The sequence below is a fragment of the Arthrobacter sp. BI5 genome, from assembly GCF_056680065.1.
This window is the reverse complement of record NZ_CM155264.1, coordinates 3184999-3242669: the sequence shown is the minus strand read 5'-3', so window position 1 is coordinate 3242669 and position 57671 is coordinate 3184999. Positions and strand designations below refer to the sequence as shown.

General features: G+C 69.1%; 50 protein-coding genes and 1 pseudogene (2 of these 51 only partly in view). 38 read left to right on the top strand and 13 right to left on the bottom strand.

The features are described 5' to 3' along the window. Positions 1-785, top strand: partial view of an MFS transporter gene (locus tag AC1MED_RS14935; protein WP_479784009.1) — the 3' portion only. 430 nt of this gene lie to the left of the window's left edge; only the last 785 of its 1215 coding nucleotides appear in the window; the start codon falls outside the window, past its left edge; its stop codon occupies positions 783-785. Here the strand turns inward: AC1MED_RS14935 and AC1MED_RS14930 are convergent. Next, entirely contained in the window at positions 687-1856 is a 1170-nt protein-coding gene (locus AC1MED_RS14930; RefSeq protein WP_479784008.1) for a flavin-containing monooxygenase, read from the bottom strand. The genes AC1MED_RS14935 and AC1MED_RS14930 overlap by 99 nt on opposite strands. Positions 1857-1938: 82 nt before the next feature. Here AC1MED_RS14930 and AC1MED_RS14925 point away from each other — a divergent pair, with 82 nt between their 5' ends. Next, entirely contained in the window at positions 1939-2553 is a 615-nt protein-coding gene (locus AC1MED_RS14925; RefSeq protein WP_479784006.1) for a TetR/AcrR family transcriptional regulator, read from the top strand. 26 nt (positions 2554-2579) lie between these two features. On the opposite strand, the gene AC1MED_RS14920 is transcribed toward AC1MED_RS14925, so the two are convergent. Further along, positions 2580-3551, bottom strand: coding sequence for a phosphatase PAP2 family protein (locus tag AC1MED_RS14920; protein ID WP_479784004.1), 972 nt, complete (start codon positions 3549-3551; stop codon positions 2580-2582). Positions 3552-3628: 77 nt separating this feature from the next. Here AC1MED_RS14920 and AC1MED_RS14915 point away from each other — a divergent pair, with 77 nt between their 5' ends. The 5 genes from AC1MED_RS14915 (at position 3629) to menD (ending at position 12109) form a co-directional block, all read left to right on the top strand. After that, positions 3629-4909, top strand: coding sequence for a glycoside hydrolase family 32 protein (locus tag AC1MED_RS14915; protein ID WP_479784002.1), 1281 nt, complete (start codon positions 3629-3631; stop codon positions 4907-4909). A gap of 26 nt (positions 4910-4935) precedes the next feature. Then, positions 4936-5970 (top strand): o-succinylbenzoate synthase, encoded by a 1035-nt coding sequence (locus AC1MED_RS14910; protein WP_479784000.1) that lies wholly within the window; start codon positions 4936-4938, stop codon positions 5968-5970. Between the two features lie 170 nt (positions 5971-6140). Beyond that, a complete protein-coding gene (locus AC1MED_RS14905; RefSeq protein ID WP_479783999.1) occupies positions 6141-8231 on the top strand; it encodes a PhoX family protein in 2091 nt (696 codons plus the stop codon). A gap of 339 nt (positions 8232-8570) precedes the next feature. Further along, positions 8571-10346, top strand: coding sequence for an arginine--tRNA ligase (argS, locus tag AC1MED_RS14900; RefSeq protein ID WP_479783997.1), 1776 nt, complete (start codon positions 8571-8573; stop codon positions 10344-10346). After that, positions 10343-12109: a 2-succinyl-5-enolpyruvyl-6-hydroxy-3-cyclohexene-1-carboxylic-acid synthase gene (gene menD / locus AC1MED_RS14895; protein WP_479783996.1), complete on the top strand. Its 1767-nt coding sequence runs from the start codon at positions 10343-10345 to the stop codon at positions 12107-12109. The genes argS and menD overlap by 4 nt, the downstream gene beginning before the upstream one ends. A 194-nt stretch (positions 12110-12303) precedes the next feature. Here the strand turns inward: menD and AC1MED_RS14890 are convergent, their stop codons facing one another. The 4 genes from AC1MED_RS14890 to AC1MED_RS14875 form a co-directional block, all read right to left on the bottom strand. Then, a complete protein-coding gene (locus AC1MED_RS14890; RefSeq protein WP_346957714.1) occupies positions 12304-13101 on the bottom strand; it encodes an amino acid ABC transporter ATP-binding protein in 798 nt (265 codons plus the stop codon). A gap of 8 nt (positions 13102-13109) precedes the next feature. Continuing rightward, positions 13110-13901 carry an amino acid ABC transporter permease gene (locus tag AC1MED_RS14885; protein WP_346957713.1) on the bottom strand — a complete coding sequence of 264 codons (792 nt, stop codon included), beginning with the start codon at positions 13899-13901 and terminating at the stop codon, positions 13110-13112. Positions 13902-14005: 104 nt separating this feature from the next. Then, a complete protein-coding gene (locus tag AC1MED_RS14880; protein WP_346957712.1) occupies positions 14006-14812 on the bottom strand; it encodes an ABC transporter substrate-binding protein in 807 nt (268 codons plus the stop codon). A gap of 318 nt (positions 14813-15130) precedes the next feature. Further along, entirely contained in the window at positions 15131-16510 is a 1380-nt protein-coding gene (locus tag AC1MED_RS14875; RefSeq protein ID WP_479783994.1) for an isochorismate synthase, read from the bottom strand. An 87-nt stretch (positions 16511-16597) separates the two neighbouring features. On the opposite strand from AC1MED_RS14875, the gene AC1MED_RS14870 reads away from it, so the two are divergent. The 5 genes and pseudogenes from AC1MED_RS14870 (at position 16598) to AC1MED_RS14850 (ending at position 21066) form a co-directional block, all read left to right on the top strand. Beyond that, complete coding sequence (locus AC1MED_RS14870) at positions 16598-17389, top strand: demethylmenaquinone methyltransferase (RefSeq protein WP_479783992.1); 792 nt, start codon at positions 16598-16600, stop codon at positions 17387-17389. A gap of 12 nt (positions 17390-17401) precedes the next feature. Then, positions 17402-18742, top strand: coding sequence for a geranylgeranyl reductase family protein (locus AC1MED_RS14865; protein ID WP_479783990.1), 1341 nt, complete (start codon positions 17402-17404; stop codon positions 18740-18742). Next, on the top strand, positions 18739-19839 hold the full coding sequence (locus AC1MED_RS14860; RefSeq protein WP_479783989.1) for a polyprenyl synthetase family protein: 1101 nt from the start codon (positions 18739-18741) through the stop codon (positions 19837-19839). The genes AC1MED_RS14865 and AC1MED_RS14860 overlap by 4 nt, the downstream gene beginning before the upstream one ends. A gap of 192 nt (positions 19840-20031) precedes the next feature. Continuing rightward, positions 20032-20316: pseudogene (locus AC1MED_RS14855) on the top strand (hypothetical protein); the annotation flags it as partial. Positions 20317-20568: 252 nt separating this feature from the next. Next, positions 20569-21066: an endonuclease domain-containing protein gene (locus AC1MED_RS14850; RefSeq protein ID WP_479786701.1), complete on the top strand. Its 498-nt coding sequence runs from the start codon at positions 20569-20571 to the stop codon at positions 21064-21066. A gap of 177 nt (positions 21067-21243) precedes the next feature. On the opposite strand, the gene AC1MED_RS14845 is transcribed toward AC1MED_RS14850, so the two are convergent. Together AC1MED_RS14845 and AC1MED_RS14840 are read right to left on the bottom strand one after the other, a co-directional pair. Further along, positions 21244-21672, bottom strand: coding sequence for a hypothetical protein (locus tag AC1MED_RS14845; RefSeq protein ID WP_346957706.1), 429 nt, complete (start codon positions 21670-21672; stop codon positions 21244-21246). 14 nt (positions 21673-21686) lie between these two features. Then, the gene (locus tag AC1MED_RS14840) at positions 21687-22358 is read right to left on the bottom strand and encodes a trimeric intracellular cation channel family protein (protein ID WP_479783987.1); all 672 of its coding nucleotides are present in this window, start codon (positions 22356-22358) and stop codon (positions 21687-21689) included. Positions 22359-22418: 60 nt separating this feature from the next. Here AC1MED_RS14840 and AC1MED_RS14835 point away from each other — a divergent pair, with 60 nt between their 5' ends. The 6 genes from AC1MED_RS14835 (at position 22419) to AC1MED_RS14810 (ending at position 29329) form a co-directional block, all read left to right on the top strand. Further along, complete coding sequence (locus tag AC1MED_RS14835) at positions 22419-23156, top strand: sirohydrochlorin chelatase (RefSeq protein ID WP_479783985.1); 738 nt, start codon at positions 22419-22421, stop codon at positions 23154-23156. A gap of 74 nt (positions 23157-23230) precedes the next feature. Then, positions 23231-24976, top strand: a complete 1746-nt coding sequence (locus AC1MED_RS14830; RefSeq protein ID WP_479783983.1) for a nitrite/sulfite reductase — start codon at positions 23231-23233, stop codon at positions 24974-24976. Continuing rightward, complete coding sequence (locus AC1MED_RS14825) at positions 24973-25722, top strand: phosphoadenylyl-sulfate reductase (protein ID WP_479783981.1); 750 nt, start codon at positions 24973-24975, stop codon at positions 25720-25722. Before AC1MED_RS14830 ends, AC1MED_RS14825 begins: the two co-directional genes overlap by 4 nt. Further along, complete coding sequence (gene cysD, locus AC1MED_RS14820) at positions 25719-26789, top strand: sulfate adenylyltransferase subunit CysD (RefSeq protein WP_479783979.1); 1071 nt, start codon at positions 25719-25721, stop codon at positions 26787-26789. Before AC1MED_RS14825 ends, cysD begins: the two co-directional genes overlap by 4 nt. Continuing rightward, positions 26789-28213, top strand: a complete 1425-nt coding sequence (locus AC1MED_RS14815; RefSeq protein WP_479783977.1) for a sulfate adenylyltransferase subunit 1 — start codon at positions 26789-26791, stop codon at positions 28211-28213. The genes cysD and AC1MED_RS14815 overlap by 1 nt, the downstream gene beginning before the upstream one ends. A gap of 108 nt (positions 28214-28321) precedes the next feature. Continuing rightward, positions 28322-29329, top strand: a complete 1008-nt coding sequence (locus tag AC1MED_RS14810) for a GTP pyrophosphokinase (RefSeq protein ID WP_479783975.1) — start codon at positions 28322-28324, stop codon at positions 29327-29329. 47 nt (positions 29330-29376) lie between these two features. Here AC1MED_RS14810 and AC1MED_RS14805 read toward each other — a convergent pair whose 3' ends face one another. Beyond that, positions 29377-29703: a GYD domain-containing protein gene (locus AC1MED_RS14805; protein WP_479783974.1), complete on the bottom strand. Its 327-nt coding sequence runs from the start codon at positions 29701-29703 to the stop codon at positions 29377-29379. 178 nt (positions 29704-29881) lie between these two features. Between AC1MED_RS14805 and AC1MED_RS14800 the strand changes: the two genes are divergently transcribed. The 8 genes from AC1MED_RS14800 to AC1MED_RS14765 all read left to right on the top strand — a co-directional run bounded on the left by AC1MED_RS14800 (position 29882) and on the right by AC1MED_RS14765 (position 38765). Beyond that, positions 29882-31048 carry an RtcB family protein gene (locus tag AC1MED_RS14800; protein ID WP_479783973.1) on the top strand — a complete coding sequence of 389 codons (1167 nt, stop codon included), beginning with the start codon at positions 29882-29884 and terminating at the stop codon, positions 31046-31048. Positions 31049-31272: 224 nt separating this feature from the next. Next, positions 31273-32439 carry an ABC transporter substrate-binding protein gene (locus tag AC1MED_RS14795; RefSeq protein WP_479783972.1) on the top strand — a complete coding sequence of 389 codons (1167 nt, stop codon included), beginning with the start codon at positions 31273-31275 and terminating at the stop codon, positions 32437-32439. 46 nt (positions 32440-32485) lie between these two features. After that, on the top strand, positions 32486-33211 hold the full coding sequence (locus AC1MED_RS14790; RefSeq protein WP_479786700.1) for an ABC transporter ATP-binding protein: 726 nt from the start codon (positions 32486-32488) through the stop codon (positions 33209-33211). Then, the gene (locus AC1MED_RS14785; RefSeq protein WP_479783971.1) at positions 33201-34139 is read left to right on the top strand and encodes an ABC transporter permease; all 939 of its coding nucleotides are present in this window, start codon (positions 33201-33203) and stop codon (positions 34137-34139) included. The genes AC1MED_RS14790 and AC1MED_RS14785 overlap by 11 nt, the downstream gene beginning before the upstream one ends. A gap of 99 nt (positions 34140-34238) precedes the next feature. Next, complete coding sequence (locus AC1MED_RS14780; RefSeq protein WP_346957695.1) at positions 34239-34535, top strand: putative quinol monooxygenase; 297 nt, start codon at positions 34239-34241, stop codon at positions 34533-34535. A 240-nt stretch (positions 34536-34775) separates the two neighbouring features. Beyond that, positions 34776-36077 carry a uroporphyrinogen-III C-methyltransferase gene (gene cobA, locus AC1MED_RS14775; protein WP_479783970.1) on the top strand — a complete coding sequence of 434 codons (1302 nt, stop codon included), beginning with the start codon at positions 34776-34778 and terminating at the stop codon, positions 36075-36077. 88 nt (positions 36078-36165) lie between these two features. Then, complete coding sequence (locus tag AC1MED_RS14770; protein WP_479783968.1) at positions 36166-37620, top strand: FAD-dependent oxidoreductase; 1455 nt, start codon at positions 36166-36168, stop codon at positions 37618-37620. Between the two features lie 155 nt (positions 37621-37775). After that, entirely contained in the window at positions 37776-38765 is a 990-nt protein-coding gene (locus tag AC1MED_RS14765; protein ID WP_479783966.1) for a DNA topoisomerase IB, read from the top strand. 5 nt (positions 38766-38770) lie between these two features. Here AC1MED_RS14765 and AC1MED_RS14760 read toward each other — a convergent pair whose 3' ends face one another. Further along, a complete protein-coding gene (locus AC1MED_RS14760) occupies positions 38771-39628 on the bottom strand; it encodes a DUF1206 domain-containing protein (RefSeq protein WP_479783965.1) in 858 nt (285 codons plus the stop codon). A gap of 182 nt (positions 39629-39810) precedes the next feature. Between AC1MED_RS14760 and AC1MED_RS14755 the strand changes: the two genes are divergently transcribed. After that, positions 39811-40347, top strand: coding sequence for a hypothetical protein (locus AC1MED_RS14755; RefSeq protein WP_346957691.1), 537 nt, complete (start codon positions 39811-39813; stop codon positions 40345-40347). Between the two features lie 101 nt (positions 40348-40448). On the opposite strand, the gene AC1MED_RS14750 is transcribed toward AC1MED_RS14755, so the two are convergent. Continuing rightward, the gene (locus tag AC1MED_RS14750) at positions 40449-41891 is read right to left on the bottom strand and encodes a PucR family transcriptional regulator (RefSeq protein ID WP_346957690.1); all 1443 of its coding nucleotides are present in this window, start codon (positions 41889-41891) and stop codon (positions 40449-40451) included. Positions 41892-42050: 159 nt separating this feature from the next. Between AC1MED_RS14750 and AC1MED_RS14745 the strand changes: the two genes are divergently transcribed. Continuing rightward, entirely contained in the window at positions 42051-43481 is a 1431-nt protein-coding gene (locus AC1MED_RS14745) for a gamma-aminobutyraldehyde dehydrogenase (protein WP_346957689.1), read from the top strand. 95 nt (positions 43482-43576) lie between these two features. After that, positions 43577-44932 carry a 4-aminobutyrate--2-oxoglutarate transaminase gene (gene gabT / locus AC1MED_RS14740; RefSeq protein WP_479783962.1) on the top strand — a complete coding sequence of 452 codons (1356 nt, stop codon included), beginning with the start codon at positions 43577-43579 and terminating at the stop codon, positions 44930-44932. 143 nt (positions 44933-45075) lie between these two features. Here gabT and AC1MED_RS14735 read toward each other — a convergent pair whose 3' ends face one another. Next, positions 45076-45912, bottom strand: a complete 837-nt coding sequence (locus AC1MED_RS14735; protein WP_479783960.1) for an AMIN-like domain-containing (lipo)protein — start codon at positions 45910-45912, stop codon at positions 45076-45078. Positions 45913-46101: 189 nt separating this feature from the next. On the opposite strand from AC1MED_RS14735, the gene AC1MED_RS14730 reads away from it, so the two are divergent. Then, a complete protein-coding gene (locus tag AC1MED_RS14730; protein WP_479783959.1) occupies positions 46102-46974 on the top strand; it encodes a universal stress protein in 873 nt (290 codons plus the stop codon). 145 nt (positions 46975-47119) lie between these two features. On the opposite strand, the gene rarD is transcribed toward AC1MED_RS14730, so the two are convergent. Beyond that, a complete protein-coding gene (rarD, locus tag AC1MED_RS14725; RefSeq protein ID WP_479786699.1) occupies positions 47120-48190 on the bottom strand; it encodes an EamA family transporter RarD in 1071 nt (356 codons plus the stop codon). 207 nt (positions 48191-48397) lie between these two features. On the opposite strand from rarD, the gene AC1MED_RS14720 reads away from it, so the two are divergent. The 8 genes from AC1MED_RS14720 to AC1MED_RS14685 form a co-directional block, all read left to right on the top strand. Next, entirely contained in the window at positions 48398-49846 is a 1449-nt protein-coding gene (locus tag AC1MED_RS14720; RefSeq protein ID WP_479783957.1) for an FAD-dependent oxidoreductase, read from the top strand. A gap of 112 nt (positions 49847-49958) precedes the next feature. Next, positions 49959-51395, top strand: a complete 1437-nt coding sequence (locus AC1MED_RS14715; protein WP_479783955.1) for a GAF domain-containing protein — start codon at positions 49959-49961, stop codon at positions 51393-51395. A gap of 165 nt (positions 51396-51560) precedes the next feature. Next, the gene (gene exaC, locus AC1MED_RS14710; protein WP_346957682.1) at positions 51561-53084 is read left to right on the top strand and encodes an acetaldehyde dehydrogenase ExaC; all 1524 of its coding nucleotides are present in this window, start codon (positions 51561-51563) and stop codon (positions 53082-53084) included. 113 nt (positions 53085-53197) lie between these two features. Beyond that, positions 53198-53605: a DUF779 domain-containing protein gene (locus AC1MED_RS14705; protein ID WP_479783953.1), complete on the top strand. Its 408-nt coding sequence runs from the start codon at positions 53198-53200 to the stop codon at positions 53603-53605. Between the two features lie 209 nt (positions 53606-53814). Then, a complete protein-coding gene (locus AC1MED_RS14700) occupies positions 53815-55389 on the top strand; it encodes an amino acid permease (protein ID WP_479783951.1) in 1575 nt (524 codons plus the stop codon). Between the two features lie 278 nt (positions 55390-55667). Beyond that, positions 55668-56654 (top strand): ABC transporter substrate-binding protein, encoded by a 987-nt coding sequence (locus tag AC1MED_RS14695; RefSeq protein WP_479783949.1) that lies wholly within the window; start codon positions 55668-55670, stop codon positions 56652-56654. A gap of 5 nt (positions 56655-56659) precedes the next feature. Continuing rightward, entirely contained in the window at positions 56660-57511 is an 852-nt protein-coding gene (locus tag AC1MED_RS14690; protein WP_479783947.1) for an ABC transporter permease, read from the top strand. Then, on the top strand, positions 57508-57671 hold the 5' end (the start) of the coding sequence (locus AC1MED_RS14685) for an ABC transporter permease (protein ID WP_346957678.1). 610 nt of this gene lie beyond the right edge of the window; 164 of the gene's 774 nt are visible here — the first part of the coding sequence; the start codon lies at positions 57508-57510; its stop codon lies off the right edge, out of view. The genes AC1MED_RS14690 and AC1MED_RS14685 overlap by 4 nt, the downstream gene beginning before the upstream one ends.

Genomic DNA, 57671 nt, shown 5'->3' with positions numbered 1-57671 from the left:
CCACCTTGGGCGGGGTCAACCGGATCGGCATCTTCATCGGCCCGTTTATCGGCGCGGCGGTGATGCAGTTCGGCGGCATCACCGCCGCCTACTGGGCAGGCGTGGTGGCCATGGCCGCAGCCGCAGCCCTGTCGGTGACCATCCCGGATCTGGCCGCAGTGCCCGGCCCGGACGACGGTACACCGGCCCCGCAGCCGACGCTGCGCAGCGTCGCCGCCTCCCACGCCGGAGTGTTCCTGAGCGTGGGCCTGGGGGTGCTGCTGCTCAGCGCGCTGCGCGCCTCCCGCCAGGTGGTCATTCCGCTGTGGGCCGAGCACCTGGGCATGGACGCCACCCAGGCGTCGCTGATCTACGGCATCTCCGGGGCCATCGACATGCTGGTTTTCTATCCGGCCGGGAAGCTGATGGACCGCAAGGGCCGCCAGTGGGTCGCGGTGCCCTCCACGCTCATCATGGGCACGGCCATGCTGCTGATCCCGCTCAGCACCGGCTTCGTGGGCCTGCTGCTCGCCGCACTCCTGATCGGATTCGGCAACGGCATCAGCTCCGGGCTGAACATGACGCTCGGAGCCGACTTCTCGCCGGATAACGGCCGCGGCCAGTTCCTCGGCATCTGGCGGTTCATGGCCGACGCCGGCGCCACCGGCGGCCCGGTGCTGCTCTCCGGCGTCACCGCCGCGGCGTCGCTAGGGGCCGGCGTGGGCGCCACCGGCGTGCTCGGCTTCGCCGCTGCCGCCGTCTTCGCGATCACCATTCCGCGGCTCAGGCACCGCCGCAACTACTGAGGGCTGCGGCACCCGCTGCGCCAGCTGCCGCACCACATACTCCGCATCCCGGCCGACGCCGCCGATCAGGCCCGAGGTGAGCGCGTACTGGAAGGGCAGTCCGACGAAGTACAGCCCCGGCACGCCGGGGACCACGCCCCGCCTCGTTTGCGGCCAGCCCGACGGCGCCCGCTCCGGCCCGTGGACCCAGCCCAGGTCCGGGCGGTACCCGGTGGCCCAGATGACCGTCCGCACCGGGGCCGAAGCGCCGCCGTCGAACACGGGACGGCCGTCCGCGGCGCCGGTGAACCGCGGCATCCGCACCACACCGGCGCGGTCAAGGTCCTTGGGTGAGATCCGGATCAAGGGGGCGCCGCGCTGGTGGAAGGTGGCCGCGACCTTGCGCCCTGCCGGTGTGCGCAGCGTCAGGACCGAGTGGATGAACCGCCAGTACGCCCCGCCGGCGTAGCGGAGCAGGGGATCGGGAATATGCGGGGTGGGCCGGCCGGCGAGCAGCACCCGGTGCCCGGCCGAGAGTTCCAGGGCGATTTCCGCGCCCGAGGTTCCGGCGCCCACCACCAGCACCTCGCCGTCCGGGATATCGGCGGGACCGCGGTACTGCGAACTGTGGAGTTGGTTGATGCCGGGATCCAGCCCGGCGGCGGCGGCGTCCGGAATGCGGGGGAGCACGTTAGCGCCGGCCGCCACGATGACGTTGCGCGCCCGCACCGTCCCGCCCGCGGTGTCAACGGTGAACCCCGAACCCGCTGCGGTGACGCCGTCCACGCGGACACCGGTCCGCACCGGCAGGCCGAAGTGGGATGCATAGTTTTCGAGGTAGGCGGCGAACTCGTCCTTGCCCGGATAGGTGTTCCGTGCCGCCGGGAACGGCAGGCCGGGAAGGCCGTCGTGCTGGGCCGGGGTGAACAGGCGCAGCGAATCCCACCGGCGCCGCCACGCCTCGCCCACCCGCGGGCCTTCCTCCAGGATCTCGAATCGCAGTTTCGCGCGGACGAGGTGATAGCCGGCGGCCAGTCCCGACTGGCCCGCCCCAATAACGACTGCATCCAGTTGCTGGCTGTCCTGGTTCATGGCCGCCGCCTCCTTGCTGGGGCACCCCTATTTGCTTATAACTAGAATACCGTTCCAGTGAGTGGAGCGGTAGTCTAATGCCATGCAAAAAGTGACGCGCCGGGCGATCCAGGCGGCCGGCACGCGGGACGTCATTGTCGAAGCGGCCGGCCGGTTGTTTGCCGCTGACGGCTACGTCCAGACCACCATCGACGGGATTGCGGCAGCGAGCGGGGTGGCCGTCCAGACGGTCTACAACTCGGTGGGCAACAAGGCGGCGCTGCTCTCCGCCGTCCTGGACAGCGCGGCGGCGGGGCCCGGGGCGCAGGCGGGCGTACTGGACCTCATGCGGGAGCGGACCCGGCAGGCTGCCGACTTCGACGCCCTGATCGCCGTACTGGCGGACTGGTTTGTCGAGGTCCACCCCCGCACCGCCGGAATCAACGCCGTCATCGCCCGGGCCGCGGCCGTGGACGACACCGCCGCGCAGCTGGAACGGGACCGCGGGCAGCAGCGGCTCCGCCGCTATGCGGAAGCCGCCGCGGCAGCCCGGGCGCGCGGCGGACTCAGCTCCGGAATGTCCGACGCCGAGGCGGCCGCAGCCATCTGGTCGCTGGGACATCCCCAGGTGTACCGCGCCATGGTGCGGGATGCCGGCTGGCCGGTACCGGCCTACCGGGAGTGGATCGCCAGGGCTCTGGCCGCGGCGCTCCGCTAGGGCACCGGCCACAGGCGCCGGAGGTTTCAGATGCTTCCGGCGGCCCGACGTCGTCGTGCGGCGTGGCCGAACAGCCACACGCCGGCAATGGTGGCGAGGTACCCGGTGATGACGATCAGCGAGGTGCCCGCCCAGAAGTAGTTTGTGGTGCTGCCCTCCTGGCCCGGTCCCGGGGCGATCTTCAGCAGTGAATAGGCGGCCACCGCCGCGGAGGCCAGCCCCGCCATCACCGGGACGGCGACCCACAGCCGGGCCGAGGCCCAGTGGGCGTTGTAGCCGTTCCACACGTTCCACCCGGGCCCGCTGCGCATGATCAGCCAGCCCGCCGGCAGCATGAAGGCTCCGACCACCAGGAAGGCTGCCACCACATCGGCGGGCCGGTGCCACTGGTTGATGAGTGTGGACACCCCGGTGGCGACGGCGAAGCTGCCGCCCAGGAATCCGACCAGCGGCCGCCAGCGCGGCGAGACCATCAGGAAGACCGCGGCCGCAGCCGAGGCCGCCAGGGTGGTGTGGCCGGACGGGAGGGAGTTGATTTCCAAGGTTTCAATCCCGCGGAACGGCCGCACCGGGACCAGGTCCTTCAGGATCTGGGTGGCGACGTTGGCCCCCGCGGCAGCCGCGACGGCGATGCCGGCGGCTGCCCAGCGGCGGCGGGCCACGGTCACGAAGATCACCACCACCGACGCGATCAGCACGGAGAGGGCGGGCAGCCAGTCGAGGAGCTTGTTGCTCGCCTTGCCGGCCGCGCCGTGGATTTCCACCGCTTCGACCAGCGCGGACTCGTCAATGAACTGTCCGGTGGTGGTGCGTACGAAGAAGTAGTAGGTGGCGGCCAGCGCGGCGACGCAGCCGACGGTGGCCAGCAGGAAGAGCAACCCGGTGGCCCGGCCCGGGCCGCGGGGCGCCGGTGCTGGTTCCGGGCGCACCGGGGCGCGGACCGGCCGGGGGCCGTCCACTACCGTGGGCTCGTTGGTGCGTTCCTGCCGAAAACTCATGCTTTACAGGTTCCCATAGAACACTGCGAATTTTCCGGGGGCAGCCCGCCAGCATCCTGCGCGAGTAGTGTTTTGCCATGGACACCGTGGACCGGCACCCGGACCCTGCCTCCCCGCTGGTCCATCCACGGCCCGCGCAGGGCTGGACCGGCGCTCCGGCCGGACTGAGTTACCTGGAGGGCCGGTACCACGTCTTCTTCCAGTACCGCCCCGGGCCGGCGCGGCAGGGCCCGAGCTGCTGGGGACACCTGAGCTCCCCGGACCTGCTCCGCTGGAGCGGCGTCGTGACGGACGACGCCGGTGTCCCCACCGCCGTGTATTCAGCCGCCGCCGGGGACGGGCGTGCCCCGGTGGTCCTGGCCCGGGGCTCCGCCGGGCTGACGGACTGGCGGCAGGAGGGACAGGCCGCGGCGCCGGTGCCCGCGGACCCCCGCGTCATCGCGGTGCGTGATCCGTTCCTGTTCCACTTCCAGGGCCGGCGCTTCGCCCTGCAGGGGGCGGGCCTGGCGTCGGGGCACGGCGCCGTGCTGCTCTACCGGGCGGACGAGCTGCGCCATTGGCAGTACGAGGGCATCTGGTTCGGCACCGGGAACGCCCTGGCCGCCCGGCACCTGCCGGCCAGCAGCTGGGAGTCTCCGCAGCTGGTCCGGGTGCCCGATTCCTCCGGGGCCGAGACCTGGCTCCTGATGGCATCACTCCGGCACGGCCCGGACCTGCAGCACCACCCCGGCCGCGTGGGCTACCTGCTGGGATCCCTCGTGACGGACCCGGCCACGGGGCTGCCGCTCTTCACCCCGGAGACGGGCGGACAGGCGGACCTCGGGCCGGCCTTCTACGCCCCGCAAATCCTGTCCCTGCCCGGCCGGTCCCTGCTGTGGGGCTGGGCCGACGAGGTGCCGGACCCGGACGGGCGCGCCGGCCGCGGCCCGGCGGAAACGGATGCCGCGGGCTGGTCCGGCCTGCTGACCTTCCCGCGCCAGCTGGCGGTGCACGGGGACGCGCTCGCCGTCGAGCCGGCACCCGAGCTGCACGGCTACCGGGGCCGGCAGCGCGCCAGAGGCGTTGCGGGCACCCTGCGCCTGCCCGCCCGGTCCGAAGCCGCCGTCACCGGCGGCGAAGGCCGGATCCGGCTGGTCCTGGCCACGGCCGCGCAGGCCCGGGCAGTCTTTGCGGACACCGTGGCCGGCGGGGATGAGCTGCGGATCTTCGTGGACGGTTCGATCGTGGAGGTCTACCGCCACGGTTCCGTGCCGGCCACGGTGCGCGCCTACCCCGCGCCGGGCGAGGAGTGGCACCTGGAACTACCACACGGTGCCGCGGCCGACGTCTGGGACCTGGAGCAGCCCCGGGCGAGCTAGCGCGGCGCCGCGGGTAGAGTACATCCATGCCCACCCCTGCCGACCGCCCGATGCCCTCCGGCCTGAACCCCGGCGGCGTGGAGGAGCTCCTGGACCTCGCCCGCGTGGTCACCCTGCCCATGCGGGTGAAGTTCCGCGGCATCACGCAGCGTGAGGCCCTGCTGCTCCCTGGGCCGCTGGGCTGGGGTGAGTTCGGCCCCTTTCCCGAGTACGGTGACGCCGAAGCCTCCCGTTGGCTGGCCGCCGCCATCGAGGCGGGCTGGCACGGCTTCCCGGCACCCCGCCGGGCCAGCATTCCGGTCAACGCCACTGTGCCCGCGGTCGCCGCGGAGCGGGTGCCGGAGATCCTGGCCCGCTTCGGCCGGGTGGACGCCGTCAAGGTCAAGGTGGCGGAGCGCGGACAGACACTCGACGACGACGCCGCCCGGGTGGCCGCCGTCCGTGCCGCGCTGCCGGACGCCATGATCCGGGTGGACGCGAACGGGGGCTGGGATGTCCGCCAGGCCGTCGCGTCACTGACCCGGCTGGCCGACGTCGGACTGGAATATGCCGAACAGCCGGTGCCGGACATCGAAGGCCTCGCCGAGGTGCGCCGCCGGCTCCGGGCCGCGGGCACGCCGGTGCTGATCGCCGCGGACGAGAGCGTGCGCAAGGAAGAGGACCCGCTCAAAGTGGCGCGCGCCGGCGCCGCGGACCTGGTGGTGGTCAAGGTCGCGCCCCTGGGGGGAGTGCGGCGCGCCCTGGACATCGTGGCGCAGGCCGGGCTGCCCGCCGTCGTCAGTTCCGCGCTGGACACCTCCGTAGGGATCCGCGCCGGACTGGCGCTCGCCGCCGCCCTGCCCGAACTGCCCTACGCCTGCGGGCTCGGCACTGTGTCGCTGCTCGCCGCCGACGTCACCGGCGACTCCCTGGTCCCCGACGACGGCGCCATCCGGCTCCGCGACGTCGCCGTCGATCCCGGGCTCCTGGACGAATACGCAGCGCCGCCGGAGCGGAGGGACTGGTGGCTGGACCGGCTCCGCCGCGTCCACGCCGTCCTGGCAGCATCGACTGCTCCGTAACTGCCCTTAAGACCGCCTCAAAGAACGCCGAAAAGGGCGTTTACGGTGCAGCGGACGGTCGGGCCGGAACCGAGAGCGTTCACCCGATTTTCACCTTAAGGATGGCTCCGCGACGTCCGCCGCTGGCAGGGTGGCGGGGACGCATCCCTCTGCTTTGGAAGGTCCCCTCCATGTCTGTCTCCTCCGGACGCAAGTTCTCCCTGCTGCCCATGCTGGGCCACACCAAGGGCAAGCGCAGCCCCGTGACCTGTGCACTCAAGTGCGACAACGCCTGCTCCGGCGAGGTCTGCAACAGCAGCTCCAACGACTACTTCCGCGACATTGCCTCCGCCACGATGTCCCGCCGCTCCGCCCTCGGCTTCGGCGCCGCCGGCGCGCTCGCCGTCGTCTTCGGCAACGCCGTGACCTCCGCGGAGCCGGCAGCCGCCGGCGGCCAGGGCCTCGCCGCTGCCGCCAAGACCGGCTTCGGCAAGTCCAAGCTGCAGTTCACCGCCATTGCCCCGGTGGACGCCGCCGTCGACGCGTTCACCGTCCCGGCAGGCTTCAGCTGGCAGCCGATCATCCGCTGGGGCGACCCCCTCTTCAACGACTCACCCGCCTTCGACGTGGACCGCCAGAGCGCCGCGGCGCAGGCCCGCCAGTTCGGCTACAACAACGACTACACGGACATCCTGCCGCTGGACGCCAAGGACCGCCGTGCCGTGCTCTTCACCAACCACGAGTACACCAACGAGAGCATCATGCTCCCGGCCGGCTTCGACGCCGCGGAAACCCGGGCCATCGGCCGCGCCGCCCACGGCCTCACCGTCGTCGAGCTGGAGCGCAAGAACAAGAACCAGCCGTGGCGCTACGTCCAGGGCGCCCCGCTGAACCGCCGCTTCCTCAGCGACACCAGCTACGAACTCACCGGCCCGGCTGCCGGCTCCGCCCTCGTCACCACCGTTGCCGACCCGGCCGGGCGGTCCATCAAGGGCACGCTGGGCAACTGCTCCGGCGGCACCACCCCGTGGGGCACCATTCTCTCCGGCGAGGAGAACTTCAACGGTTACTTCGTCTCCGCCGGGACGTCCGCCGCGGACAAGCGCTACGGCCTGACCAGCAAGCCCACCGCCCGGCAGTGGGAGCTCGACGATCCCCGCTTCGACACCCGCAACCCCGGCTACGCCAACGAAAGCAACCGCTTCGGCTGGATCGTGGAGGTGGACCCGCAGGACCCGACGTCGACGCCGAAGAAGCACTCCGCGATGGGCCGCTTCAAGCACGAGGGCGCCAACGTCATTGTGGCCGCCTCCGGGCACGTCGTCGCCTACATGGGGGACGATGAGCGTTTCGATTACCTCTACAAGTTCGTTTCCAGGGACAAGTACCGCCCCGGGACGACGGCGGCCGACCGCCGGCACAACATGACGCTGCTCTCCGAAGGCGACCTCTACGTCGCCAAGTTCAGCGGCGACTCCCCGGCAGCCGAGATCGACGGTTCCGGCAAGCTCCCCTCCGACGGCGCCTTCGACGGTGCCGGGGAATGGCTCCCGCTGGTGGTGGGCGGCAAGTCCATGGTGTCCGGAATGTCGGTCGAGGAAGTCCTGGTCTACACCCGCCTCGCCGCGGACAAGGTGGGCCCCACCAAGATGGACCGCTGCGAGGACGTCCAGCCGAGCCTGCACACCGGCAAGGTCTACGTGGCCTGCACCAACAACACGGACCGCGGCAAGACCGGCAAGGAGGGCGCCACCGAGGTCAACCCGCGCACCCTGAACCGCGACGGCCACATCGTGGAAATCACCGAGACCGGGGACCAGACCTCCACCAAGTTCAACTGGAACCTGCTGATGGTCTGCGGCGACCCGGCCAAGAACACCTCCGCGTACTTTGCCGGTTTCCCGGCCGACAAGGTCTCGCCGATCTCCTGCCCGGACAACCTGGCCTTCGACTCGGTCGGCAACCTGTGGATTTCGACCGACGGCGCGCCCTCGAGCACGGGCTACGCCGACGGGCTCTTCAAGGTCACCCTGGCCGGGGCCGAGCGCGGCCGCGTGGAGCAGTTCCTTGCCGTGCCGCGCGACGCCGAGACCTGCGGACCCATCATCCACGATGAGGAGCGGCACGTATTCGTCGCCGTGCAGCACCCGGGCGAGGACGGCAGCTTCGAGGCGCAGAACTCCCGCTTCCCGGACTACGTCGCGGCCGGTGCCACGCCGAAGCCGGGCCAGGCACGGGTTCCGCGCCCGTCCGTGGTCCAGGTCTTCCGCACCGACGACTGACCTCCTGCCGCCAGCCCCTCGGCCCTCACGTTTGGCGGGTTTCGGGTTGACGCTCCCTCACGTTTGGCGGGTTTCGGGTTGACGCTCCCTCACGTTTGGCGGGTTTCAGGGTTGACGCTCCCTCACTTATCGCAGTTCGACAGCGAAAGGTGAGGGAGCGTTGGTTGGTATGCGGCGTGATGTGAGGGAGCGTTGGTCGGTGGGCGGCGTTATCTGAGGGAGCGTTGGTTGGTGTGCGGCCGGATGTGAGGGAGCGTTGGTTGGTGGGCGGCGTTATCTGAGGGAGCGTCCGGGGGCGGTGGAACTGATAATTTGAACAGTGTGAATAATCCGGCCGAGATGGTTGTCCCCAGAGTCCAGGCAGCTATTGCCCACGCGTTCGGCGAGGAGTACCGCCAGACGGACCCGGTGATCCGGCCATCGCAGTTCGCGGACATCCAGATCAACGCCGCCATGGCCCTCGCCAAGAAGGTCGGGCTGCCGCCGCGCGACGCCGCCGCCCGGATCGTGGAGTCGCTGGACCTCGACGGCGTCTGCAGCCTGGTGGAGATCTCCGGGCCCGGCTTCATCAACCTCACCTTCGACGGCACCTGGGTCGAGGAACTGCTTAACGCGCCGGAACTAGCCGGCACGGGCGCGCAGCCGGCGCCGCTGCACCGCGTCGTCGTCGACTATTCCTCCCCGAACGTGGCCAAGGAAATGCACGTCGGACACCTGCGGACCACGGTGGTGGGGGACAGCATCGTGCGCGTGCTCGAGGCGCTGGGCCACACCGTGATCCGGCAAAACCACATCGGCGACTGGGGCACCCCGTTCGGCATGCTGATCGAACACTGGCTCGAGGTGGGGGAGGACTCGCCCGAGGCAGCCCTGCTGGTCGACGACCCGAGCGCGTTCTACCAAGCCGCTCGGGCCAAGTTCGACGCCTCTGCCACGGACCCGGAAGGCTTCGCAACCCGCGCCCGCCTCCGCGTGGTGGCGCTGCAGGGCGGCGATCCGGAAACGTTCGCCGTCTGGCAGCGGCTCGTGGCGCAGTCCAAGCGCTACTTCAACGCGATCTATGCGATGCTCGGCATCAGCCTCACCGACGACCACATCGCCGGCGAAAGCTCCTACGACGCGCACCTCGCCCAGCTGTGCCAGGAACTCGAGGAGCGCGGCATCGCCCGAATCAGCGAGGGCGCGCTCTGCACCTTCCCGGCCGGCTTCACCGGCCGGGACGGCGAGCCCTTGCCGCTCATCATCCGCAAATCCGACGGCGGCTACGGCTACGGCACCACCGACCTCGCCACCATCCGGTACCGGGTCCGCGAGCTTGAAGCGGACCGGGTGCTGTACGTCGTCGGCGCACCGCAAAACGTTCACTTGCGGATGGTCATGGCCACGGCCCGCGACGCCGGCTGGCTGCCGGAGACGGTGGAGGCCGCCCACGTCCAGATCGGCAATGTGCTCGGCGAGGACGGCAAGATCCTGAAGTCCCGCGCCGGGAATCCGGTCAAGCTGATGGCGCTGCTGCAGGAAGCCGTCGACCGCGCCCGGGCCGTCATCGACGCCAGCCGGCCCGAGCTCAGCGACGCCGAACGTGCGGTCACGGCGCGTCAGGTCGGCATCGGAGCCGTCAAGTACGCCGACCTCTCCACCGGCCATGACACCGAATACGTCTTTGACTTCGACCGGATGCTGGCCCTGACCGGCAACACCGGGCCGTACGTCCAGTACGCCGCCGCCCGGATCCGTTCCATCCTGCGCAAGGCGGGGGCGCTGGAACAGCACCTCGACGGCGTCGCTTCCGCCGCCTCCGGGACCGCCACGGTCAACGGCGCGGCCCCCGCGGCGGCGATCGCCGTCGTCGAACCCGCCGAACGCGCGCTGGCACTGCACCTGCTCGAATACGGCGCCACCCTGCAGAAAGTCGGCGAACTGCTCGAACCGCACCGGCTCTGCGCCTACCTGTTCGAGCTAGCCCAGCTGTTCACCTCCTTCTACGACCAGTGCCCGGTGCTCAAAGCCGAGGAAACCGTCCGCGAATCGCGGCTGGCCCTCTGCGGATTGGTCCTGCGGCGGCTCTCCAGCGGCCTGGACCTGCTGGGCATCGAGACGCCGGAGAACATGTGAGCCCGGACGGGCAGCCGGCCGTGCCTGCCCCGGGCGGCCAGCTGGGCGCGGTCGAAGCCGCGCGGGTGGCAGTCGCAGCCCTGATCGGGGCCGGGGTGCGCTACGTCGTGGTGGCCCCGGGGTCCCGCTCAGCGCCGATGGCCTACGCCTTGGCCGAGGCCGACGCCGCCGGCCGGGTCGAGCTGCTGGTCCGGATCGACGAACGGGACGCCGGCTTCACTGCGCTGGGCCTGGCCCTGGCCACCGGAGCCCCCGCGGCCGTGCTGACCACCTCCGGCACCGCCGTGGGGAACCTGCTGCCCGCCGTGATGGAGGCCAACCACGCCGCCGTGCCGCTGGTGGTCCTCTCAGCCGACCGGCCCGAGGAACTCCGCGGCACCGGCGCCAACCAGACCACCGTGCAGCCGGACCTTTTCGGCGAACATGTCCGCTTTGCCGCCGACGTGCCCGCGGGCGACAATCCGCTCCGCGCCGTCGAGACCGCGCTCAGCGCCGCCACCGGGGCGTTCGCGGACATCCCGCCCGGGCCGGTGCAGCTGAACCTCGCCTTCCGCGACCCGCTGGTCCCGCCGGCGGGCGACCGCCTGGACGACGCCTCCGCCCGCCGGGTCCACCAGGCGCCGCGGCACCCGCTCGCGCTGGACTTTCCGGCGGCCTCCGCGGCGCTGCCCGAGCGGCGCACCGTGGTCCTCGCCGGGCACGACGCCGGCCCGGTCGCCGAGGCGTTCGCCCGCGCCCACGGCCTGCCGCTGCTCGCCGAACCCTCCTCCAACGCCCGGTTCGGCCCCAACGCGGTAGGCCCCTACCGGCTGCTGCTGGAGCACTTCGGCCCGGAGTCCGCCCAGCCGATCGAACGGGTGGTGCTGTTTGGCCGCCCCACCCTGTCCCGGCCGGTGTCCGCGCTGCTTGCCCGCGCCGACGTCCCGTCCGCCCTTTACCAGCCGGTTCCGGTGGCCTGGTACGAGCCGGGCCGCCGCACCGAACTGCCGCTGCAGACCCTGGCGGACCTGGCCGACTTCGCCGGCCGTGGGAGCGCGGCGTGGCTCGATGCGTGGCTGCTGGCCGGTGCCGCCGCGCAGCACGCCCTGGACCTGCTGCTCTCCGGCACCGCCGCGGGCAGTGCCGCGGCCGCCGCCGCGGTCGTCCCAGCCTCCGGCCCTGGTGTGGGCGCGCTGGTCTGGGAGCATACCCGCGGGCAGCTCGTACTGGGCTCCTCCAACGGGATCCGCGACGTCGACCTCGCAGGTGCCCCGCCGCAGGAACCCCAAGCCACCGTCTTCGCCAACCGGGGACTGGCCGGAATTGACGGGACCCTCGCCACTGCCACCGGCATCGCCGTCGGCGGGCGGCAGGAAACCACCGTGCTGCTGGGTGATGTGACCTTCCTGCACGACGCCGGCGGGCTGCTGCTGGGCGCGGGAGAGACCGTGCCGGCGCTGCGGATTGTGGTCCTCAACGACGCCGGCGGGGCCATCTTCGGACTGCTGGAGCACGGCGCCGTCGAGCAGTCCGGCCGCTACGGCACCGCCGTCGAACGCCTCTTCGGCACCCCGCACACGGTGGACCTGTCCGCCCTCGCCGCCGCGTACGGCGTCGCGCACCGCGCGGTCAGCACGACGGCGGACCTCGCCGCGACACTGGCAGAACCCGTGCAAGGCCGCAGCATCATCGAAGTGCGGACCGACCGGCACGGCCTGCGCGAACTGCACGGCCACATCCGCGCCGCCGTCGCCGCCGCCGTGACCGGGGTCTTGGGCCGTTAGCCCCGACGCTCCTGCCCAGTTGCCGCGCGGCAATCGCCGCCCGGTCACCCGACACGCCGGGTATGCCGCGTGTCGGAGCGTCTTGGCCGGGGAGAACTGGGCGGGAGCGTCGCGCCTCCGCTCCGCCCGCTACGCAAAAGGACAGCCGCTACGTGGATCCACGTAGCGGCTGTCCGAAATCGGGGCGGAAAGGGTTATTCCGCGATATCGATGTGCGTCGGGTCCAGGACGCGGCGGAGGAATTCCTTGGTGCGCGGCTGGGTGGGGGCGCCGATGACCTGCTCGGCCGGGCCTTCCTCCACCACCACGCCGCCGTCCATGAAGACCACGCGGTCGGCGACTTCGCGGGCGAAGCCCATCTCGTGGGTCACCACCAGCATGGTCATGCCCTCCTTGGCCAGGTTCCGCATGACGGCGAGCACGTCGCCTACGGTCTCCGGGTCCAGGGCCGAGGTGGGCTCGTCGAAGAGCATCAGTTCGGGGTCCATGCTCAGCGCCCGGGCAATGGCCACACGCTGCTGCTGGCCGCCGGAGAGCTGGTCCGGGAACCGGTCCGCGAGGTGGTCCAGGCCCACGCGGGCCAGGTTCTTCCGGGCCACCGCCGAGGCGTCGGCCTGGCTGCGCTTGAGCACCTTGGTCTGCGCGATCGTGCAGTTCTGCAGCGCGCTCAGGTGCGGGAAGAGGTTGAACTGCTGGAACACCATGCCGACCTTGCGGCGCATCTTGTCGATGTCCACGTCCGGGTCGGTCGATTCGAAGCCGCCGACGTGGATGGTGCCCACGTTGGGCTGCTCGAGCAGGTTCACGCAGCGCAGCAGGGTCGACTTGCCGGAACCGGAGGGCCCGATCAGGCACACCACTTCGCCGGGAGCGACCTCGAGGTCGATGCCTTTGAGGACCTCGTTGGAGCCGTACGACTTCCGGAGCTCCTTGATGGACACCCCGGCGGCCTGGATCTGCTTCGCAGCTGCCGATGACGTTGATTCAGTCATGGTGAGCCCTAGCCCTTCGTCTTGGCGGTTCGGGATTCAAAGCGGCGGGCCAGAATTCCGAGCGGAACGGTGATGATCAGGTAGCAGGCGCCGGCGATCACGAGCGGGGTCAGGCCGGCGTTGGGCTGCGTGATGCCGTCACGGCCGAACTTGGTGAGCTCGTACTGGGACGCCGCCAGGCCCAGCAGGTAGACCAGGGACGAGTCCTTGGTCAGCAGGATGACCTCGTTGGTCAGCGGCGGCAGGACGATCTTGAACGCCTGCGGAATCACGATCGAGACCATGGCCCGCCAGTGCGGCATGCCCAGCGAGCGGGCCGCCTCGAGCTGCCCCTTCGGCACGGCCTGCAGGCCGGCGCGCAGGGTTTCGGCGATGTACGCCGCAGCCACCATGCCCAGCGCCAGCATGACCGTGACGTAGATGTCGAAGCGGACGCCGAACGCCGTCGGGATGCCGAAGCCGAAGGCAATGAAGACCAGCAGGGCCGGGACGCCGCGGAAGAACTCGATGTACAGCGTGGCGATCCAGCGCCACACGGCCACCGAGGAGAGCTTCATCAGCGCCAGCAGCAGGCCGCCGGAGAGGCCCACCACAAAGCTCAGCGCCGTGTAGATCAGGGTGTTCTTCAGCGCCAGGGTGATGATCTCCGGGAACTGCTTGACCGCGGAGTCCCAGTTGAAGAAGGCCTTGCCGATGGAGGCCCAGTCGGCGAAGAGGATAAACAGGACGACGGCGAGTGCCAGCAGTCCGTACTGAACGGACCGGCTCACGCGGGCCCGTTGGCGAACAGTCAGTGCCATGTGATTTGCCTTTTACATGTTGCTGGGCGGTTCCGGGTCAGGAACTGGCCGGAGCCAATGACTGATCCGGAACCGCCCCGCTGTGGTCGGTCCGGGCTGGTGGGTTACTTGGCGGCTTCGCCGAACCAGGTGGTCTTGAGCTTGGTGATGGTGCCGTCGTCCGCAAGGCGCTTGAGGGTCTTGTTGACCGAGTCGGTCATGGCCTTGTTGTCCTTCTTGACCGCGACGCCGAGCTGCTCGCCGGTCTTGTAGGTCTCGGCGAACACCAGGGAGTCGTCGCCCTTGGCCGCGAAGCCGAGTACCGACTGGTTGTTGATCGCCGCGTCGACGCCGCCGGTCTTGATCGCCTGGATCAGCAGGCCGGTGTTCTCGTACTGGATCGTTTCCAGGCCCTTGGACTTGGCGTATTCCTCGCCGGTGGTGCCCTGCTGGACGCCGACCTTCTTGCCCTTGAGGTCGGCCAGGTTCTTCAGCCCGGACGCCTTGGTCACGAGCAGCGACAGGTCGTCGTCGAGGTACGGGGTGGAGAAGTCCATCACGGTCTTGCGCGCATCGGTGATGGAGATGCCGGAGACGGCGACATCGCACTGGTTGGTGTTCAGGGCCTGGCCGGACTGGATGCCCTCGAAGGCAACGGTGAGGACGTTCGGCTCGACCTTGAGGTCCTTGGCGATCTCGGAGGCCAGATCCATGTCGAAGCCGACGTTCTTGCCGTCCTTGACGAATTCGAACGGCTCGTAAGGGATGTCCGAGCAGACCGTGAGCTTGCCGGATTCGATCAGCTTGACGCCGGAATCGGTGGTGGTCGAGCCGCCGGAGGTGCTGCAGCCGGTCAGGGCGAGGGCGCCGACAGCGACGAGGGCTGCCGCTTTGGCCGCGGAGCCGGCCAGAAGGGAACGGGAGATCAGCATTTCTTTACCTTTTGTTGCAGGGGCATGCGTGACAAAACGGCTTTTAGTCTATCGCCGAATAAGAGATGTGCATCACAGGAAACTTAGTTTCACTATTGGATAACTATAGGCAGGCAAAATTCAAGAGGGCGCGCCCGGCGGCTGTCTGTAATTCCGGATTCGGTTCGCCGGCAGAAAATGGCCGGGAGGCTCCGGCCCCGCCCCGCGGACGCTTCCGCCCCGCGGACGCTTCCGCCCCGCGGACGCTTCCGCCCCGCGGACGCTTCCGCCCCGCGGACGCCCGGCCCACGCCCTACGGACGCCCGGCCGGTAGGGGAGTCAGCTGCTGATGCCGAGGGACTCCAGCATCGGCCGGAACTTCGCCCAGGTCTCGGCCAGTTCGGCTTCGGGCACGGAGCCCTCCACCACGCCGCAGCCGGCGTAGAGCCGGACCGTGTCCGGACCCTCGATGACCGCGCCGCGCAGCGCGATACCCCACTCGCCGTTGCCCGCGGCGTCGAGCCAGCCGACCGGGCCGGCGTACGGGCCGCGGTCCAGGTGTTCAAGTTTGCGGATCAGGGCGCCGGCTACGGTGGTGGGCGTACCGCAGACCGCGGCGGTCGGGTGCAGCGCGTTGATCAGGGCCAGGCAGGTGGGCACGTGGCCTTCCACCTCGGTCAGTTCGGCCTTCACGTCCGAGGCCAGGTGCCAGACGTTCGGCAGTTCCAGGATGAACGGCTCGCTGTGCGCGTTCATGGCCTCGGAGAACGGCGCCAGCTGGGTGGTGAGCGACTGGATGGCGATGTCATGCTCATGCCGCTGCTTCTCGGACCCGGCGAGCACCCGTTCGGCGAACTCCAGCGGCGAGCCGGCCATGCCGTCGGCGTCGCGGCGGTCCAGGGTGCCGGCCAGGACGCGTGCCTGCGCCGTGCGGCCCTCCACCTGGATCAGCATCTCGGGGGTGGAACCCACCAAGCCGTCCACGCCGTAGGTCCAGCACTCCCGGTAGCGGACCGCGAGTTCCCGCAGGATCTCGGCGGCATTCACGCCGTCGGGCACGGTGGCCACGATGTCCCGGGCCAGCACCAGCTTTTCCAGCGCGCCGGTGCGGATCTCGGCGACGCCCTCGGCGACGGCGGCCATCCAGTCCGCCTCGCTGAGCGAGCCGGTGCTGAGTTTCGCGTCCCGCCCGGCTTGGTCCGCGGCCGACGACGCCACGGCCGACGACGCCGACGCCGCCGCGTTGTCCGACGCCGGGGTTGGACCGGCGCCGTCCACGTCCAGCCAGCGGCGCAGGGCGGAACGGGCGCCCGCCTCGGTGAGCTCGCCGTCGTCGAACGTGAGCTGGGTGAGCCAGGCGTTGCCGTCCCGCAGGCCCACTACGATTTCGGGGACGATCAGCCGGGAAGCGTGCGCGGAAACCTTGGAGAAGGCGAAGGAGCCAAAGGCCACCGGGCCGGTGCCGGGGCCGCCGACGAGGTCGGTGATCTCCGCCTCGAGGACCAGGTGCCGCCACCAGATGTCCGCTTCGAGGAACCGCTCGGGCCCGGTGACGCTGAACCGGGCCACCTCACCGAAGCCCACCAGGCCCGCCTCGCGGCGCGTCCAGCAAAGCACGTCGTCGCGGACCAGGAACGACGGCAGCCCCCCGGGGAACGAATCGGCATCGAGGGGGACTGTCAGTGTCCTGATAATTCGGGTAAGGAACGCGCTGGTCATGATGAGACAACACTACTCCCGCAGCGCGCCGCGCCCCGGCCGGCCCGGTGGTTAGGGGGTGCGTCGAAGATTTGAGACAATAACGGGGTGAACCGAGCATCCTTGGATAAGCGTCCGGACGAAGTAGCCACGATGTTTGACGACGTCGCCCCCAAATACGACGTCGTCAATGACGTCCTGTCGATGGGACAGACGCGCCGCTGGCGCCGGATCGTCGTCGAAGCCATGGATGTGAAGGCGGGCCAGCGCGTGCTGGACCTGGCCGCGGGAACCGGCACGTCCAGCGAACCGTATGCCGACGCCGGCATCGACGTGATCGCCTGCGATTTCTCCCTGGGCATGCTCAAGGTCGGCAAGCGCCGCCGCCCGGACATCGATTTCATCGCCGGTGACGCCACCCGCCTGCCCTTCGCGGACAACACCTTCGACGCCAGCACCATTTCCTTCGGCCTGCGCAACGTCAACGAGCCAAAGAAGGCCCTCGCCGAGATGCTTCGGGTCACCAAGCCCGGCGGCCGGCTGGTCATCGCCGAGTTCTCCCAGCCCGTGGTGCCGCTCTGGCGGACCATGTACACCGAGTACCTGATGCGCGCGCTGCCCGCGATCGCCGTCAAGGTCTCCTCCAACCCGGACGCCTACGTCTACCTCGCCGAATCCATCCGCGCCTGGCCGGACCAGGACCACCTCGCGGCCTGGCTGCAGGAAGCCGGCTGGGAGTCCGTCACGTACCGCAACCTCAGCGGCGGGATCGTCGCCGTCCACCGTGCGCAGAAGCCGGCCGGCCCGGCAGCCGGCCCCAGCGCGGGCGCCGCGGCACTGGCCAACCACACGGGACCCGTGGCCAAACTGCGGCGCAACATCACCCGGCCCGAACGTTAGCCGACAGCTGCTGTGAAAGTACTGATCGTCGGGGCAGGTCCGGCTGGATCGACCGCCGCGTTCTACCTTGCCCAGGCCGGCCTCGACGTCACGGTCCTCGAAAAAACGAGCTTCCCGCGCGAGAAAGTCTGCGGTGACGGGCTGACCCCGCGCGCCGTCCGGGAAATACAGAAGCTCGGCCTGCCGCATCCCGAAAGCGAGGGCTGGCGGCGGAACAAAGGGCTGCGGCTGATCGCCGGCGGCCGCACCATCGAACTTCCCTGGCCCGAGGTCTCCGACTTTCCGCAGTACGGCCTGATCCGCACCCGCCTGGGCTTCGATGAGGAACTCGCGCGGCACGCCCAGTCCGCCGGCGCCGTCGTCCTGGAACGCCACAGCGTCACCGAGGCGCTGCGCTCCGCGGACGGCCGGGTCACCGGCGTCCGCGCCGCCCTGCTCGATGACGCCGGCCGCAAGACCGGCGAAACGCGGGACTTCAGCGCCGACGTCGTCCTCGCCGCGGACGGGAACTCCACCCGCACCGCCGTCTCGCTCGGCATCCAAAAGCGAGACGACCGGCCGCTGGGGGTGGCCGTGCGCACCTACTTCACCAGCCCGCGGCACGACGACGACTGGATGGAAGGCTGGCTGGAGCTTCCCGGCCGCGACGGCAAGCTGCTGCCGGGCTACGGCTGGGTGTTCGGCGTCGGCGACGGCACTTCCAACGTGGGACTGGGGATCCTCAACTCCTCCAAGGAATTCGGCAAGCTGGACTACAAGCAGGTGCTGCGCGAGTGGACCGCCGCGATGCCCGCGGACTGGGGCTTCACGCCGGAGAACCAGATGGGCGAGATCCGCGGCGCCGCGCTGCCGATGGGCTTCAACCGCACCCCGCACTACTCGCCGGGCCTGCTGCTGCTGGGCGACGCCGGCGGGATGGTCTCTCCGTTCAACGGCGAGGGGATCTCCTACGCCATGGAGTCCGCCCGCTTCGCGGCCGAGTACATCATCGACACCGCGGCGCGTTCCGCCTCGGCAGGCTGGAGCACGGCCGACGCCGATGCGCGCCTTGCCGGCTACGCGGACTTCGTGCGGGGGCAGTGGGGTTCGCACTTCACGCTGGGCCGGGCCTTTGCCGCAGTGATCGGCAAGCCGGCCGTGATGAAACTGGCGCTGCGGACGGGTATGCCCCTGCCGGTGCTGATGAAATTCGTGGTCCGGCTGCTGGCCAACCTGACCGATCCCTCGGCCAAGGGGCTCGAGGACCGGATGATCCGGGTCCTCGAAGCCCTGGTCCCGGCCACCTCCAACACCCGGCCCGTTCCAGGCTCAAATCCGCGGATTCCGCAACAAAAAGTTAGGGTTAACCCGTGACCAACTCTGCAGACCAAAGCTGGACGCATGCCGGACACGGCCTGCCGGGCGCCGAACCCAGCCTGAACACCACCGCCATCGCCACCGGGCTCCAGCTGCCGGCGGGCTTCGCGGCGATCGCCGGGGACCCGGAACTGGGCCCGGCCATCACCACGAACCTGGCCCGGGTGGAGAAGAAGCTGCGCGAGGCCATCGCGAACTCGGATCCGCTGGCCGACGCGACCTCGCGCCACTTGGTGGAAGCCGGCGGCAAGCGCATCCGGCCGCTGCTGACGCTGCTCTGCGCGCACCTGGGCGACGCCTCGCTGCCCGCCGTGGTGCAGGCCGCCGTCGTCGTCGAACTGACGCACCTGGCCACGCTGTACCACGACGACGTGATGGACTCCGCGCCGTTCCGCCGCGGCGCCCCCACGGCGCACGAGGTCTGGGGCAACTCCGTGGCTGTGCTGACCGGCGACCTCATCTTCGCCCGGGCCTCGATCCTGGTCTCCGAGCTGGGTTCGCGCGCGCTCGGCATCCAGGCCCGCACCTTTGAGCGGCTGTGCCTGGGCCAGCTGCACGAGACCGTGGGCCCGCGGCCGGACGAGGATCCGGTGGAGCACTACCTGTCCGTGATCGCGGACAAGACCGGCTCGCTGGTGGCCGCCTCCGGCCAGCTCGGTGCAATCTTCTCGGGAGCGGATGAATCCTACGAGGCACTGCTGGTCGAGTACGGCGAGAAGGTCGGCGTCGCCTTCCAGCTCGCCGACGACGTCATCGACGTCACCGGGGTCAAGGTCAAGTCCGGCAAATCGCCGGGCACCGACCTGCGCGAAGGTGTGCCCACGCTGCCGGTGCTGCTGCTGCGCAAAGCCGCGGCCGACGGCGACCAGTCCGCCGTCGACCTGCTGAAACTGATCGACGGCGACCTCAGCTCGGACGAGGCCCTCGCCGCCGCCGTCGCCGGTCTGCGCGAACACCCCGTCACCGCCGAGTCCTGGACCGTGGCGCGTGCCTGGGCCGCCGAAGCTATCGCGGCCCTCGACCCGCTGCCCGAGGGCGTGGTCAAGGATTCGCTGACCAGCTTCGCGCACGCCGTGGTGGACCGCAGCAGCTGACGGGTTCCGGCGGGACATTCCCGCCTCCCGCCCGGGGAATCGAGACGTAAAACGGAATGGCCCCGGTTCTTCACAACGTTACGAGTCGTCCGTTGTGCGGAACCGGGGCCATTTCTCCGTTCGCATCAGATTCACCGGAGGCATTTGGTGAACCCATGAATGAGCTTATGACAGTTGTGTCATATTGTCTAGATGTTCTGTAAATCGCCTGTCACGGACTTGAGGGTGGCGGGCGTGCGGCGCTGTGGGGGCACTTTGGACCTCGAAAGGGTGCGCCGGTCCTTATTCAGCGGCGTGTCCGTGTCAAAGTGCCCCTCGGCTGCAGCGGGGTTGTCCACATATCGCAGTCGGACTGGACTCCGCGGTCTGCTGGGCGGGCATAGTGGGTGGATGGAGCTTGCCACTTTCCTGGCCTCACGGGGCGGAACGGCCACCGCGGGTGACCTTAACCGGGCAGGATTCAGCCGCCATCGAGTCAGCCAGGCTGTGGCCGGTGGTGCCATGGTGAGGATCCGCCGCGGGCACTACGGACTGCCGCGGGATTCCAGCACCTACCGGACCGCCTGCGAGTTGAAGGGCCTGCTGACGTGCTTGTCGGCTGCCCCTGGCTACGGCTTATGGACCTTGGCACCCGCCCGAAGCTTACACCTGTGTCTCGGCCATCGGTCGGCGCCGCCCGGCTCTGTGGCACACGGGCCCTTGCTGCATCCACGGCACCCCAGACTCCCGATGGCAGGACTGGCCGACGTCTTAATTCATGCCCTGCGCTGCCTGCCCGAATTGGAGGCCCTTGTTATGGTCCAGTGTGCCGCGGGCCGTGGGGACATCACGCTGTCTTTCCTCCGAAGGAAACTTCCGGGCAACCGCAACGCTCGCGCCAGGTCGGTGCTGGACCTGGTTATTCCCCGGGCCGACTCGCTGCTGGAGGTACTGGCCAACACGGCTTTCTCCCGGGCCGGGCTCCAGGTGCGCAGGCATGTCGAGATCCCCGGCGTCGGGGAGGTCGACTTTCTGGTGGAAGACTGCATCGTCGTGGAGACCGACGGCGCGCCGCACCTGGAGCCGCGGCAGGTGAAGAAGGACCGCCGCCGCAACAATGCGACCGTGGTCAGTGGTTACCTGGTGCTCAGGTTCGGCTACGACGACGTCGTCCATCACCCGCAGCGGATGGTCGCAGAGGTCCTCGCGGTACTGGACTTATGGCGAGCGGGCGCTTTCCGGCCGTGACGGCCGGTGTCTGCGGCATTCAGGGGCTACTTTGGAGCCGCGAACGGAGAATCCCGGACCGGGCCGCGGCGTGTCCGTGCCAAAGTGCCTGCGGAAGGTCGGCGGAGGCAACGGACACCGAGCCGTACTCCGCCGTAGTCCGCGCCAAAGTGCCCCGGTAAGGCCGGCCGGCGGGTCTTAGTCCTCGTCCTCGTCGTTGAAGGCCCACTCGAACATGTCGAAGACGAACTCGGAGAAGGTGCCTTCCTCGCTCTTCCACTGGCCGCGGGCGTTGTTGCGGCGGTACACGATCGGGTCCGGGACGCTGAGGTCGCCCACGCGGAAGCCCCAGGTGAACTGCTCCTCCTCGTCCTCGAGGAACATCAGGAAGCCCTCGTCGTCGACCTCGAGCTCTTCGGGGTCCCAGAAGTAGTGGTAGGCCTCCATGAGGTCCTCGCAGCCGCCGAGGGCCAGGTAGAACTCCCGCAGGACCAGCGGGACCTGGAACTGGTGCTCGGCGAGGGCCGCGTCCAGCTCGTCTGCCGGCAGCCCGTCCTCTTCCTGCCATTCGTCTTCGAGATACTTCGGAACAAGCGCGCGGAACTTCTCGAGGAACATGTCAGTCATGGTTCTTATCCTAGCTAATCCTTGTGGCCGCTTTCGGCCGCATCCAGCCCCAGCCGGTGCCAGCCGCGGACTGCCAGCGGCACGTACCAGTGGCGCCGCCAGGCCGTGACGCGGAAGGCGAAAACCACGGCCGCCACCGCGCTGGCTGTCAACGCGGTGAACGTCCCGGTGACGGACAGCGCCACGGTCAGCGCGGCCCCGGCAAACGCCGGCAGGGCGTAGATGTCCTTGGGGTCGAAGAGCTGCGGCACCTCGTTGGCGGTGATGTCCCGCAGCAGGCCGCCGCCCACCGCCGTCGTGACCCCCAGGAGCACCGCGGCCACCGGATGCATGCCCGCGGCGAGGGCCTTCAGGGTTCCGGTGATGCAGAACAGGGCCAGGCCGCCGGCATCGAACAGGACCAGCAGCGACGTGAAGCGCTGGACGCTGGAAAAGAGGAAATACACCAGCACCGTCGCCAGCAGCGGGGGAGCGAGGTACGCCGGGTTGGTGAAGGCTGCCGGCGGCCCCGAGTTGATGATGATGTCCCGGATGACGCCGCCGCCCAGGCTCACCACGGAGGCCAGCAGTAGGGAACCGACAATGTCGAACTGCTTCCTCGCCGCGAGCAGCGAACCGGAGACGGCGAAGAAGAAGACGCCGGCCAGGTCCAGCCAGACCATAACGAGGCTAAAGGAGAAGGTCATGCGGCGTCCCGGTCGGTTGCAGGGGGCGGATGGGGCGGGTCCAAGGTTACGCTAACGGCTATGAATAGCCCCATCATGATCGCTTGCGCCCACGGCACCTCCAGCCCGCAGGGCGCGGCGGAGGTCAATGCCCTGCGGGCCGGGATCGCCGCGCTGCGTCCCGGGCTCGACGTCCGCGAGGCCTACGTTGACGTGCAGGACCCTGAACTGCCTGCCGTCGTGGCGGGGCTCCCGGCGGGGAAAACCGCCGTCGTCGTCCCCCTGCTGCTGAGCGTCGGTTACCACGTCAAGGTGGACATCGCCCGGGCGGTCAAGAGCCGGCCGGGCACCCTCGCCGCGGCGCCGCTGGGTCCGGACCCGCGGCTCGCGGCGCTGCTGGACCAGCGGCTGCGCGAGGCCGGCGTGACCGACAACGACGCCGTGATCCTCGCCGCCGCGGGCTCCTCCGACGCCACCGCCGCGGAAAACGTCGAGGAACTCGCGGTCCAGCTGCGAGCCCTCCGCTCCAACCGGATCGTGGCCGCGTACGGCGCCTCGGCCAAGCCGTCGGTGCCGGAGGCCGTCGCGATGCTCCGCGAGGAGGCCGCGGGAGGCGCGGGCGCGGGGCGTTCGGCCGGGGCGGTGGACCTGGGTGGACGCGTGGTCATCGCCTCCTACCTTCTGGCCCCGGGCTTCTTCCACGACCAGCTCGCCAAGGCCGGCGCGGACCTGCTCACCGCGCCGCTGCTGCCCTCCCCGGTCCTCGCCGAGATCGCCCTGGCGCGCTACGACGCGGCGGTCGCGGCCAGCGCTACATGACGAAATGTTGCCCTGGGTGACCCCGCGTTTCTGACCCTTTGTGACGCCATTACGGCCGCCCCTACAGTCGATCCATGACTGATACAGCTCTAGCCGGAGTGTCCCCGGACCAGGCTGCCGCAGGCCGCCCCAACCGCCCCGCCCGCCCCGCGGCCAAGCCGCACGGGCAGTGGAAGGTGGACGGCACCGCCCCGCTGAACGCCAACGAAACCTGGAAACAGGAAGACAACGGCCTGAACGTGCGCGAGCGTATCGAATCGGTCTACGCCAAGCACGGCTTCGACTCGATCGACGGCACCGACCTGCACGGCCGCTTCCGCTGGTGGGGCCTCTACACCCAGCGCAAGCCCGGGATCGACGGCGGCAAGACCGCCACGCTCGAGCCGCACGAACTCGAAGACAAGTACTTCATGCTCCGGGTCAGGATCGACGGCGGAGCCCTCAGCACCGAACAGCTGCGCGTCATCGGCCAGATCTCCGTCGACTTCGCCCGCGGCTCGGCCGACCTCACCGACCGGCAGAACATCCAGCTGCACTGGATCCGGGTCGAAGACGTGCCGGAGATCTGGCGCCGGCTCGAGTCCGTGGGCCTGTCCACCACGGAGGCCTGCGGCGACGTACCCCGCGTCATCCTGGGCTCCCCGGTTGCGGGCATCGCCAAGGACGAGATCATCGATCCGACGCCGCTGATCCAGGAGCTCGCCGAACGCTTTATCGGAGACCCGGAACTGGCCAACCTGCCCCGCAAATTCAAGACCGCCATCACCGGCCACCCCAGCCAGGACGTGGTCCACGAGATCAACGACGTCGCACTGGTGGGCCTGGTCCACCCGGAACTCGGCGCCGGCTACGACCTGTGGGTGGGCGGTGCGCTCTCCACCAACCCGATGCTGGGCAAGCGGCTCGGCGCGTTCGTCCGCCCGGACCAGGCCGCCGACGTCTGGCTCGGCGTCACCAGCATCTTCCGCGACTACGGTTACCGGCGGATGCGCACCAAGGCGCGGCTGAAGTTCCTGCTGGCCGACTGGGGGCCGGAGAAGTTCCGCCGGATCCTCGAGGACGAGTACCTCGGCTACACTCTCGACGACGGGCCCGCCGCCCCGAAACCGGCCACCCCGGGCGACCACATCGGCGTGCACGAACAAAAGGACGGCCGGTTCTTCATCGGCGCCACCCCGGTGGCCGGCCGGCTCTCCGGCAGCCAGCTCGTGGCCCTGGCGGACACCCTCGAAGCCCGCGGCTCGCAGCGGCTGCGCACCACCCCGCACCAGAAGCTCGTGGTCCTGGACGTGCCCAAGGACCAGGTGGAACCGCTCGTTGCCGAACTCGACGCGCTGGGCCTGTCCGCCCGGCCGTCGGTCTTCCGCCGCGGCACCATCGCCTGCACCGGCATCGAATTCTGCAAGCTGGCCATCGTGGAAACGAAGGTCACGGCCGCCACCGCGGTCGCCGAACTGGAACGCCGCCTTGCCGACCTCGCCGAATCCAAACAGCTCCCGCAAGCGCTGTCGCTGCACATCAACGGCTGCCCCAACTCCTGCGCCCGCATCCAGACCGCGGACATCGGCCTCAAGGGCATGATGCTTCCCACGCCCGACGGCGACCCCACCCCGGGTTTCCAGGTCCACCTCGGCGGCGGGCTGGCCTCGGACAGCCGCGAGGAAGCAGGCCTGGGACGCACCGTGCGGGGCCTCAAAGTCACGGCCGAGGACCTTCCGGATTACGTCGAGCGCGTCGTCCGCAAGTTCGCCGCCGACCGCACCGGTGACCAGACCTTCGCCGAATGGGCCTTCGCCGCCGACGAGGGGGACCTGCAATGAGCAACGTTCAGCCGTTGGGGGCGGCATGGCCTGCCACCGGCCCGGTTCTCCGCACGCACGACGAGCTCAAGGTCATCGCCGAGGCCGGCGCCGCCGAACTCGGCTGGGACGCCCCGGCCCGCGAGGTGATCGCCTGGGTGGCGCGCCACTTCGAGCTGCCCGCCGTCGCCGTCGCCTGCTCCATGGCGGACGCCGTGTTGCCGGCGCTCGTCGCGGACCAGCTCCCCGGCGTCGACGTGCTGTTCCTGGAGACCGGTTACCACTTCCCGGAAACCCATGCCACGCGCGACGAAGTGGCGGCCAGCCTGCGCGTCAACGTCGTCGACGTGCTGCCGGAGACCACCGTGGAGCAGCAGGACCGGCTGCTCGGCAAGGACCTGTTCGCCCGCGACCCCGCCCAGTGCTGCGCGCTGCGCAAGGTGGCCCCGCTGCGCCGCACCCTGGCCGGCTACGAACTCTGGTTCACCGGGGTCCGCCGCGACGAGGCCCCCACCCGCACCAACACCCCGCTGGTCACGTGGGACGACGCCAACGGCCTGGTCAAGGTCAACCCGGTCGCGGCCTGGAGCTTCGACCAGCTGGTGCAGTACTCCGATGCCAACCTTCTCCCCGTCAACCCGCTGCTTTCACAGGGCTACCCGTCCATTGGCTGCCAGCCCTGCACGCGCAAGGTAGCGCCCGGCGACGACCCCCGCGCCGGACGCTGGGCAGGAACCGACAAGACAGAATGCGGACTACACGTATGAGCACTCAAATCACGAACGAGGACCTGGAGTTGTCCAGGCTGGACCACGACGCTGCTGAGGCGCCGATTGCCGCCCCGGGAGTGGCATCGGGCCTGTCGGAGCCGCGCGCTGGGCTGATCGAAGATCAGCCGCGCGGCGCAGGGGCGGGGGCGGCAATCGGCGTCGCAGCCCCGGCCCGGCTCTCCAGCCTGGACACGCTCGAGTCCGAGGCCATCCACATCATCCGCGAGGTTGTCGCGGAGTTTGAGAAGCCGGCGCTGTTGTTTTCCGGCGGCAAGGACTCTGTGGTGATGCTGCACCTGGCTACGAAGGCGTTCTGGCCGGGGAAGGTGCCGTTCCCGGTGCTGCATGTGGACACCGGGCACAACTTTCCCGAGGTGATCGAGTTCCGGGACCGGACCGTGGAACGGTTGGGGCTCAAGCTTGTCGTCGGGAGCGTTCAGGAGTTCATCGATTCCGGTGAGCTGGCCGAACGCGCCGACGGCACGCGCAACCCGCTGCAGACCGTGCCGCTGCTGGACGCGATCCAGCGCAACAAGTTCGACGCCGTCTTCGGCGGCGGCCGCCGGGACGAGGACAAGGCCCGGGCCAAGGAACGCATCCTGAGCCTGCGCGACGAATTCGGCCAGTGGGACCCGCGCAACCAGCGGCCCGAACTGTGGAACCTGTACAACGGCCGGCACACTGTGGGCCAGCACGTCCGGGCGTTCCCCATCAGCAACTGGACCGAGCTGGACGTGTGGCGTTACATCGAGCGCGAAAACATCGAACTGCCGGGCCTGTACTACGCCCACGAGCGGCAGGTCTTCGCCCGCGACGGCATGTGGCGGGCACTCGGCGAGGTCTCCCAGCCGCGCGACGACGAGGAAGTCATCACCAAGACCGTCCGCTACCGGACCGTCGGCGACATGTCCTGCACCGGCGCGGTCGAATCCGCCGCCGGCACCGTGCGCGACGTCGTGATTGAGGTCGCCGCCTCCACCATCACCGAACGTGGCGCCACCCGGGCCGATGACCGCATCTCCGAGGCCGCCATGGAAGACCGCAAGAAGGACGGCTATTTCTAATGAGCACCACCGTAACTGTGCCTGGCGCCGCCGCAAGCCTCGGCCTTGCGTCAGCCTCCCTGTTCAGGTTCGCTACCGCCGGTTCGGTCGACGACGGCAAGTCCACCCTGGTGGGCCGGCTGCTGCACGACTCGAAGGCGATCCTCGCGGACCAGCTCGACGCCGTCGCCCGCACCTCCGCGGATCGCGGCTTCGGCGGCGCCGGTGCAGCCGGTGTCCAGGCGATCGACCTCGCGCTGCTCACCGACGGCCTGCGGGCCGAGCGGGAGCAGGGCATCACCATCGATGTCGCCTACCGCTACTTCGCCACGGACCGCCGCAGCTTCATCCTCGCGGACTGCCCCGGGCACGTGCAGTACACCAAGAACACTGTCACCGGCGCGTCCACCGCGGACGCCGTCGTCGTGCTGATCGACGCCCGCAAGGGTGTGCTGGAACAGACCCGGCGGCACCTGTCCGTGCTGCAGCTGCTGCGCGTGGCGCACGTCGTCGTCGCCGTGAACAAGATCGACCTCGTGGACTTCAGCGAGGACGTGTTCCGCGCGATCGAAGCCGACGTGCAGCAGGTGGGCCGCGAGCTCGGGCTGGGCGCCGATGGCATCACCGACCTGCTGGTCATTCCGGTGTCCGCCCTCGACGGCGACAACGTCGTGGACCGCTCGGCCCGCACCCCCTGGTACCAGGGCCCGGCGTTGCTGGAGGTCCTCGAAACGCTACCCGCCGCGGACGAACTCGAAAGCCACCTGGAGAGTTTCCGCTTCCCGGTCCAGCTGGTCGTCCGGCCGCAGGGTGCGCTGGCGCCCGACGCCGTCGCCGGCGGCCTCGACGTGGAGGGCTACCGGGACTACCGCGCCTACGCCGGGCAGATCACCGAAGGGTCCGTGAAAGTGGGGGACCAGGTCAGTGTCCTGACCCCGGGCCAGGCGCCGCGCACCACCACCGTCACCGGGATCGACTTCGCGGGCCGCGAACTTACCAAGGCTGTGGCGCCCCAATCCGTCGCGCTGCGGCTCGCGGACGAGTTCGACGTCGCCCGCGGCGACACGATCGCTGCGGCGGGAACCTTCCCCGAGTCCACCGCCGACCTGTACGCGGCGCTGTGCTGGCTCTCGCCGAAGCCGCTGCGGGAGGGCGCCAAGGTGCTGGTGAAGCACGGCACCCGAACCGTCCAGGCGCTGGTCAGGAACGTGAGCGGCAAACTGGACCTTGCCACGTTCAAGCTGGAAGGCGCGTCCACGCTGGAGCTCAACGACATCGGCCACGCCCAGCTGCGGCTGGCGGCCCCGCTGCCGCTGGAAAACTACCTGCACCACCGGCGGACCGGCGCGTTCCTGGTCATCGACCCGCAGGACGGCAACACGCTGGCCGCCGGGCTTGTCAGGGACCATCCGGGCGACCACGAGGATGAGCGCTACTCGATCTGATGCTGATCCTCCGCCGGGACGCGCCTGCCGGTGTGCCGATAGCTGAAACCGGCAGCCTTGGATACCCTGCTGATGAGAGGCGCTGCGCGATGATCCGAGGGGGAGCGGTTGGAAGATCATGATTCCGTTGTTGCCAGGTCCCTGGAGCACTACAGCGTCCTGCTGCCCCGGCTCACTGCGGCTTCGGAAGCGATCGGGGACGCCATCCGCGCCCGGCTCCGCGACGACGGACTCAACCACCACACCGTGCAGGCACGGGTCAAGGATCCCGGCTCGGTCAAGGAGAAGCTGGACCGCCTCACCGCCGACGGCAGATTCAAGTACGAACGCGGCCTCGAGCAGCTGGACGACCTCATCGGCGTCCGGATCATTATGTTCCTGGAGCCTGACATTGCGGACGTCGCCACGGCCCTGAAGGGGCAGTTCAGCTGCCGCGAGGACGACGACAAGACGAGCTCCCAGCGGCGGAACGGCCAGATCGGCTACGCCGGCCGGCACCTCATCCTCGAAGTCCCTGCCGGGAACGTTCCGGTGGGCTGCCAGACGTTCGTCGGCGAGCGCTTCGAAGTCCAGATCCGGACCGTGCTGCAGCACGCGTGGGCGGCATTCGAGCATGACATCCGCTACAAGGGGCTCGCGGAGGCCAACGCGGAAGTGGACCGCGCGTTCACTATGGCCTCAACCCTGATTGAACTTGCGGACGCCCAGTTCTCCGCCATCAACGACATCGTCAAACGCCGGCAGGCCGAAAGCACGGCCGAGTTCGCCGCAAACCCCGCGACAGAGCTGACGGGGGACATTCTGCACGACATGCTGGCCCGGCTGCTGCCCGACCACCCCAGAAGCCAGGCGCGGCAGTATGGCTGGCTGGGTGACGTGCTGGCAGCCAACGGTGTACGGACCGTCGCAGACGCCGAGAAGCTGTTCGGCGCCGCCGACTGGTCCTCGGTGGCGAAGGGAATGGACTACAAATTCCCCGCCGGCCACGTCCGGATCGCCGACGACTTCCTGCTGAAGACCTGGGGCGCTGACTACATTGCGCGGACCAAGGCCCTGGGCGGCGACCCGAAACGGGAGGCGAAGCTGACGTACCGGCTGGAGCGCATGCAGGACTGAGCCTGCCGCCCGCGGAAGCCCTGCCGCTGAAGCCCGCCGCGCCGCCGTCAGGTACCCGGTGGCCGGTACTTGATCTGCTCGGCTTTGGCGAGGGCTTCCATGGTTTCGTCGACCGAGAGGAGCACCGTCGTCTCGAAGGAGCTGAGCGCGCCGCCGCCGCTGATCGCGAGAGCCACCGCGGCCATGGACACGTTATCGGGCGCCTCCCACAGGTTGTAGCCGTCGTGGGAGCCGAAGGCATACCAGAAGCCGTGGAGTTTCCCGCCCACCGATTCGATATAGGCCTGGGCGGCTTTCCTGCGGTCCTCCGGTTTGCTGATCAGTCTCTCCCACGTCTCGGGTGTGTAGCTGAACTTCGACAGATAGAGGGGCATCGTCTTGTCCTTTCCTGCGGGTGCCGGTCCAGTAAGGATGGCAGTCGGCCGCCGGCCCAGCAATGGCCGCGGGGCTCGTCGAAACCACCCGTCAACGCCACTCGGCGAACCACCGCTGAAGCTCGTCCCTTGCCACCCGGCCATCAGCCGACGATCATCGTCCTGGGAGGGCAGATCCTTGGAAGTCATCAACAGCCGCCTCATCAGCTGGGCCTCCATTCTGGATGACGAAACCCGCAGGCAGGCCCTCGCCACCGCCCAGCTGCCCATCATCTACCCACACCTGGCGCTGATGCCGGACGCCCACCTGGGGAAGGGGGCCACCGTGGGGTCGGTCATCCCGACTGTGGGCGCCATCATCCCGGCCGCCGTGGGTGTGGACATCGGCTGCGGCATGATCGCTGTCCGCACCCAATATGCAGTCAAGGATCTGCCACGGGACCTGAGGCGGCTGCGCGAAGCAATCGAACGTGCCATCCCGTTATCGGCCGGCCACTTCAACCGCAGGATCTCCGCCACCGCCGCGCCGCGGCTCGCCGAGTTGCGCAGAATGGCAGCAAAGGCCGGATTTGACCCGGCCGCGTACGCGGCGAACTGGGAACTTCAGCTCGGCTCGCTCGGCTCGGGCAACCACTTCATCGAGGTGTGCGCGGACGAGGACGCGGCGGTATGGCTGTTCCTCCATTCGGGCTCCCGCGGGGTGGGCAACAAGATCGCGCAGCGCCACATCGCCGAGGCCCGCAGCGTGGCCTTGCGCCGGAATCTCGCCCTGCCGGACCGCGACCTGGCCTACCTCGAGGAGGGCACCCCTGAATTCCTCCGCTACATCCGCGAACTGCGGTGGGCGCAGCACTTTGCCCTGCTCAACCGCGAGGAAATGATGGACCGGGTGGTCCAGCAGTTTGAACTCTGGATCGGCGGGCCCGTCCGGGAGCTCGAACGGATCAACTGCCACCACAATTTCACCGCGCAGGAAACGCATTACGGCCGGTCCGTCTGGGTCTCGCGCAAGGGTGCCATCCGCGCCGAGGCCGGCGACGCGGGCCTGATCCCCGGTTCCATGGGCACGGCGTCCTACGTCGTCGTCGGGCTCGGAAACCCTGTCTCGCTGAACTCCTCGCCGCACGGCGCCGGCAGGGAGTACTCCCGTACCGCCGCCCGGAAGATGTTTTCGCTCGCCCAGCTGAAGACCGCCATGCAGGGCATCGAATTCCGGCCCCGGGAGGCTTTCATCGACGAGATCCCGGCCGCCTACAAGCCCATCGACCTGGTGATGCGCGACTCGGCGGACCTCGTCAGGGTGCGGCACAAGCTCCGGCAACTCGTCAACGTCAAAGGTGACTGAGCCGCGGCGGGCTGCCGATTCAGGCTCCCCATGTGACGCTGCATGAACAAGCGTGACCCCGGGTTTCCGCACCATTGAACACTGTTCTCCACCCTCCCTAGGGTGAAGCCATGACCACTCCGGAACGATCCAACAGCCCCTCCGCCAAGGCGCTGCAGGGGCGATGTCGCCGGCGCTGACCACCCGCCCGGCCCACCCGCACCCTCCGCGAACAGGATCCTTCCATGTCATCCACCCCCGAAGACCCAACTCCCGGCACCATCCGCATCGTCGCCGGCGAACCGGCCAGACCGCGGCGCAGGCGCGCCCTCGAAATCGGCGCCGCCGTCGGACTGGCCCTGCTGATCGGTGCCGGGGCCGCCGTCGCCTCGACGGTGTCGCGCAACAACGACGCCGGGACGGCGCCGGCCGCGGGCACCTCGCCGGCCGCGGAACTCAAGCTCGGCTACTTCGGCAACATCACCCACGCCCCCGCCCTGATCGGCGTCAGCAAGGGGTTCATCGCCAAGGAACTGGGCCAGACCAAACTCAGCACCGAAGTGTTCAACGCCGGCCCCGCCGCGATCGAAGCGCTCAACGCCGGCGCCATCGACGCCACCTACATCGGCCCCAACCCGGCAATCAATTCCTACGTCAAGAGCAAAGGCGCATCCGTCAGCATCATCGCCGGGGCAGCTTCCGGCGGGGCGCAGCTCGTGGTCAAGCCGGGCATCACCTCGCCCTCGGATCTCTTGGGCAAGACGCTCGCGACGCCGCAGCTCGGCGGGACCCAGGACGTGGCGCTGCGCGCCTGGCTCGGAACACAGGGCTATAAGACCAGCACCGGCGGCGGCGGCGACGTCACGATCAACCCCACCGAGAACGCCCAGACCCTGAAGTTGTTCCAGGACGGCAAGCTCGACGGCGCGTGGTTGCCGGAGCCGTGGGCCTCCCGGCTGGTGCTGCAGGCCGGGGCGAAAGTCCTGGTCGATGAAAAGGACCTCTGGGACGGCTCACTCTCCGGCAAACCCGGCGAATTCCCCACCACCGTGCTGATCGTCAACAAGACGTTCGCCGCCGGGCATCCGGAGACCGTAAAGGCGTTGCTGAAGGGCCACGTCGAGTCCGTGGACTGGCTGAACGCGGCGCCTTCCGCCGAGAAGGCCAGCGTCCTCAACGCCGCCCTCAAGGCAACCGCCGGCAAGGCGCTCCCGGCCGACGTGATTGACCGTTCGCTCCAGAACATCGTCTTCACCGTCGACCCGCTCGCCGGAACGTACCAGAAACTACTCCGGGACGGCGTCGACGCCGGCACCACCAAGGAGGCGGACATCAACGGCATCTTCGACCTCAGCACGCTCAACGCGGTGTCCGGGACCAAGACCTCCGCCCGGGGCCTCGGCAAGGACTAGCTCCTCAGCCCCCAGCCCGCCCCGCCACAACAGTTAGGACGTGACCATGCCAGTCGTACTGGAAAACCTGGGCAAGCGCTTCGGCGACGGCGCCCCGGTGCTGGACGGCGTCAACGCCAGCATCGGCCGGGGCGAGTTCGTCGCGTTGCTCGGTGCGTCCGGCTGCGGCAAGTCCACCCTGCTGAACATCATCGCCGGACTGGAGGCCCCGACGTCGGGCGCCCTCGAGGTGCCCAGCGACGGCGCGGCCTTTATGTTCCAGGACGCGGCACTGTTCCCCTGGCTGACCGCCCGGGAAAACGTGGAGCTTGCGCTTAAACTCCGCGGCGTCGGCAAGGCCGAGCGCCGGGCGCAGGCCGACGGGCTCCTGGACCTGGTGCACCTGGGCGGGGCCGGCGACAAACGCCCGCACGAGCTGTCCGGCGGCATGCGCCAGCGGGTGGCGCTGGCGCGCTCGCTGGCGCAGGACCGGCAGCTGCTCCTGATGGACGAACCGTTTGCCGCGCTGGATGCGATCACCCGGGACCTGTTGCACGACGAGCTGGAACGGATCTGGAAGGAAACCGGCCGCACGATCGTGTTTGTGACGCACAACGTCCGGGAAGCCGTCCGGCTGGGCCAACGCGTGCTGCTGCTCTCCTCCCGGCCGGGGCGCGTGGTCCAGGAATGGCGCGTCTCCGAGGACCACCGCACCGACGCCGGCCTGGCCGGACACCTGACCGGCGTCATCACCGCCCGGCTACGCGAGGAGATCCGCCGCCATGCCAAATAGCCCCCTTCCCGTGGCGGAAGCCCCGGCCGAGACCCACAAGGTGCACGCCGCCCTGACCCGGTCCTCGACGAGCCCCGCAGACCTGCGCGAACTGGAAGCCGGACTCGATTCGCTCCAGTCCGACGCCGTCCGTCGGGCCCGCATCGACTGGACCCGGATCCTGCTGCCGGTGGCCGCGCTCGCCGTCCTCATCGTCGCCTGGCAGCTGTACGTCTGGCTCGGCATCAAACGCCAGGACCTGGTCCCCGGCCCGCTGGATGTCATCGGCCAGCTCGGCACACTAGGGGCCGAGGGCAAACTGCAGGAGGCCGTTTGGACGTCGCTGCAGCGCGGCGTCACGGGCTTCCTGATCAGCGTCGTCATTGCGACGCCGGTGGGCCTGCTGCTGGCCCAGGTCGCCCCGCTCCGCCGCGCCTTCGGACCGCTGATCTCGGGGCTGCAGGTCCTGCCCTCAGTGGCCTGGGTGCCGGCCGCCATCATCTGGTTCGGCCTAAGCGATGCCACCGTGTACTTCGTAGTGCTGATGGGCGCCATCCCCTCGATCATCAACGGGCTGATCTCCGGCGTCGACCAGATCCCGCCGCAGTACCGCCGCGTCGGCGCGGTCCTGGGTGCCTCGCGGTTGCAGCTGGCGCTGCAGATTGTCCTTCCGGCCGCGCTGCCGGGCTACCTGAGCGGGCTCAAGCAGGGCTGGGCCTTCTCCTGGCGCTCGCTGATGGCCGCGGAAATCATCACTGTGGGCGGCAGCATGGGCTTCGGCCTTGGCTCCATGCTGAACCAGGGACGCGACCTCGCGGACATGACCATCGTGCTGGCGGCCATTCTGCTAATCCTCGCCGTCGGCATCCTGGTGGAACTGCTGGTCTTCGCCCCGATCGAAAAGCGCCTGCTGCGCCGCCGCGGCCTCCTCGCCGGCAGCACCCGGTAGGACCGCCTTCCGCAGGCGTTGTCTGCGGCGACGGGCAGGCCTACACTCACGGCTACAGGCCGTTATCCGGCCGTCCATCCCGATTCCAAGGAGACAGCCGTGGCACCAAAATTTGGAGTGCTGGCATTGGTCGAAGCCAAAGCGGGGAAGGAACAGGACGTCTGGGACTTCCTCAACGGCGGCCGCGAGATCGTGCTCGGCGAACCCGGCACCCGGACCTGGTACGCCTTCCGGGTCAGTGAGAACACCTTCGGCATTTTCGACACCTTCGACACCGAGGAGGACCGGCAGGCCCACCTCAACGGCGCCATTCCTGCCGCCCTCGGCCAACACGGCCCGGCGCTGCTCGCCAAGGACCCGGACATCAAACTGGTCGAAGTCATCGCGGTGAAGTAGGGGGCAGGGCTCCTTCAGGACTCGGCGCCGTCCGTCCCGGGCGGCTTTGACACGGACCCGCCGTCGTTTGAGGCCGGTGCGGCTGCCGCAGCCCTCAAAGTTCCCCCCGGAGCGCCGGCGACCCACCCAAACATCGGCAGCGCCACTGGGGGCGGACCCCAGGTTACGCCCCGTTACCCTGCGTGAACTGGTGTTTCCGCACCATTGTTCCGCTTTCGGACGCCGCCCTATCGTCGATGCATGGCAATTCAGGACATTTACCCCACGGCGCTGCGCCTGCTCGGCCGCCCCGTGCTGGTGGTCGGCGGCGGACCCGTCGCCGCACGCCGCGCCAAAGGACTGCTCGACGCCGGCGCCCGCGTCACGGTCGTGGCGCCCCTTGCCTGCCCGGCCCTGAACGAACTGGCCGACGCCGGGCTGCTCAGCTGGCAGCCCCGCCCGTACCGCGGATCCGACGTCGACGCCGCCTGGTTCGTCCAGACCGCCACGGGCGACGCGGCGGTGGATGCGCAGGTCGCCGCCGACGCCGAGGCGCAGCGCATCTGGTGCGTCAACGCCTCCGACCACGAGGCGTCCGCCGCCTGGACGCCCGCCGTCGCCGTCGTCGACGACGTCAAAATCGCCGTCAACGCCGGGGGAGACCCGCGCCGCGCGATGGCCCTGCGCGACGCCGTCGCCACCGCCCTGGACACCGGGGACCTGCCGCTGCGCCGCCACCGCGCTTCGGGCACAGGCTCAGCAGACGGTCCCGGCAGCGTCGCGCTCGTCGGCGGCGGACCTGGGGACACCGGCCTCATCACCGTCCGCGGCCGGCGGCTTCTGGGCCAGGCCGACGTCGTCGTCGCCGACCGGCTCGGCCCGCGTGAACTCCTGGCCGAACTCGCCCCGGACGTCCGCGTGATCGAGGTAGGCAAGACCCCGGGCCACCACCCGGTCCCGCAGTCAAGGATCAACCGGATCCTGGTGGACGAAGCCCTCGCCGGCCACCGGGTGGTCCGGCTCAAGGGCGGCGACCCCTACGTGCTGGGCCGCGGCGGCGAGGAAGCCGAATTCTGCCGGCAGCACGGCGTCGAGGTGGAAGTCGTCCCCGGCGTCACCTCGGCGGTCTCCGTCCCCGCCGCCGCGGGAATCCCGGTCACGCACCGCGGCCTGGCCAAAGGCTTCAGTGTGGTCACCGGCCACGAAGAGCTCTCCGAAGTCCCCGCCCGCTCCGACCACACCGTGGTGTTGCTCATGGGCGTGGGACAACTGCGCGACTCCGCGGCCTCGCTGGGCCGCGCCGGTTTGCCAGCCGGGACACCTGTTGGCATCGTAGAGAATGGATACCTGCCCAACCAGCGGGTGACCATCGGAACGCTCGAGACCATCGCGGACCAGGCGGAGGCCGCAGGCGTCGCGAATCCCGCCGTGATCGTGATCGGTGACGTGGTCCGCGTCAGCCCGTTCGCGCCGTCGCACTTCAAGACCGCGGACTACAGCACCACGTCCCCGAACGCACCCCGAAGCACACGCACCACCCAGACCCGCGTCATGACCCCGTAAAGACCGTCGATTGCTCCACAACTGCCGTTATCAAGCCTCAAAAGGGCGTTTATGGAGCAACGGAAGCAGAAGAATAAGGAACACAGCCGTGTCAACGAACACCCCTGTAGGAACGCCCGCCCGCCCGCTGCGCGTCGCCGTCGTCGGTTCCGGCCCCGCCGGCGTCTACGCCGCGGACATCCTGACCAAGAGCGAGGCCGTCAAAAGCGGCGAGCTCACGGTCAGCATCGACCTCTTCGACCGCTACCCGGCACCCTACGGCCTGATCCGCTACGGCGTGGCCCCGGACCACCCGCGCATCAAGGGCATCGTCAACGCCCTGCACAAGGTCCTGGACCGCGGCGACATCCGGTTCTTCGGCAACGTGGACTACGGCACGGACCTCACCCTCGAGGACCTCCGCACCCACTACGACGCCGTCATCTTCGCCACCGGCGCCATCAAGGACGCAGACCTGAACATCCCTGGCATCGAACTCGACGGCTCCTACGGCGGCGCCGACTTCGTCTCCTGGTACGACGGGCACCCGGACGTTCCCCGCGACTGGCCGCTGGAGGCCAAGGAAATCGCCGTGATCGGCAACGGCAACGTCGCGCTGGACGTCGCCCGGATGCTCTCCAAGCACGCCGATGACCTCCTGGTCTCCGAAATCCCGGACAACGTCTACCGCGCCCTGAAGGACTCCCCCGTCACGGACGTGCACGTCTTCGGCCGCCGCGGCCCCGCGCAGGTGAAGTTCACCCCGCTGGAACTGCGCGAACTGTCCCACTCCAAGGACGTCGACATCGTCCTTTACCCCGAGGACTTCGAGTTCGACGCCGAATCGGACCGCCAGATCCAAAGCAACAACCAGACCAAGACCATGGTGGGCACGCTGACCAACTGGATCGCCGAACAGCCCGAGGACCTCGCCGAACTCACCGCGTCCCGCCGCCTGCACCTGCACTTCCTGCACAGCCCGGTGGAGGTGTACGACGACGCGGCGACCCCCGGCCGCGTCGCCGGGATTAAGTTCGAGCGCACCGAACTGGACGGCACGGGAAACGCCCGCGGCACCGGCGAGTTCGTCGACTACCCGGTCCAGGCCGTCTACCGCGCCATCGGCTACTTCGGCTCCGCGTTGCCCGAGGTGGAGTTCGACCACAGCAAGGGCGTGGTCCCGAACGACGGCGGCCGCGTCCTGGATGCCGCCGGCAGCCACGTGCCGGGCATCTACGCCACAGGCTGGATCAAGCGCGGCCCGGTCGGCCTGATCGGCCACACCAAGGGCGACGCACTGGAAACCGTGACCTACCTGCTGGAGGACCGCGACAGCCTGCCGCTGGCCGCGGCGCCCGCGCCGGAGGCGATCGTCGGACTGCTGGAAAACCGCGGCGTGCAGTACACCAGCTGGGAGGGCTGGCTCGCCCTGGACGCGCATGAACGGTCGCTCGGCGAGAAGGCAGGCGCCGGGGCGGACGGCGTCCAGCGCGAGCGCATCAAGGTGGTCCCGCGAGAGGACATGGTGGAGATTTCCCGCGGCGGGGTCGCTGCGGAGGTCTGACCGCCTGACCAGTGCAACGCGGGGTCATTTCGCGCCCATCCCGGAGGGAATTACGGGCCCGAGGAGACCCCGCGTTGTTTGATATGTGGGAGATCCCGGCGGGTAGTCAGTAGGCTTACCGTCATGGACACCGCAAGGCACCCAGGATCCGGCCGATGAGGCTCCGTCACAGCAACGCGTCCGGCCGCGGCTACCGCCGGGTTCCCGCCGGGACCGGCTTCAGTTACAAGGACCTGGACGGTTCCACCCTGCCGGCCGGCCCGGTGCGTGACCGGCTGGAAAGTATCGGGATCCCGCCGGCCTGGACCGACGTCTGGATCGCGCCCTACGACAACGGGCACATCCAGGCCACCGGAGTCGACGCCGTCGGCCGGCGCCAGTACATCTACCACCCCAGCTGGCGGGAGCGGAAGGACCGGCTCAAGTTTGACCGGTCGCTGCAGCTCGCGGAGACCCTGCCGTCCGCGCGCCGGCTGGTGACCCTGGACCTGCGCTCCGAAGGACTCACCCGGGAGCGTGTCCTCGCCGCCGCCTTCCGGATGCTGGACAGCGGGTCGCTGCGCGTTGGCTCGGAGCGGTACACCAACGAGAACGGCAGCCACGGCCTGGCCACCCTGCTCTGCGCGCACGTGAAGGTGCGCAAGGATGAGCTGCGGCTCAGCTTCCCGGCCAAGAGCGGCAAGACGTGGGAGTCCCGGATCGACGACGCCGACCTCGCCGCCGTCGTCCGCTCACTCAAGCGCCGCGGCGGCAACGCCCGCCTGCTGGCCTACAAGAACGGGCGCAGCTGGCACCCCGTCACCAGCGCCGAGATCAACGACTACGTGAAGGAACGCACCGGCGCGGACTTCACCGCGAAGGACTTCCGCACCCTGCGCGGCACCGTCGCGGCGGCCGTCAGCCTGGCCAGGAGCGGCCCGCAGCCGAAGGTCTCGGCCCGGAAACGCGCGGTGAGCCGCGCCATGGTCGACGCCGCGGCGGTGCTGGGCAACACGCCGTCGATCGCCCGCAAGAGCTACGTGGATCCGCGCCTGCTGGACCACTTCGCGGCGGGGGAGACCATCGACCCGAAGCGGCTGGATTCGGCCGAATCGGAGCTCCGGGCACTGCTGTACCAGGAGGGCGCGGTCGTCCCGCTGCGCTGACCTGGCTACATCCGCCCGAACCGCGCGCGGATCAGGGCGAACACGCCGTACGCGATGAACCCGGCGCCGATGGCCAGCAGCAGGAACGGGCCGAAGGGGTGGTGCTGCAACGCCTTGAGACTGCCGTCCAGCCCGGTGGATGAGCCGGGGTCATCAGTGGCCGCGGCCATCACAAACAGCAGCCCGGTGAGAACCAATGCCAATCCCTTGGCGACGTGGCCTGCCACGCCCAGGCCGCTGATGAGGTGGCCCCGGTGCGTGCCCTCAAAATGCCGCAGTTCCGCCTTGAATTTCTTGCCCAGGCCTTTTACCACGAAGTAGACGCCGATCCCGCTGACCGTCAGGCCCAGCCCGATCAGGAGCGGCGCACCCAGCGGCCGGTTCAGCAGGGCCTGGCTGAACGCCGCGGTGGACTCGCCCGAGTCGCTGCGGACGCCGACGGCGAAGCTGGCGAAGGTGAACCCGACACTGCCGTAGGCGACTGCCAGGAAGCCTGAGGACACCAGTTTGCCCAGCCGTTCCCCGCGCGGCAGATGCCGGGCCCGCAGCGTCGCCTCGCTCAGTTGCCACAGGGCGAGCCCGGCGCAGCCGATGGCGCCGGACCACATCACGGCAGGGCCCCAGGGGTTGGCGGCGAGCTGCTCAATGGCGCCGGTGGGCTCGGCCTGGCCCGGAGCGCCGAGCACCAGCGCGACGGCGATTGCTCCGATCACAACGTGGAGCAGGGCCATCACGGCGAATCCCCAGCGGGCGAGGACGTCGAGCACCCTGCTGTTGGAGGCGGCCTCCGCGGCATCGGCGGCTTCGCCGATGGCAGCCTCGTGGGCCGGCACCGCCTCCCCGCCCGGCAGTTCCCGGCTCACACGTTCTCCTCCATGGCCACGAGCTTACGCGTAACGGCGCCGCCTTCCCGCCGCCTTCCCGGTGTGCGCCCGGCGGAAACCGGGGACTATCAACTTGGTGCTAAGTGTGCTTACTATGTCAGGGGTGCGGTCCCTGGGGCCGCGCCGCTCCGGATTCGATTTCACACGATAGGAAGCTCACCATGGCAGGTAATCTTGTTGCCCGATCCATCCACGACCTGACCGCCGGCGCGTGGTTCGGCGGTTCGCTGATGGGCGCCATCGGGCTGAACGGCGCGACGGCGGAGGCCAAGGACCCGGCCGAGCGGACCCGCCTGTCCAGCCTCGGCTGGAAGAAGTGGGCCCCATACCAGACCGCGGCCTTCGGTGCGCACTTCCTCTCCGGCCTCGCCATCATGTGGGAAAACAAGGGCCGGATGGCCAAGCAGGACGGTGTCACCCAGTTGAGCATCTACAAGTCCGTCGTCACCCTGGCCGGCGCCGCGGTGACCCTGTACGCCGGTCTGCAGGGTGCGAAGGTGGACAAGCTCGCCGCCGAGGGTGCCGAAGGCGCCACCGAGCCCAAGCCGGGCGCCTCCGAGGAACTCCGCTCCGCCCAGCAGCAGCTGAAGATCCTGCAGTGGGCCATCCCGGTCTTCGCCGGCTCGGTGATCGTCCTGGGCGCCAAGCACGGCGAAATGCAGCGGCCGAAGAACGTCTTCAAGGGCCTCTCCCGCTAGACGCCGCTGGTTCCACTCCGACGCGGGGTCAGAACGCTCCCACGGCAATTGCCGGATGGGCGCGGTCTGACCCCGCGTTGTTGGTGGCGGGGACGCGTGCGTCAGCGCGGGTGGCGGGCGCTGAGCCGCTGCACAGCCAGCGCCAGCCAGAGCTGCACCCGGTCCGCGGTCTGGGCCGGGTCGTAGCCGGTCAGTTCGGTGATCTGCGCCAGCCGGTACCGGACCGTGTTGCGGTGCAGGGTGAGCTCCTCCGCGACGGCCGCGACCGAGCCGTTGTTGCTCAGGTAGCTCTCCAGCGTGGTCATCAGTTCGGCGCCGTGGGCCGCGTCGAAGTGGCGGAGCGGATTCAGCGACTCGTTCGCCATGTCCGCCAGCGGAACGTCCTCGCTGGCCAGCAGCAGCGAGGTTAGGCTCAGCCGCTCCGGCTCGTTGACCGGCAGGCCGTGGCTTGCCGCGTCGCGGGCCTCGAAGTAGCTCCAACGCAGACCGTTGGGCTTGGTATAGGCCCCGCCGATGCCGATCGTGGCATGGATTCCGGCCTCGGCGAGGTGGTCGCTGAGGCTCCTGGCCAGTGCGCCGGCGCCGGTACCGTCGTCGTGGACCAGCACCACCAGGTCCTTGCCGACGACGGCGGTCACCGCCGCCGCCAGCGGCCGCGGCAGCGAGGAGCTCCCCAGCTGCTTGGCGTGGGCCGCCGATTCCGCCAGCAGCACCACGTTCTTGCGGGTGCTGTTGACACCGATGCCGGCGAGCCGCCGAGTGGCTTCGGTGGCCTCGAGCGTCCCGTGGATGACGTCCTCGAGCACCTGCCCGGCCAGGGCGCGCTGCGACTGGCGCTGCTTGACCATGTTGTTGAGTTCAACGCTGATCAGGTTCTGCGCGTAGCCGACGATTCCCGAGTCCTCGAACGGGTGCCGGACCCAGAGCGTGCAGGCGTCGCGGCGGCCGGTGGGAATCGGGTACGAGGCCCAGCCGTCCGCGGTGGGGGAGGGGCTGCCCGCGGCGCTGTTGTACAGCTGCGCCGTGAACTGCGTCAGGACGATGTCGGTGCGCAGCATGGAGCCCAGGTGCTTGAGGAGTTCAGCGAGTCCGCCGCCGGTCAGCAGGGCGCGGGCCAGGACCTGGTGCCCGGCAATCAGCCGCTCCAGCTTGGCGTAGTGGTCCGCGGACTGGGCATCGGCCACCAGCTTGCCGATCGCGATGAAGGGTGTCTCGTAGGGCACTTCCACCACCGGCAGGCCCCACCGGTTGGCCTCGGCGATCAGCGCCGGCGGCACCGCCTCGTGCGTCAGGCCGATCCCGAAGCCGATTCCCACGGCGCCGGCCCGCTGGACCTGGCGGACGAAGCGTCGCTGCTCGGGCGCGGATTTGAGCCGCATCCCGGTGGTGAGGACCAGTTCCCCGCCGTTAAGGAAGCGCTGCGGGTCCTCCTGTTCGGTCACCGCGACCCAGTGGATGTCCTGGTGCCAGGTTGTTTCCGCGAGGCCGGATTTCGTCAGCTTCAGGGACGGGACCCCCAGCAGCGCCGCGAGTGAAATTGCCATGGAATCAGGATAGCCGGGTGCTGGTCAACCGCACTAAAGCCCCGTGGCTTCGGTGTGCAGCTGCCTATTCCCCGGCTTGCGTGCCTGGCATAGGCTCGGAGCAGTCGCAGATCCCTCCTACCTGTCTTCCCCAGGCCAGCACGAAAGAGGTTGTACACCGTGGTTCAAACCTTGCAGAACTTCATCAACGGCGAGTTCGTCACCCCCGCCGGCACCGCCATGCTGGACATCGTCAATCCCACCAACGGCGAGGTGGTGGCCAAGTCGCCGGTCTCGGTGCAGGCCGACGTCGACGCCGCCATGACCGCGGCGAAGAACGCCTTCGCCAGCTGGAAGCACGTCACCCCCGGCCAGCGCCAGCTCATGCTGCTCAAGCTCGCCGACGCCGTCGAGGCCAACAGCGACGAACTCGTCGAGGCGCAGCACCGCAACACCGGCCAGGTCCGCTCCCTGATCGCCGCCGAGGAAGTTGCCGCCGGCGCGGACCAGCTGCGGTTCTTCGCCGGCGCCGCCCGCCTCCTGGAAGGCAAGTCCGCCGGCGAATACCTCGAGGGCCACACCTCCTACGTGCGCCGCGAACCGATCGGCGTCGTCGCGCAGGTCGCCCCCTGGAACTACCCGTTCCTGATGGCGGTCTGGAAGATCGGCCCCGCCCTCGCGGCCGGCAACACCGTGGTCCTCAAGCCCTCCGACACCACGCCGGAATCCACCTTGGTCCTGGCCCGCCTCGCCGGCGAGATCCTCCCGGCCGGCGTGCTCAACGTCGTCCTCGGCACCGGCGAGACCGGCGCCCTGATGGTGGAGCACAAGGTCCCGGGCCTGGTCTCCATCACCGGCTCCGTCCGGGCCGGCATCGCCGTTGCCTCCGGCGCGGCCAAGGGCCTCAAGCGCGCGCACCTTGAGCTTGGCGGCAAGGCCCCCGCCATCGTGTTCAAGGACGCGGACATCAAGAAGAGCGCCGCCGCGATCGCCGAGTTCGCCTTCTTCAACGCCGGGCAGGACTGCACGGCAATTACCCGCGTCCTGGTCGAGGATTCCGTGCACGACGATGTCGTGGCCGCCATGGTGGAGCACACCAAGACCCTGCGCACGGGCTCGCAGAACGACGAGGACAACTACTTCGGCCCGCTGAACAACGTCAACCACTTCAACGCGGTCACCTCCGTTGTGGAGCACCTGCCGGCGAACTGCAAGATCGAGACCGGCGGCCACCGTGCGGGGGAGAAGGGCTTCTTCTTCGAGCCCACCATTGTCACCGGCGCCAAGCAGACCGATGACATTGTCCAGAAGGAAACGTTCGGCCCGGTCATCACGGTTCAGAAGTTCAGCACCGAGGCCGAGGCCATCGAGTTGGCCAACGACGTCGACTACGCCCTCGCCTCCAGCGTCTGGACCACGGACCACGGCACCGCCATGCGGGTCAGCCGCGACCTGGACTTCGGCGCCGTCTGGATCAACACGCACATCCTGCTCACCGCCGAGATGCCGCACGGCGGCTTCAAGCAGTCCGGCTACGGCAAGGACCTCTCGATGTACGGCGTCGAGGACTACACCCGCATCAAGCACGTCATGAGCGCGCTCGACGCATAACGCAGATGCATAACGCCGCCGCATAACGCAGCCGCCCCACTGCCCCCGCCAGACCCGGCCCCGCCGACCCTTCCACGCTTAGAAAGGCCTTCCCCATGACCACCACAGCAAACGACATCACGTACCGTCTGGAGCAGAAGCGCCGCGTCCAGGCCGACTTTCCGGGCCCCAAGTCCGTCGCCCTGACCGAACGCCGCAAGGCGGTCGTCGCGTCCGGCGTCGCCTCCAGCGTCCCGGTCTACGTCGCCGACGCCGACGGCGGCATCATCCAGGACGTCGACGGCAACTCCTTCATCGACCTGGGGTCCGGCATCGCCGTGACGAGCGTCGGCGCCTCTGACCCCGCCGTCGTCGGCGCCGTGAAGGAAGCCGCGGAGCACTTCACCCACACCTGCTTTATGGTCACTCCCTACGAGGGCTATGTCGCCGTCGCCGAGCAACTGAACCGGCTTACCCCGGGCGACCACGAGAAGCGCACCGTGCTGTTCAACTCCGGTGCCGAGGCCGTGGAGAACGCCGTCAAGGTGGCCCGCCTCGCCACCGGCCGGGACGCCGTCGTCGCTTTTGACCACGCCTACCACGGCCGGACCAACCTCACCATGGCGCTGACCGCCAAAGCCATGCCGTACAAGACCAACTTCGGCCCGTTCGCGCCCGAGGTGTACCGGATGCCGATGAGCTACCCGTACCGCGAGGAAACCCCGGAGATTACCGGCGCCGAGGCCGCCAAGCGTGCCATCACCATGATCGAGAAGCAGATCGGCGGCGAGTCGGTGGCCGCGATCATCATCGAACCCATCCAGGGCGAGGGCGGCTTTATCGTCCCGGCCGAAGGTTTCCTGCCGGCCCTGGCGGCCTGGGCCAAGGACAAGGGCATCGTCTTCATTGCCGACGAGGTCCAGTCCGGCTTCTGCCGCACCGGCGAATGGTTCGCCGTGAACCATGAGGGCGTGATCCCGGACATCGTCACTATGGCCAAGGGAATCGCCGGCGGCATGCCGCTCTCCGCCATCACCGGCCGCGCCGACCTGCTCGACGCCGTGCACCCGGGCGGCCTCGGCGGCACCTACGGCGGCAACCCGGTGGCCTGCGCCGCGGCACTGGCCGCTATCGGCTCGATGGAGCAGTACGACCTCAACGCCCGGGCCCGCCACATTGAGGAAGTCGCCCTGGGCAGGCTGCGCGAACTCGCCTCCGAGCTGTCCGTGGTCGGGGACATCCGCGGCCGTGGCGCCATGCTCGCGATCGAACTGGTCCAGGCCGGCTCGAAGGAACCGAACCCGGAGCTGACCAAGGCCGTTGCCGCCGCCTGCCTCAAGGAGGGCGTCATCATCCTCACCTGCGGCACCTACGGCAACGTGATCCGGCTGCTGCCGCCGCTGGTGATCAGCGACGAGCTCCTGCTGGACGGTCTCGAAGTCCTGGCCGCGGCGGTCCGCGCCAACGCCTGACCGGCAACGCCTGACCGCCAACGCCTGACCGGCGGGCCTGACCGGCGGGCCTGACCGGCGGGCCGGACAAGCCCCGCAGCAACGTGGACGAGCCGCGGACTGAAAAGTCCGCGGCTCGTCCACGTTGAGGGGTCTTTCGCCGCCTACTTCCAGGAGCTGGCGTCGAGCTGGATGGCCACTACATAGAGGTGCCGACCCTGCTCGATCTTCTCCACCTCGTAGACCCGCACCTTTGTCGGCGGCACCGTGGTGCCCGGGCGGCCGACGCCGATTCCGTAGCTGAGCACCCCTTCGAAGTCACCGGCCGGGGCGTAGCTGGTGAGCGCCCGGTAGCCGATCAAGGGTGCGGGGCTGCTCGTGATGGTGCTGGCCTTGCCGTCCGCTGTGTGCGCCTGCGCGCCGCGGAAAACCACTTTGACGATCGCCCCAGTCCCGGGCATCGGCACGGGCAGGCCGCTGCCGTCGGCGAGGAGCTCTGGCACGAAGGAGATGTCGTAGCTCGGGAAGGCCCCGTTGAACCGGAAGCTCAGCTGGTCATACGGCGGAGTGTCCGAGGGGTGCTGCCCGGCGCCGATCGTGGAGAGCGTGGGAAGCGGCTCGGCGGGCGGCGGAGCCAGCGGCACAGGGTTCCGGTGCGTGGTCGTGAAAGGTGCCGCGGCCGACGGCGAGGCCCAGTCATGCGTGATGGTCGAGGAGATCACGCGGTCGCCGTCCTTGGGGGCGGCGGTCTCGTCGGCGTCCGGCGGCGGCGTCGCGGAGGGCGTGGCGGAGCCGGTGGGTGACGCCGTCGCCGTCGTCGCGGAGGCCGTGGCCGTCGTCGTAGCGGAGGCTGTGGCCGATTCTGTGGCCGTCGCCGGGGCCGTGCTGCTGCCGGAGGGCTGCGGGGGGGAAGGGGTGCAGCCGCTCAGCGCGAGCAGGAGGGCCAACAAACCCAGCCCGGTCGTTTTAGCCGTCAACCCGTAGTTCCCGATCACGCTCATGGTGAGCTCCCCTCCACAACTTCAGCGTAGCCGCGGACGGTGGCGCGCCGCAGGGCCAAAAGTCACCCACTATTGGGCGCATCGCTGGGCTAGAGTCGTTCCTACCACTGCAGGAACGCAGACCGGCCGCCGTTGCCCGGAACCCCGGGCCAGGCTGGATTCTGCCCCAGACCCATAAGGGGTTCTTCGATGCGATACGTAGTTGGCTACACACCCAACGACCGCGGCGCCGACGCCGTCGCGCTGGCCTCGGCCATGGCCCGCGCCCAGGGCGCCCATCTGGACCTGGTCCATGTCGTGGACCGGCACACCCCCTACGTCGCGCTGAACCCGCAGGGAAACCGCGTCAGCGCCGCCGAGCAGTCCGTGCTCACGGCCGAGCGGCAGGGCCTTTCCGCGGTCCCGGAAGGGCTTGAGGCCAGGTTCCACGTGCGCCAGGCGGATTCCTTCGCCGCGGGCCTGATCGACGCCGCCAAGGAGTACCGCGCCGGCCTGATCGTGGTGGGCGCGGCGAGCAGCGGGCTGTTCAAGCGCCACACCGTCGGCAGCGTGGCCAACGCCCTGCTGCATGCCTCCCCGGTGCCGGTGGCGCTGGCCCCGCGCGGCTACCGCAACACCGAACCGATCAGCCGGCTGACGCTCGCCGTCGGGCAGCGCACCGGCGCGGAGGCCGCGATCGACGTCGCCATCGAATCGGCCGGGCGCCGCGGGGTGCCGCTGCGGCTGGTCTCCCTCGTGGAGCTCGACGTCGAGGGCGACGGCGGCGAGAACGTCAACGCCGCGCACGTCCACGCGAACACCGTGCTGAAGGCAGCGGCAGAGCGGCTCCCGGCAGGGCACTCGGTCAGTGTGGAAGTGGCGCACGGCCGCACCATCGAGGAAGCGATCGACGACCTCGAATGGGATGACCGGGAGATCATGATCGTCGGCTCGTCCCGGCTGGCGGAAAAGAACAAGCTCTTCATCGGCAGCACGGCCAACAAGGTGCTCCGCGCCCTGCCGGTCCCCATGGTCGTGGTGCCGCGCGACTACGTGCGCATCGACACCACCCCGGAGGACTAACCCCACCTGGGCGCGAGCGTACACTTGCGGCCCGCTCCCTGGGCGCGAACGTACACTTGCGGCCCCTTGTCGTGCGCCGACTGGGCCCCAAGTGTACGTTCGCGCGGTGTGACGGGGCCCTAAGTGTACGTTCGCGCCGGGCGGGCTAGGCGGCGGCGCGGGCCAGCCGGCGGGTGACGGAGTTCTTGTGCGCGGTTCGCAACATGTCCGCCGTGAGCAGGAGCAGGGCGAGCCAGACGACGCCGAAGCCCACCCAGCGCTCCGGGGTCATGGCCTCCTTGAACACCACCAGCGCCACGATGAACTGCAGCACCGGGGCGAAGTACTGCAGCAGCCCGATCGTCGTCATCGGCAGCCGCCGGGCGGACGCGCCGAAGAACAGCAGCGGGACGGCGGTGATGACGCCGGACGCTGCCAGCAGCCAGAAGTGCCCGGCACCGTTGCTGGTCAGGGTGGCGGCGCCGGTGAGGGCCAGTACGATCATGGTGGCCCCGGCGATGGGTGCCAGCACGATCGTCTCCACGGAGAGGCTGGTGATCGCGTCGGCCCGGGGACCCACGCGCTTCTTGACGAAGCCGTAGAGGCCAAAACTGAACGCCAGGGTCAGGGCGATCCACGGGAGCTTGCCATAGGAATACGTCAGCACACCCACGGCGACGAATCCGACTCCGACGGCGGCCCACTGCAGCGGCCGCAGTTTCTCCTTCAGGACAAATACGCCCAGCAACACCGACACGAGCGGATTGATGAAGTAGCCCAGGGATGTTTCGACCGCCTGGCCGGTGGTCACGCCGTAGGTGTAAGTCAGCCAGTTGACTGCGATCAGGCCGGCCGCGAGGGCGAGCGGGCCGATTACGGTGCGGTTCCGGAATGCGGCGCCGATCACCCGCCAGGAGCGGGTGACAGTGATCAGGAGGACGCAGAAGAGCAGGGACCAGACAACACGGTTGGCCACGATTTCGATGGCACCGGCCGGGTGCAGCACGAAGAAGTACAGCGGCAGCAGGCCCCACAGGCCGTAGGCGCCGATGCCGAACAGGATCCCCGCCGTCGTGTCCTTGTCCACTGCCTTCAGTCCCGGTGCCCCGCCGGGTGCGGGGGCGGCGGCGGCCCCGGGTGCGGGGGCTGCGGGGGCCCCGGGTGCGGGCGCCGCGGCCCCCGGGGGAGTCAGGGCAGCGGGGGCAGGGGTTCCGTCGGAGATAGGCACAAGACCAATAACACCACCCCCGGTGCCCCTATTCCTGCCGGGGACCTTGGTGGTGCGGCCCGGACGCAGTATTTTCCCCAGGGTTCCCCCACGACAGCGTTTCCCCCAGCAGTGTTTTCCCTCACCGGGCGGCACATGCCACCGCGGGGACATTTAGAATGGGGGACTGTGCGCTGTATCTTCCGGCGCCCCCGCCAAGACTCAGAAGGGCTTCCGGTGTCCAACTCGGCCGCAACTCCGTCCAAACGTCCCCTCCGCGTTGCGATCGTCGGCGCCGGACCGGCCGGTGTCTACGCCGCGGACATCCTGACCAAATCCAACGAGGTCAAGGGCGGCGACTTCGAGGTCAGCATCGACCTGTTTGAGGCTTACCCGGCACCCTACGGCCTGATCCGCTACGGCGTCGCCCCGGACCACCCGCGCATCAAGGGCATCGTCAACGCCCTGCACAAGGTCCTGGACCGGGGCGACATCCGTTTCCTCGGCAACGTCAGCTACGGTCGGGACCTGACCCTGCACGACTTCCGCGCCTTCTACGACGCGGTGATCTTCTCCACCGGCGCCATCAAGGACGCTGACCTGGACATCCCCGGCGTCGAACTGGAGGGCTCGTTCGGCGGGGCGGACTTCGTCTCCTGGTACGACGGGCACCCGGACGTTCCCCGCGACTGGCCGCTGGACGCGAAGGAAATCGCCGTGATCGGCAACGGCAACGTCGCCCTGGACGTCGCCCGGATGCTGGTCAAGCACGCCGATGACCTGCTAGTCACGGAGATCCCGGACAACGTCTACCGGGCCCTGAAGGATTCCCCGGTCACGGACGTGCACGTCTTCGGCCGCCGCGGTCCGGCGCAGGTGAAGTTCACCCCGCTGGAGCTGCGCGAACTGAGCCACGCCAACGACGTGGACATCGTCCTGTACCCGGAGGACTTCGAGTTCGACGAGGCCTCCGACGAAGCCATCCGCACCAACAACCAGATCAAAACCATGGTGAACACCCTCGGAAACTGGCTCGTCGAGGAGCACGCCGAGGCCGAGCAGCCGTCCTCCCGTCGGCTGCACCTGCACTTCCTGCACAACCCGGTCGAAATCCTCGGAGAAGACACAGGCGACGCCGCGCACCCGGGCAAGGTGGCGGGCATCAAGTTCGAGCGCATGCGGCTGGACGGCACGGGCAACGTCAAAGGCACCGGGGAGTTCGTCGACTACCCGGTCCAGGCCGTCTACCGCGCCATCGGGTACCACGGCTCCCCGCTGGCCGAGCTGGAGTACGACGCCCGGCGCGGTGTCATCCCGAATGAGGGCGGCCGCGTGCTTGGCGCGGACGGCAAACCCGTGCCCGGCATCTACGCCACCGGCTGGATCAAGCGCGGCCCGGTCGGCCTGATCGGCCACACCAAGGGCGACGCGCTGGAGACCATCGGCTTCCTGCTGGAGGACCGCCTGACCCTCCCGCCGGCGCAGAACCCGGATCCGCAGGCGATCATCGACCTGCTGGACGAGCGCGGCGTCGAATACACCACCTGGGAAGGCTGGAACAAGCTGGATGCCCACGAACTGGCGCTCGGCGCCGCGTGGTCGGCCGCCCACCCGGACGACGGCGTGGTGCGCGAACGCATCAAGGTCGTGCCGCGGGACGAAATGATCCGGATTTCCCGGGACTGACCCGCCGCCGCGCTCTGGCGGCCGCTGCCGGGAGCCCACTAGACTGGGCCGGACGACGCTGCCTTGGGTATGCCGTCGCGCCCTGAAAAGGTGCCCGTCAGGTGGGAGTTCAATGAGGAATCCGGTCGAGCAGGCAGCCCCGCGCAGTTCCGGCCACGGCCACGGCTTCGGCCAGAGCCAGAGCCCGGAGCTGCGCCAGCAGCATGCCCGCGCGGGGCATGAGCAGCTGGACTCCCTTGGCCTGGCCGGGGCGCCACTGCCCGGGCTGCGCAGCCTGATCCGGGAATCCTGGCAGCGCTCCGCCGAGTTGCACGCCAACCCTGACAACCCCGAAGCCCCGCTGGCCATGGACCGCGAGGAACTCGAGGAATACCGCCGGCAGCACCCGCTGGCCGCGATCATGCCCGTGATCCACAAACTCCTGGTCCGGCCCAGCCACGACAGCGGCATGCTGGTGGCCGTTGGCGATGAGGTGGGCCGGTTGCTCTGGGTGGAGGGCGACCCCGCCATGCAGCGCCGCGCCGAAGGGATGATGTTCGTCCCCGGCGCCGATTGGTCCGAGGCCACCGTCGGCACCAGCGCGCCCGGCACCGCGCTGGCCCTGGGCCGCGGCATCCAGATCGCCGGCGCCGAACACTACAAACGCTCCGTTCATCCGTGGAGCTGCACAGCCGTGCCGTTCCACGACCCGGATTCCGGCGCCCTGCTGGGCGTCGTGGACATCACCGGGACCGAATCCGCCGTCGCGCCGCACACCCTGTCCCTGGTTGAGGCGACCGTCGCCGCCGCTCAGGCCCACCTGCGGGTGGAGCGGCTCCAGCTCGCCGCCGCCCGGCATGCGGCCCCGGTCCGACGTCGGACGCCCGCCGCCGCGTCCGGCGCCGCGTCGGGCACCGGCACGGGCACCGGCACAAAGGCCGCCGGGATGGGCACCCGGGCGCCCGGCAGCCTGTACCGCAACAGCCTGCAGCTGCTCGGCCGCGACCAGGCCGTGCTGAGTATCGACGGCCGCACCGTCACGTTGTCCGCCCGGCACAGCGAAATCCTTGCCCTGCTCAGCATGCATCCGGAAGGACTCAGCGCGGAGGAGCTGAGCGCCCTGCTCTACCCGCGCGATGGCTCCACCATGACCCTGCGGGCAGAGATGGTGCGGCTGCGCAAGGTCCTGCAGCAGCTCAACCCGGATGCCGTCCCGGAGTCCCGGCCCTACCGGCTCCCGGTGGACCTGGTGCCGGACTCCGGCCAGGTCCTCAGCTGCCTGCAGCGCGGCGCGCACCGGATCGCGCTGGAAATCTACCGCGGCGCGGTGCTGCCGCGTTCCGAGGCGCCCGGCATCGCCGAGCTGCGCAGCCGCGTCTCGGCCCTGCTGCGCGAGGCGGTGCTGACCGACGGCAGCGCCGAATCGCTGCTGAAGTACGCCGAGCTGCCGGAGGCACGGGACGACGTCGGGGTCCGCACCGCCGCGCTGAAGCTGCTGCCGCCGCGCTCGCCCAAGCGGGCCGCCGTCGTCGCGGACCTGGAGCGGCTCGACGCGGAGCTGAGCGCCTGAGCCAGCCGCCGCCCGCACCGCGGACGGTCCCACGCGAACCGGCGTGATCCGGCTCACATGGTTGCAACCTGCTCGCAACCTCCCCGCTCCTAGGCTGGTGCCAGCGGCGGCCGCAGTAATCCCGGCCGCTTCCGCCACCCATCTTGCACAGCAAAGGAGCTAGCAATGACTGTCTACGCACAGCCCGGTACCGAGGGCTCGAAGGTCACCTTCAAGGACCGCTACGAGAACTGGATCGGCGGCGAATGGGTTTCCCCGGTCAAGGGCCAGTACTTCGAAAACATCACCCCGGTAACGGGCAAGGCGTTCTGCGAGGTCGCCCGCGGCACCGCCGAGGACATCGAACTGGCCCTGGACGCCGCGCACAAGGTCGCCCCGTCCTGGGGCAAAACCTCGGTCGCCGAGCGGGCCGCCATCCTGAACAAGATCGCCGACCGGATCGACGAGAACACCGAGATGCTCGCCGTCGCCGAATCCTGGGACAACGGCAAGCCGATCCGCGAAACCCTCAACGCCGACATCCCGCTCGCCGCGGACCACTTCCGCTACTTCGCCTCCGCGGTCCGCGCCCAGGAGGGCCGGCTGTCCCAGCTCGACGACGACACCACCGCCTACCACTACCACGAGCCGCTCGGCGTCGTCGGCCAGATCATCCCGTGGAACTTCCCCATCCTGATGGCCGTCTGGAAGCTGGCCCCCGCGCTGGCCGCCGGCAACGCCGTCGTCCTCAAGCCGGCCGAGCAGACCCCGTCCTCGATCCTGGTGCTGATGGAACTCATCAGCGACCTGCTGCCCGCGGGTGTCATCAACGTCGTCAACGGCTTCGGCGTCGAGGCCGGAAAGCCGCTCGCCTCCAGCCCGCGGATCCGCAAGATCGCGTTCACCGGCGAAACCACCACCGGCCGCCTGATCAGCCAGTACGCATCCCAGAACCTGATCCCGGTCACCCTGGAACTGGGCGGCAAGAGCCCCAACATCTTCTTCAACGACGTCGCGGACACCAACGACGCGTTCTACGACAAGGCCCTTGAAGGCTTTACCCTGTTCGCGTTCAACCAAGGCGAAGTCTGCACCTGCCCGTCCCGCGCCCTGGTCCAGGACGGCATCTACGACTCGTTCATGGCCGACGCGCTGGCCCGGACCCAGAAGATCATTCAGGGCAACCCGCTGGACACCGATACCCAGCTCGGCGCCCAGGCCTCCAACGACCAGCTTGAGAAGATCCTGTCCTACATCGACATTGGGAAGCAGGAGGGCGCCAAGGCGCTCACCGGCGGTGCCCGCGCCGAGCTGTCCGGCGACCTCGCCGGCGGCTACTACGTCCAGCCCACCATCTTCGAGGGCCACAACAAGATGCGGATCTTCCAGGAGGAGATCTTCGGCCCGGTGGTCTCCGTGACCCGCTTCAGCGACTACAACGACGCCATGGGCATCGCCAACGACACCCTCTATGGCCTCGGCGCCGGCGTCTGGTCCCGCAACGGCAACGTCGCCTACCGCGCCGGCCGGGAGATCCAGGCGGGCCGTGTGTGGGTCAACAACTACCACGCCTACCCGGCCGGTGCCGCGTTCGGCGGGTACAAGTCCTCCGGCATCGGCCGCGAGAACCACGCCATGATGCTGGACCACTACCAGCAGACCAAGAACCTGCTGGTCAGCTACAACGAGAACAAGCTCGGCTTCTTCTAAGCCGACGACGGCGGGGCGGGCCGGGCTGGTCCGCCCCGCCGTTCCCCGCCTCGCCGTTCCGCGCCTCACCGTCCCGCGGTGACTTCAGTTCCCACCTACAGGAAGTAGCCCCGATGACCCAGACCAGGCTCGACGCCGCCGTGACGCTGGCTGGCGAGGACTTTTCCCGGGTGGCCCTCACCCCCGAGGCCGTCCAGCTGCTGCGCAAGCTCTGGCTCCAGCACGGCCCGCTGATGTTCCACCAGTCCGGCGGCTGCTGCGACGGATCCTCGCCCATGTGCTACCCGGCGGGGGAGTTCCTCACCGGCGACTCGGACGTGCTGCTGGGCCTGTTCGACATCTCGGACGGCGTGCAGCCCCAGCCGCTGGAGTTCTGGATGTCCAAGGAGCAGTTCAACTACTGGAGCCACACCCACCTGACGGTCGACGTCGTGCCCGGCCGCGGCAGCGGTTTCTCGGTCGAGGCGCCCGAGGGTAAGCGCTTCCTCATCCGCTCGACGCTGATGGACTGGCCCGCCTGAACTGGCCCGCCTGAACCTCTGAGCGCGAACGCCTGAGCGCTGAAACACTGAACGCGAACGTACACTTGCGGCCCTTCCGAAGACGGCCCCAAGTGTACGTTCGCGCTTTCCTGTGTCTCAGAATGTGGGATTAAAGCGGCCGTCCAGTGGATGGACACTACTATTAATAGGTCTGTTTCCAACCAGCTACCGAGATTTTGGACTTTCCTATGAACCTTTTCCGGACCAAATCCATCGAGCAGTCGATCGCCGACGCCGATGAGCCCGGACGCAAGCTGAAACGCTCGCTCAGCACCTGGGACCTGATGATCATGGGCGTCGCCGTTGCCGTCGGCGCCGGAATCTTCTCGGTCGGGGCCAAGGCTGCCGCCAACTTTGCCGGCCCTGCCGTGACCATCTCCTTCGCGATCGCCGCAGTCACCTGCGCCCTGGCGATCATGTGCTACGCCGAGTTCGCCACTGCGATCCCCGTGGCCGGCTCCGCCTACGTGTTCACCTACGCCACCATGGGCGAGGTGCTCGCCTGGATCATCGGCTGGAACCTCATCCTCGAGCTCTTTACCGCCGCGGCCGTGATTGCCAAGTACTGGGGCATCTACCTCAGCAAGGTGTTCGCGCTGATGGGCCTGGACGTCCCGCCGTCGATCTCCGTGGCCGGCGTCGACCTCTTTTGGGGCGCCTTCCTGATCGTCGCCGTGTTCACCGTCCTGCTGGTCCTGGGGACCAAGCTGTCCGCCCGCGTCGGCAACGTCTTCACCCTGATCAAAATCGCCGTCGTGCTCTTCGTGATCGTGGTCGGCTTCAGCTACGTGAAGTTCGAGAACTATGCCCCGTTCGTCCCGGCCTCCGAGCCCACCGGCGGCACCGGCGCCACGGACGTGCTCAAGCAGTCCTTCTTCGGCTTCCTCACCGGCGCGGCCCCGGCCCAGTACGGCACGCTGGGCATCTTCGCCGGCGCTGCCCTCGTCTTCTTCGCCTTCATCGGCTTCGACGTCGTCGCCACCTCCGCTGAAGAGGTCAAGAACCCGCAGAAGACGCTGCCGCGCGGCATCTTCGGCGGTCTCGCGATCGTCACCGTGCTCTACATCCTCGTATCGCTCGCGCTGACCGGCATGGTGTCCTACACCAAGCTCGCCGAGGCGAAGAACCCGACGCTGACCACCGCGTTCGAAGCCGTGGGCAACACCGACGCCGCCAAGGTCATCGCCTTCGGCTCGCTCGTGGGCCTCACCACCGTGATTATGGTGCTGCTGATGGGCCTCTCCCGCGTGGTGCTGGCCATGAGCCGCGACGGCCTGCTGCCGCGCTCGCTGTCCAAGACCTCCACCATCCGGGCGACGCCGGCACGCCTGCAGATCATCTGCGGCACCGCCGTGGCGGTCGTGGCCGGACTGACCAACGTGGACCTGCTCGAGGAAATGATCAACATCGGCACGCTCTCGGCGTTCGTGATGGTCAGCCTGGGCATCCTGGTGCTGCGCCGCAAGCGCCCGGACCTCAAGCCGGCCTTCCGCGTTCCGTTCGGGAAGGTCCTCCCGGTCGTGTCGGCCGTCCTGTGCCTGTACCTGATGACGAACCTGGCGGTGGAAACCTGGATCTTCTTCGCCATCTGGCTGGTCATCGGCATCGCGATCTACTTCGCCTACGGGCAGCGCCACTCCCGGCTGAATGAGAAGTTCGCCGATGCACGGGCCGCCGTCAACGGCCCCGCCGCCGGGCCGGATACGCAGCCGTCCGCCCAGCCCGCCGCCGTCGAGGACAAGGACGCAGTCACGCGCTCCTAGCCCACCCCCCGAACCCCAACGCGGGGCCACTAATGGTCCGTCCGGCCTGCCCGGACCGGCCGTAAGTGGCCCCGCGTTGCTGTGTTCGCGGCATCGTTGCGGCCGATTTCCCTGAGAGTGCTCAGGACCTCGGATATCACTTATCCGTAACAATGGTCTCCATGTGGCCGGCATCACAGTATGGTGGAGATAGTCGTGATTTTGAACGCTTGTTCGAGGAGCGAACACTAGGCGGGGGGCTTGTCATTCCCGCGGCCAATGCGCACATAGGAGTGAACATGAAACGTCGTATTATCAGCGTGCTGGCGGCCGCATCGGTCCTTGCACTGTCGGCCTGCGGCAGCGGATCGCCGAGTTCCACCGGCGGGGGCAGCGCATCCGGCGGCGCCACGGGCGGCGGGGACCTTACCAAGGTCAGCGTCGGCGTGATCCCGATCGTGGACTGCGCCCCCATCTATCTGGGCAGCAAGCAGGGCTTCTTCAAGGATGAAGGAATCCAGCTGGATATCCAGACCGCCACCGGGGGCGCGGCGATCGTCCCCGGCGTGGTGAGCGGCAGCTTCGACTTCGCCTTCTCCAACCTGATCTCGGTCATGGTGGCGAAGGACAGGGGCCTTGACCTGAAATTCGTGGCCAACGGCGCCTCGACCACGGGCGAGAAGGGCAAGGACATTGGCGGCGTCGTCGTCCCGGCCGGCTCCAGCATCCAGTCCCCGAAGGACCTCGCGGGCAAGACCGTGTCGGTGAACAACCTCTCCAACATCGGCGACACGACCATCCAGTCGGTCGTCGAAAAGGCCGGCGGCGACCCCGCAAGCGTGAAGTTCGTGGAGGTGGCCTTCCCGGACGCCCCCGCCGCGCTGACCAACAAGCAGGTGGACGCGGCCTGGATCCTGGAACCCTTCCTGTCCAAGGCCGTCGCCGAGGGCGGCAAGATCATTTCCTCCAACTTTGTGGACATGAGCCCGGAGCTGGACATCGCCGGCTACTTCACCAAGGCGGACACCATCAAGGACAAGGCGGAGCTTACCCAGAAGTTCACCCGGGCCATGAACAAGTCCCTCGAATACGCCCAGGCCCACCCGCAGGAAGTCCGCGACATCGTGGGCACCTACACCAAGATTGACGAAGCCACCCGGGCCAATATGATCCTGCCCCGCTACCGGGTGGAGTTCAACAAGGACGCGTTCAAGACCCTCGGCGACGCCGCCGCCAAGTACGGGACGCTGTCCAAGGCTCCGAACGCAGGCGACCTCCTCCCGTGAGTTCCGTGAGTTCCGTCAGTTCCGACGGCGTGGTGTCCGGCGGTGCCGTCCCCGGCGGGGGACGGGGCCGCCGGTCCGGCCGCAAGCTTCCCGTGAAGCAGTTGCTCGGCGTGGTCGGGATTCTTGGGTTCCTGGCCACCTGGGAACTCATTCCCCGGCTGGGCATCATCGACGAGCGCTACCTCCCGCCGGCCAGCGAAGTCATCGCCGCGCTGGCCCTCGACTTTAGCCTGACCGCGTTCTGGGTGTCGGTCGGTGAAACCATGATGGCCTGGTTCCTGGGCCTGGTCATCGCGGTTGCCCTCGCCGTGCTGCTGGGTTTCATCATCGGCTCCAGCAGCTTCCTGCGGAAGGCAACCAACTCCACCGTGGAGTTCCTGCGCCCTATTCCGTCCGTGGCCCTCATCCCGCTGGCGGTGCTGCTCTTCGGCGTGAAGATCGAGTCGTCGCTCATGCTGATCACGTATGCCGCCTTCTGGCAGGTCCTCATCCAGGTCCTGTACGGGGTGGCCGACGTCGACATGGTCGCCAGCAACACCGCCAGGACCTATGGGCTGGGGTGGATGGCGCGGATCCGCTATGTCGTGTTCCCCACCGCGCTGCCCTACCTGATGACCGGTGTGCGGCTGGCTGCCACGGTGGCGCTGGTCCTAGCCATCACGGCGGAACTCGTGATCGGCTCGCCGGGGCTGGGCCGTGAGATCGCCCTCGCGCAATCCGGCGGCGCCATCTCCGGCATGTACGCCCTGGTGCTCGCCACCGGCCTGATTGGTGTGCTGATCAACGTCCTGATGCGGTTCATCGAAAAGAAGACTCTGTCCTGGCATTCCTCTGTCCGTTCCGAGGTGATCGTATGAAAGCACTGAAAACGGCGGCCTACGTGCTCGCGCTGCCGGTACTACTGGTCCTGGCCTGGTGGGTCTCGACCCTCGGAACGGTCAATTTCTTCGTCCCCACCCCGGCCGCCTTGGTCAACAAGTTCGGCGAGGTCTGGTTCGGTCCGCGCTTCTTCTCGGA

Excerpts from the sequence above, each read along its gene's own strand:
- AC1MED_RS14930 (WP_479784008.1), bottom strand. The coding sequence starts at position 1,856 with ATGAACCAGGACAGCCAGCAACTGGATGCAGTCGTTATTGGGGCGGGC.
- AC1MED_RS14925 (WP_479784006.1), top strand. The coding sequence starts at position 1,939 with ATGCAAAAAGTGACGCGCCGGGCGATCCAGGCGGCCGGCACGCGGGAC.
- AC1MED_RS14920 (WP_479784004.1), bottom strand. The coding sequence starts at position 3,551 with ATGAGTTTTCGGCAGGAACGCACCAACGAGCCCACGGTAGTGGACGGC.
- AC1MED_RS14915 (WP_479784002.1), top strand. The coding sequence starts at position 3,629 with ATGGACACCGTGGACCGGCACCCGGACCCTGCCTCCCCGCTGGTCCAT.
- AC1MED_RS14910 (WP_479784000.1), top strand. The coding sequence starts at position 4,936 with ATGCCCACCCCTGCCGACCGCCCGATGCCCTCCGGCCTGAACCCCGGC.
- AC1MED_RS14905 (WP_479783999.1), top strand. The coding sequence starts at position 6,141 with ATGTCTGTCTCCTCCGGACGCAAGTTCTCCCTGCTGCCCATGCTGGGC.
- argS (WP_479783997.1), top strand. The coding sequence starts at position 8,571 with ATGGTTGTCCCCAGAGTCCAGGCAGCTATTGCCCACGCGTTCGGCGAG.
- AC1MED_RS14890 (WP_346957714.1), bottom strand. The coding sequence starts at position 13,101 with ATGACTGAATCAACGTCATCGGCAGCTGCGAAGCAGATCCAGGCCGCC.
- AC1MED_RS14885 (WP_346957713.1), bottom strand. The coding sequence starts at position 13,901 with ATGGCACTGACTGTTCGCCAACGGGCCCGCGTGAGCCGGTCCGTTCAG.
- AC1MED_RS14880 (WP_346957712.1), bottom strand. The coding sequence starts at position 14,812 with ATGCTGATCTCCCGTTCCCTTCTGGCCGGCTCCGCGGCCAAAGCGGCA.
- AC1MED_RS14875 (WP_479783994.1), bottom strand. The coding sequence starts at position 16,510 with ATGACCAGCGCGTTCCTTACCCGAATTATCAGGACACTGACAGTCCCC.
- AC1MED_RS14850 (WP_479786701.1), top strand. The coding sequence starts at position 20,569 with ATGGCAGGACTGGCCGACGTCTTAATTCATGCCCTGCGCTGCCTGCCC.
- AC1MED_RS14845 (WP_346957706.1), bottom strand. The coding sequence starts at position 21,672 with ATGACTGACATGTTCCTCGAGAAGTTCCGCGCGCTTGTTCCGAAGTAT.
- AC1MED_RS14840 (WP_479783987.1), bottom strand. The coding sequence starts at position 22,358 with ATGACCTTCTCCTTTAGCCTCGTTATGGTCTGGCTGGACCTGGCCGGC.
- AC1MED_RS14835 (WP_479783985.1), top strand. The coding sequence starts at position 22,419 with ATGAATAGCCCCATCATGATCGCTTGCGCCCACGGCACCTCCAGCCCG.
- AC1MED_RS14830 (WP_479783983.1), top strand. The coding sequence starts at position 23,231 with ATGACTGATACAGCTCTAGCCGGAGTGTCCCCGGACCAGGCTGCCGCA.
- AC1MED_RS14825 (WP_479783981.1), top strand. The coding sequence starts at position 24,973 with ATGAGCAACGTTCAGCCGTTGGGGGCGGCATGGCCTGCCACCGGCCCG.
- cysD (WP_479783979.1), top strand. The coding sequence starts at position 25,719 with ATGAGCACTCAAATCACGAACGAGGACCTGGAGTTGTCCAGGCTGGAC.
- AC1MED_RS14815 (WP_479783977.1), top strand. The coding sequence starts at position 26,789 with ATGAGCACCACCGTAACTGTGCCTGGCGCCGCCGCAAGCCTCGGCCTT.
- AC1MED_RS14805 (WP_479783974.1), bottom strand. The coding sequence starts at position 29,703 with ATGCCCCTCTATCTGTCGAAGTTCAGCTACACACCCGAGACGTGGGAG.
- AC1MED_RS14795 (WP_479783972.1), top strand. The coding sequence starts at position 31,273 with ATGTCATCCACCCCCGAAGACCCAACTCCCGGCACCATCCGCATCGTC.
- AC1MED_RS14790 (WP_479786700.1), top strand. The coding sequence starts at position 32,486 with ATGCCAGTCGTACTGGAAAACCTGGGCAAGCGCTTCGGCGACGGCGCC.
- AC1MED_RS14785 (WP_479783971.1), top strand. The coding sequence starts at position 33,201 with ATGCCAAATAGCCCCCTTCCCGTGGCGGAAGCCCCGGCCGAGACCCAC.
- cobA (WP_479783970.1), top strand. The coding sequence starts at position 34,776 with ATGGCAATTCAGGACATTTACCCCACGGCGCTGCGCCTGCTCGGCCGC.
- AC1MED_RS14765 (WP_479783966.1), top strand. The coding sequence starts at position 37,776 with ATGAGGCTCCGTCACAGCAACGCGTCCGGCCGCGGCTACCGCCGGGTT.
- AC1MED_RS14755 (WP_346957691.1), top strand. The coding sequence starts at position 39,811 with ATGGCAGGTAATCTTGTTGCCCGATCCATCCACGACCTGACCGCCGGC.
- AC1MED_RS14750 (WP_346957690.1), bottom strand. The coding sequence starts at position 41,891 with ATGGCAATTTCACTCGCGGCGCTGCTGGGGGTCCCGTCCCTGAAGCTG.
- gabT (WP_479783962.1), top strand. The coding sequence starts at position 43,577 with ATGACCACCACAGCAAACGACATCACGTACCGTCTGGAGCAGAAGCGC.
- AC1MED_RS14735 (WP_479783960.1), bottom strand. The coding sequence starts at position 45,912 with ATGAGCGTGATCGGGAACTACGGGTTGACGGCTAAAACGACCGGGCTG.
- AC1MED_RS14730 (WP_479783959.1), top strand. The coding sequence starts at position 46,102 with ATGCGATACGTAGTTGGCTACACACCCAACGACCGCGGCGCCGACGCC.
- AC1MED_RS14715 (WP_479783955.1), top strand. The coding sequence starts at position 49,959 with ATGAGGAATCCGGTCGAGCAGGCAGCCCCGCGCAGTTCCGGCCACGGC.
- exaC (WP_346957682.1), top strand. The coding sequence starts at position 51,561 with ATGACTGTCTACGCACAGCCCGGTACCGAGGGCTCGAAGGTCACCTTC.
- AC1MED_RS14705 (WP_479783953.1), top strand. The coding sequence starts at position 53,198 with ATGACCCAGACCAGGCTCGACGCCGCCGTGACGCTGGCTGGCGAGGAC.
- AC1MED_RS14700 (WP_479783951.1), top strand. The coding sequence starts at position 53,815 with ATGAACCTTTTCCGGACCAAATCCATCGAGCAGTCGATCGCCGACGCC.
- AC1MED_RS14695 (WP_479783949.1), top strand. The coding sequence starts at position 55,668 with ATGAAACGTCGTATTATCAGCGTGCTGGCGGCCGCATCGGTCCTTGCA.